Source organism: Bacillus sp. JNUCC-21 (genome assembly GCF_041222765.1).
Classification (GTDB): domain Bacteria; phylum Bacillota; class Bacilli; order Bacillales; family Bacillaceae; genus Bacillus; species Bacillus velezensis.
Genome location: NZ_CP166019.1, coordinates 2,269,491 through 2,327,161 on the forward strand (window position 1 = coordinate 2,269,491; position 57,671 = coordinate 2,327,161).

Here is a 57,671-nt window from a genome sequence, read left to right on the forward strand (position 1 = left end):
TGCGTATGGCTTCATAAAAACCTACAGTGTTTAAGTTTGGATTTACTTCAAACACATTTTTCTTCTGTTTCTCAATCATTTTTTCTTTCGCGGACATATATTTATGAATATCAGAGAATATCAAAAACTCATTTTCTTCCTTCAGTATGTGTTTAAAAAGTAATTCATTTGCATGATTTAAAGAAAGAACTGCATCTTTAACCAAATGTTCACCGCCTATGGCAATTTCTTTATATTTCTCAAGAGAATTATAAGTTGATTTTAAAGAATCGATTGCATTCTCCAATAAGGTAAACTTCATATTATCGCCCCTTTTTGAAACTTTGCCGTATGTACGCACAGTCTATATCTAATGGCTCTCTCCATAAATGACTGGTGTCATTGCAACTTAATCAATCCTTGAGAACAGCTCGTTCATTACTCTGTCAGGATCAATACCATTACTATCTAGATTTTTACTTAGTTGCTCCAATAATAGGGCAATCTCTTCTCGATTAAATTTAAATTCTTCCTTGTCTAAGTCTAGTAACAGTTCTAATGACTTCATAACTTTAACAATTTGGACTGGTGAAAGATTTAGTTCGACTTCCTGTTCCCTGTCGATTGCAACTGGAACAGATAATAAAGAAGAAGGGACTTTTAAGCTTCTGCTTCCGAAAAGAATTCTAACCATTTGACCGTTCAATTCGTAATACTTGTCTTCTAGTCTTCCTTGAGAACCTTTTTTTCTTATCAAGGAAGCTTTTTCTGACGACCCATTATAGTAATTATCATGCAGCAGAACTGCAGTACCGGCAGTCAAGCTTTGTTTTTCTTCTTCAGAAAGTTCGCTTATTTTAACCCATTCTTTATCTCTAGCCAATTAAAACCCACCTTAATTATATTTTTCAATGATTCTTGAAGCAGCGTCATTAAAAGCTGTTTCTGGACACTCAGAATTAAAAATATTTAACAACTTTTCTTCAGTGAATTCCCTTTTCATATCCGCGATCATTTGGTTTTCACAGTCATAAGAATTAAAACTTAAATGGGCTAAATCACTGAGCGAAGATGATTCTCCTTCTGGGATTGGCCATTCGATTTGCTGGGGATCATACATATAAAAACCACCGATGTATTTAAAGCTTTGGGATTTATCCATCCTTTGAATTGTCGAGTCGTCTAAATTCAGCTCTGATATGAATCTATACATTATGTACTCTCCTTTATTAATTAAGATGAAAGAATGATTTTATTCAGTAACACCATTTTCATATTCAAGGTTGTATGTTGATATTTCGTGTACTCCTATATCCCCTGCAAAGTTTCCATCCTCATGTTCCTGTTGTAAATAAACCTCTTTATCTTTTCCGAAGATTTTTCTTGCTTCACCTAATTCAGTTACGGCTTGTGATCCCATTCATCTTTTACAGTAAAAACTAAGCACCGTTTACCTCGGCTGCGTTCTGCCAAGACTCACCCATTTGGCTTTAGCCTAACAATTTCATTATGTTTTTTATCGATTGCTTCTTGGAGAACCACTGAAACAGTATTGCTATCGGACTTACTTAAAGCCAGTTCTAATTCTTCAATTTCCTTAAGCAATATTTGAATTTCAATTTCCTTAAGTAACTCTTGTCTATTCTCTCTCATTTTTCATCTCTCCCTTTTTTTGTTAAATGAATTATTTTTTATTTAAATACCTTGGTTATAGCCTGATTTGTCAATAGTAACGAGATGCTCAATGTCATCATAATGCTCTGCATTCATAACCTCATATATATCAATCCCAAGATTCTTTTCCAAATTTCTTTTGGCATGTAAAACAATCATATTATCTGCATTAATACCATTAGGCATTTGTGGTACACCCGCATCTGTTTTGATTTCTACACCGTTTACATTGAAAGTTACTTTTACTGTATTTTGCATTGTAACCTCTCCTATTCCCTATGAAAGTACGATTTTATGTAGACCTAGAAAATTTGTAAGTATTTACTGTTCTTGTAACTTTAGTATACCATGATCACTTAAAGTGATCAATATCTTTTTAATCTTTTTTGTAAATCAACAGCTCATGCAGCTCAATGTCTAAATATGTACAGACTTTATCCAACAGATCTCTTGGGTACCGCTCCATTTCATCGTGATAAAGCTTCCTAACTGTGTTAAAACCATGGTCAATATCATTGGACAGCTTTCGAATACTGATATTCCTTTCGTCTAATATCGGCTTTAGATTTGATTTAATCAATTTAACTACCTCACATTCATTATGTATGATCACTTTAAATTATCATCATATGCATAAAAAAGGTCAAGGATATACCTTGACTATGTATTAAGCTTACCAATCAAATGAATCTTCATGTTCAAATCCATAAATACCTTTAATCCACACGTCTCCGCAGCCTGGATTCTTTGTAATCTCTAACACATGATTACGATTTGCATCTCCCTCTACTCGATCTGCAGCAGTATAGTCGGCATAGTTCCCTACAAACTGCTTTTCACTACGTGGGAATACCCAGCCAGCAAGAGTTATCCTGCTGATTTTCATATTTAGAGTACACCCCTCAGCATTGCTAATTGTGAATTTGTAGAAGAGCCAAGTGCGATCGTAATTCCGATCAAAATAATCTGCCATTGAGAAACTCTCTGAATCCTCACTCATATGAAAATTCACATTTTTGTAGTCTAATGTAAGCTTCGCCTCTGCACTATGTGTGTTAAAACTCAATAAAAAACCAATGCAAATCACAACCAGAAAGATTAGCTTTTTCATTCTCTCTCCCCCTTTTCCAAATTATACTATATTCGAAATAAAGGTGAAAGAACAGGTCGAAGCTTCGTGGTTTATCTGTATTCTTCATGATATAGCTAGATATACATGTATCTATGAATATCTACGTGTATTTATAAGTATCTATACCTCCCTACATCACACAAATATACCTTATTGAGAACAAAAATATTTATTTTAGTTCATTTTTAAGAACAAATCTTCCATTTTTATGATATAATCATCACTGCTTATAGGCAGACTTACTGCTTATTCGCCATATGGTACAGGAAAGAGGTTCTTTTAATGAACGTAAAACATTCTAACTGTTTCTTTGTTATCAGGCTGTTTGCTGCTCTCTGTGTGCTTATTGGCCATGCTACAAGAGATCTAAACATTTCTGTCTTTGGTTATACTCCAGAGAGTAAAGCAATATTTCACACCGGCATATCAATCTTCTTTTTTCTAAGCGCATTTTTTCTTTTCACTTCTTATGAGAGATCCAAGCTTAAAGGAAATAACCTAACGGATTTTTATTGGAGCCGAATTATCAGGATCGCGCCCGCAATTTACACCTATGCTATTACCTCCACCACCCTGTTAATTGTTCTAGGAGCTCTGTCATTCTCAGTATTCACAACTAAAGAGTACTGGATATGGCTTCTAAGCAATCTTGTGCTATACCCTCAATCCTTCCCTGACATATTTCATCATATTGGCACAGGTCGCCTTAACGATTCACTTTGGACAATTCCTGTTCAGATTAGCTTTTACCTGGTGTTACCCGCAATTTATTGGTTTTATAAACGCTTCGGATTCAAAAAAATGATTCTTTGTTCTTTTGCTGTTTCTGCTTTTAGTGTGCTGATTTCTTTCGTAGTTTTGAAGTTCTTACCTGGTAATGTGTTCGGTAACCTGTACTTACATTCTTTCCTGCCACAGATGTTTTATTTCACTTTGGGCATCTTCTGGGCTAAGGCATGGAGTAAGTCACCGCAGCACCTTGTTTTATTTTTGTCTTCGGTAATTTTATTTTTACTTATTAAGGCAGATCCCATGCATCTTAGTTCAATAAACAGTACACTATGGAACTTTTTATGGTTTGTGCCGTTAAGCTATGCGATCGTTTGGTTCGGGTACAATGGGCCGAAAATATTTTGGCAACTGAACCGGTTAGATGATATCAGTATGGGGATTTTCATATGGCACAGGGTGATTATCAACGTCTTCCTATACACCGGAATTAATAAAACACTGTCTGATTACCCGTTGATCATAGTTCTAATTGCTGTCACTGCTGCAATCGCATTTCTTTCGTACAGAATCGTGGAAAAACCCGCTCTTAAATTACGTAATATCAAGAAAAACAAACCAGTCAAAACGAAGATTGCGAGCTAATGCCCAAGGGCTGTTCATGTAGGCAGCCCGTGTCCCATTTAGCATGAAATGGTGTTTTTATTCAAAGTTGTTTAAGATGCTTGAATTGAGGTGTATTTAACTCCTCCTCATATTCACTTTCAAGATATTTTCTTATGTCATCAGCAGATGCGTATAGATATGTGAAAGCCATATCTAACACAGCTTTTCTTTTCCTTATATCCTTATTCGACAATCCTGTTCCTTCGCCTTCATCAACCGAACCGAGCAAATTATATAAAGTTTGGGTGAAATCTTTTAAAGTGTAAGTCATATGATCAAAGTCTGTGTTTTGCGCTTCTTCAATATCTGATTCATCTAGCCTTTTCATTAGATGTATAAATTCATTTTCCATCCTGTGCAACTCCTATTCTGTTTAAAACATGTTTTATTTAATCTTAGCTTCTATTTGTACAAACTCTCCCAGTGGCTCAACACATGCTACTTCGTACATGCAGTCGTCATATGTATTGAGTAGAACCTGTGTTTCCTCTGTTATTTGCCCTTTGTCCATCATCTCTTGCAATGAATCAATCAATTGTTTTACCTTCATAGACATGAATTACTCTCTCCCTTTAAATAAAGCATTCCCCTGTATATTTCTTAATCTCTGAGATAACGCTTGCTGATAATTTTTCCCTTCAATTGATGTTGAACAATCAATTAAGTTAAGTGTGTGACCTCCCTTATCAACAGTGATCAATAGCTGATCACCTATATCACGATTAATCCATTTTTTATGCCTTCTTTCTGCCATGTATGAAAAACCAAAATTATTTTGTGTATGTAAATTCACTATACAGCTGGTTGATAAACTTTCGATTGCCGTTTTAGCAGCAAGAATTATTGATCTGTTTTGCGTTCGCTCTAAACAGGTGAAATATGTTTCTTTCATAATTCCTTTGTATCTAAATATCGCGATAGCTACCCCAGTTTTTGCAGGTGCTTTTTGTAGCACTCTGATGAAAATATCAATTTCTTTAGACATAATATCCACCTTTTCAAGATTTTATATTATATCTAATTATCACACATTTAGACTAAAGCTCAATATATATTTTGTTTTAGTCGCAGCCAACTTTTCACCCATCTTTATAGCATATCCGCTCCCTTTAAAAAAAGAGAGCGAAAGTATTTTAGTTTAGAATAATAACATTTAGTTATATATCTGTTAAGCTGGCTTACGCTTACTAATTAAATCGGTTATGTAGTCTGCACCTTTAGCAGTGAGATACGTTTTTGAAACATATCCAATCTTAGATGTTGGCACACTTTTAACTTCAAATAAACCACGACCCATATATTTCTGATATGGAAGGTTATTTGCCATCAGGATTTTCTGATCCTTAAGAAAAGTGAATAACTTATTACGTCCAAATCCTTTGATATTTAATTCCTTAGCAAGTGAACCAATGTCCATTAGCCCGTCAGCGTCCAAGAACTGATGATACTTCTCCACTTTTGGTTGATACTCAGTTACCTGTTGTTCCAAAAGGAGTTTTTCAGATTCGATTCTCTCACGTTCCTTTTGTTCTTGTATCCATCGCTCCGCCCGTTGGATTGAGTTATCAATCATATAGGAAGGAACTAATTGTTTTTTAAGCTGCGTTTCCATCTCTTCAAACCGTGTAACATAATGCGCAGTAAACAAAACGCCTTTTGTGCCATTCATTTTATTAGCCACCATGTCGCAACCTTTACGTGTTAGAAGATAATACTTGTAGGATTTATTGTTGCCCTTTGTTTTATAGTGATCTTTAATGTAAAAATCCTGAGAGCGCAATTCTGCGCTTTCTAAAATTTGGATATGATTATGAATTGTCCTAAGAAATTCTTTATGTTCTTTCCCTACCATATCAGCCACTTCACGACTATCCATTAAAAGTTGTCCATCCCGTTCAATTACAGTTAAATTTTTTTCCAATAAAACCTCTCCAATTAATTTGATTTATGTATATTTAGATCTTTATGAAAAAGTTTACATTTCACATTCAAATCACCCCCTTATGTCCATTATCTTCTTAATAAAACAGCAACAAGAACCCTTATGATATAAAGCTTTTAAAGGTCTGTTGTATCCTAAAAAAGAAGAATAACCATTAGGATTTTTTCAATTCATATAAAATATGCATTTCATTTAGATTGTTAGCAAACAAGCTCCTGTTGCCTATACTCATCAAAAAACATATTACAGTGACCAATTTGACTAAGATACAGGCTCTCTTTAGGTCTTGTTACACCGACATAAAATAATCTTGCTTCATCTAAAAGATCGCTTTTTCTATGAGGAAACTTACCATCTTCAACCCCAATTAAGAACACATGTTTAAATTCTAGACCCTTGCTTGCGTGAATACTCATTAATCGCACGGCATTTTCATTTTTCTTTTTACTTGGCTTGCTGCCGTATACAAAATTAATGAACTGCTCTAAGTTATTATTCTTAACAAATTTCTTCATGGTATTGAGAGATTCTTTTCTGTCAGTTATCTCATCTTCATCAAGGTATTTCTCTTCTATGTAATCATTCATTCTGAAAGTTTTAACTACATTGTCGATCAATTCTTCCACTGCAATCCCTTTAAGCACTTGCATTTGGAGTTTATTAATCATACTTTGGAATTTCAAGACATTATCGTTTTGAGTCGGACGATCAAATCTCATATTTAACATGGCCTCATATAGGGACATATTTGTTTGTCCGGCAAATGACTCAACATCTTTTAAATTCTTATTGCTAAAATAACGAAATGGATCATTCCTTAGTGTGAAAATATCTCGAAAGGCTGCATCATCATGTGGATCACGAATTAATCTTAAATAAGCTACAATCCCTTTTACCTCTTTTCTCTTGAAAAAACTCCCATTGTTAGTAATATTATATTCAATTTCACGCCTTTTTAGTTCATTCTCAACATAGCTAGAATGAGAGTTTAATCTATAAAGGACACAAATTTCTGATGGTTTTTCACCGGCTTTAAGCAATGTTTCAATTTTATCAGCTGTATTCAGACCTTCTGCTTCTCTGTCCTGATAAGTTAGTGTCTGAATTTCGCCATTGTTATGAATGTTAGGGATGGAGTCTGCGTAATGTTCATAGTCACCGTAGTATTCCTTGATAAAACTGTTTGCGTTATCAACTATGTTTTTATTTGATCTATAATTTGTATCTAGGTTAATAACAGTTGCGTTTTCCCAATCCTTGTCAAACTCCATACAATACTCAGTATTACCGCCTCTAAATGTGTAAATAGCTTGTCTATAATCGAATAAGCAGAATATATTCCCAGAGGCGCAAAGTTCTTTTAAAATGAGATTTTGTACTAAGTTAGAATCTTGATGCTCGTCTACAAGAATAAATTCATACGTATGCTTATGTTTATTGTTTTTTAGCACCTTGTAACACTCCAATAAATAATCATCATAATCGTACAGTCCGTTTTTGGATTTAAAAGCCTCATACTCCTTATAGAAGAGACGTAATTGCTCCTCAGTATATTTACTCTCTTTAATTAAAAACTCGTCTGTGTACCCCCTTAAAAAGTTCTTTTGGTAGCTGATGAAACTCGTAATGTCTTTAATGTCTGGTTTCTCTTCAAGTGATTTAAAACAGTTTTCTCGCTGCCATTCTTTAATCGTATTTTTCTCGTTAATTTCAATTCCCTCTTTGAGAAGAATGTTGCGGCATACTGAATGAAATGTACCTACATTCACACTAGTTAATTTCTGCTTATGTAATTTCTTCTTAAGCTCATTTGCAGTATTACGCGTAAAACTGATAGCTAAAATATCCTCTTGATCTTCACCGTAATCCCTCACCAATGTTTTAACACGGTTAAGGAGAACGGTGCTTTTACCGCTCCCTGCCCCTGCAATGACTGCACAAGCCCCTTTATAAAAATTAATCGCTTCTAATTGTTGTTTGTTAAACTTTAGAGTCATTCTAAATAATTCCCCCTTTTGTTCCTTCTTCTGTTTTTTCTAAATATGTAAATAAAGCATTGACTTTCTCTTGTTGAAGTGAATTATTTTCATGCATAGCTATGTATTCGTTAATTTTCTTGTCAATATATTTTCTGATCGGCGTCCATCTTTTAACAATTTTCAAAGCAGCTTCAAAGTCGTTAATGTTAATACTCGAAGTATTAGGTACATTTAGAGCTTCAGACACCTTTCGATAGCACTGCATCAATAACCCTCTATAAAATAAAATGTGCTCTGGACTGCCAATTGGCTTTACATAATCAAACACTCTACTTTTAGCAGCATTTTTAAACTCCAGAAATTTTCCTGATTTATCATGTTGGAAAGTAAAGAATGTTTCATCATATTCTTTAAATTTGCCTTCCATCTTTGAAATTTCTTCTGCATTTTCACTTTCTTTCAAAGACAGCTGCTCAACTTGTAGCTCCAGCTCTTTTTGTTTATCAGCCATTTTTATAAAATCTTCACTTAATCTATTTACTTTTAAACTTAGTACCTTGTCCATGAGCATATCAATTTCTCCGTTTGACATTTTGTTCAATTCCAGTTCATTAATCGCCATATTAAACCACCTCAATAATATTATTTTTATTCGTAATTTTTCTCATTTCTTTGCACCAGGATTCCACATGCCCGATTACAGAATCAAGATTGTTCATTATAATTTGATTGTCACTCATATTCCTAATGGCCTTTGCATACTTTACAGGCGCTAAACTACCTTTTAGTACTTTTTCAATCTCCCAAACCATTTCAGAAAGCTCTGAAGTGGCCTCAACTTGTCTCCCTAGATCATCCTGTTCTCTTGTTACGGCCTTTAATTTGTTTGTTAGCTCCTCGTATTCTTTTACTTTCACATCACTCCTTTCAAGTTGTTGCTCTAAGATCATTTTTTGTTTTGATAAGTTTTCATATTTTTTATTTTTATACTCTAATTCTTTTTTTAATGTGTCTATTAGTTTGTAGTCAGTGTTATCAATGACTTTTTCAACAACTGTCTTGTTTTTCTTTTCTTGGTTTAATTCATAACTAAGATTCTTATTATCCTCTTCAGCTTTCCTCAACTTAGCTTCAAGTTCTTTGTATTCCTTTAATGTCTTAACTTCTCCATTTAAGACTGCTTCCTTAGCTTGTTTCTTTGAGTCGGTTGATTCTGATGAAGGACGGGAAATTTCATACGTTAATGATACTGGAAGATCTTCAAGCATCTCAGTTTGTCTCTTATTACAATTTGTAATAAGATCATATCGGTGTATTAGGCGACTTACTTGAACTTGATTCATTCCAATATGTTTAATCCATTTATCAAAGACCCCTTCATACTTGTTATAACTTGACAATTGTTTCTGCGTTTCCTTCAATTCTCTTCCTAGCTCGGTATAAGCCTTGCCTACAATCTCACGCATGTTGAATTCTTTTTGCTTTAGGAAGTCAGCAGTTGATTGATCGACTAAATCATATTTGAACTCTGTTGATAATTCTTTTGTCATTGTCTTTACATCCTTTCCAAGTTGCCGTTCCGATCCATTTTTAACTTTATGTTTTTCAAAGGGTTGTCCTCTTTTTTCGCTTTTGTTGATTTGGAACCATCTTCATCATGATCAATCAACTCACTTGCTATAAGCTCTTGAAGCTTGTCTATTCTTTTCTTCTGGCTTTTAACTTTGTTGCTAAGTTTATTGATCTTGTCGTCTTTATCAGCTAATAGTTTGTTTGTTCCAGTCTTTTCATGTTTCAAAGACAAAATTTCGTTTTTAAGATCAAAGATTTCTTTTGTTGAGGTTTCTGTCATGTTCTGCACAGATTGCTGCATATTAAAAATCGGCGTTAACATGTTCTTCACCTCATGTAGAATTTGTATATTGTTCGACTTCATCATTTCTTTAATTACATTTGTATCTGAAGCAGGCACAACAACTTCTTTCCTTTCATGAAAAACCGATGGAACAAACTCTTGTTGAGTACCGTCCTCCTCATTTGTGAGTTCTTTTCTTACCTTAATGGCTGTATCTGAATTTTTAAGGATCATTGCCAATCTTAAAGCTGCTCTTTTAGGAACGATATATAGCTTAATGAATTTCCCAGGCATATTATATTTATGCTTAAATCCTTCAAGCTCTAATCCTTCTAGTTTCTTTAGTCCATCTTCAACCAAAACCTCATTATTTCTGTGAATGTATGTAGTCAATGTAGGTACTTTCATTCCGAAATACTCTGACAAGAATTTTATTGAGGTATGTTTTTTGTCACCTAGCATCTTTAACTTTTTCACTTTGTCCAAGACGTCAATTCGATCCATGTACTGCTCTCTTTCACTTTCTTTGATTAAATATAGATTGGTATTCTTCATGTTATGTATTCTCCTCTTTAAATTTTTTAAGTTTAATGCGCCCTTAAAACATTATATTTTATTTTTATTCTTAAAGTATATTCACTTCACTGTTGCTTTAACTTGATTAGAGTATAGCATGAGTATTTAAAATTAACAATAGTTATTTTATTTTTATTCTAAAAAAAGAAGAACATATTATCGAGGTTCAGCTTGCTGAAACGAGACGGCCGTAAAGGCACTTTACGGACGAATTTATTATTTTTTTATTTAATTATTTTTCTGGTTCTCCTTAAGACTTAGGCTCTAAAACCCTTGATATGACTGGCTTATTTTTTAAGTTTAAGAGGTTTGTCCTCTTTATCAGGTATCGAGCCAGTTTGTGAGCAGCTTCCTCATTCTCAAAGAAGGTATGTACAAAGTTATTTCTTCTCCATCTCTAATAGCAGACCTCCATACCCATTGTACTAACTCAGACAATGCAAATGCGTCCTGGTCTATTGTAATACTGTACTTTTCTTTAAAATAATTATACAGAACAGTATTCGTATATCTGTTTATTGTATATGCTAAGTGTTTCTTATGCTTAAACTCATTTGTTGCACGTGCATTACATGAAACAAATCCCTTTGTATACCCATTGCCCTTTATTTTGTTCTTATGGTCTGAATAAGTCGTCCACATAGCTTCATCACTTGACGACTTAACAATATTATTAAAGTAATTGAATACATTGTTCTTCACCTTTTTGATTGTGTAAGGTGATTTATTTTTATACCAATTAGAAGACAGTGAAAACTCCAGTTGTCCTATTGTGTTTAGATTACCTTCATATATTTTTATTTTGTTTCTTAACTCTTTCTTAAAGCTCCTTTCATAATCAGTACTGTGATCAATGAACCTATACTGCCCATCCATGTAAGCTGAAATGTACTTTTGATACTTAATGTTGTTCAGATCGTAGTAATATTTTTGTATTTGAGCATCAAACATATATGTAAGTATGTAAACCTCCTTGAATAACTGGAATACGTCGGCAGGAAAGTTCCAAATCAATATATTATCTTTGAAATACATTAGGTTATTATTTAACGCCATATCTCGAATATCATCGTATCGTGTTTCATAATCTTTTTTTTCTTCATTCCATTTGACAAAACCGTTTTCAACATAAATCAAATTGGAATCAAACAGTGTGGTTAGATCATGTTTCTTTACCTGTAATTGTTCCACTACTTCCATGACTTCATCTAATATCAGTGTGTAATTGCCTGCAAGTATAAGTTCTTTTGTCTCGTCGTTTGCGTTTTTAAAAAGGTTATGAGTTGCCACAATGTTTTTATTCTGTGATAAGAGTTCGTGAAAGGATTCAAACTTATATTGTGTTTTATCACCTTTCTTCTTTACTTTAGGTTCGAAAAAGTGTTTGGACTTTATACTTTTCTTTATGCGCTCAACTTCATTTAAATAAGGTGTGATGAATATAAAGGTTTCTTCTTTACCAGCAGAATTCATTTTGTTAATCGCTGCAGATGTTTTACCGCTCCCCATAACCGAATCAACTATTTTAATTTTATTCATAATGAATATAGACTTCCCCCTTTAATATTAAAAATAAAGGAACGGATAAATGTTTTACCGCTCCTTCTCATGTATGAAATTCAATTGTTGATTCTTTCTTCAAGATCATGAATACGTCTTTCAAGTCCAGAGAATTTCTTATCATTGTATCGGTGGTCACTTTCAATATTCTTGTTAATAATCTTAAGCATGGATACAACCTCTGCAGGTTCATTTTCTTCGATCCGTTTAACCGTTTCTTTAATATCCTTAACGTCCTGCTTAATTGTTTTAATATCCTTGGATAGTTGCTGTATCGCTTCAAGGATCTGATTTTCCATTCCGCTCACCTCTATTAAGCTTAGTATAGCATGATGTCAGTTAGATTTGTTTACCTTCTTTTGGCGTATAACAAAGTAACCGATCCATAACAAAATGATAATGATACACGTTACTATGAAGATAGCCGTAATAAGCGTCTGTATTCCGCTGCTGAAGTAATCTTTGATGAAGAGGAACAATAAGAATAAAACAATAAATGTTATGTTCGTAAACCATAATGAGAATCGTTTCATGTTTACAATGTGCTTGTCCATGTTATAATATGGGTAGTGACTAAAGGGGAATTAATCCCCTTTAGCGTGTTATCTGCGTATACGTTTGCGTTGTCTCTTGCTACGGAGGCGCTTGCGTGTACGCTTTTTCTTTTTGCTTTTCTTATTCTTCATCAGGTTTTGAATCTTCTCAGCTATCGTTAAACAGTTGATGATTAAAACCGTGATAGGAATAAGGAAAGCAATTGTTATACCCACTTTCTCAAGCACTATGTACACCTCCTTTCCTATAACTCTATTATAGCACATTTCCCCTTCAAAGTCATTTTATTTTTACTCTTAAAATGGATTTTTTTAAATTATTTTGGCACTATTATTCATGTGTGTATAGGCTGTATAAGGCGTGTATGTGGATTGGATACCAATGATACTATGATCAAATTAAAATTGATTCTAGGTGTATTAGAATGCTTCTGATGATGTGTGGTTAGTGTGTATAGGATGGATATATGATGTAGGGTGAAGGAAACGGATAGAGATGAGGACAAGCAAGGTTATGGGTGGATGCAATGAGATGAAGGATGAGAAGGAATATGATTAGGATGAATATAAAATAGGTGTGTGGATTAGATGAGTAAATTGTATAGATAAAAAATAAGACTTCGATTTGCTTCCTTTCGTTATATACACGATTATTTTTAATGAATGGGTATTCACTTTTAAATTGACCACTTAATTATTTTTTCAAAAATAACTATTGTTTTTCATTTGAAATTGTGTTAGCTGTGCAAATTTATCAGCCAAATTATAAAAACCCTACATAACGTATCTTATATAGGGAATTCAATACCAATATATAGGGGGTGTATTAACATCCAAAGGCCAAAAAACAGGAACAAATGTACCCCTAGCACTTCCATTTCCACACCAAACTTATTTTTCCACTTTCCCATTTTTCAGCCTATTTTCGCATCGTAATCGCTATCGTAAAAGCCTATAATATCAATGTTTTTCCACCCCTCATTCTCCCCTTTTTCATCAGATTTTTTAATAAGCAACCACTTTTCCTCTCTCCTGTATACGTTTTACGAGCACAAAACACCTATTATCCCCTTTGACATCTCTAAAACATTGCTATATCAACTAAATAACCCTTTCCAATCTTCATTTACGATAAGCACTTTTTTAGGTCACGATCACCCGGGGGGTCATTAAAAATCAAAATAAAAAAGCCACCATAATAGGTAGCTTCCCTTTAAAATTAACGTTTTAGTCTCTTCAGCGCCTCCATATACGAGGTCTTTTTCGATTCCTTGTTCTCCAATTTCTTCGGTTTAAATAAATCCTCTCTACGGCGATTCTTCGCTTTATAAACAGTTGTTTCTTTAACTTCAGTGTTTCCATTTTCAATTAGATCATCTAACTGCTTCATCCGTTCATTGATCCAGGTTAACCCGCTAAGAATCGTTATTGCCCTATTCCCTTTATCATAATGTCCTTTAAATAAGTCTAGGGGCATCTTGTTATCAAAGACATTAAACAGCTCATTATACGATATATGCTCCGTTAAAAACTCATGAACATCCAGGATAACACCAGCTCTCATCACATTTGCAAACTCAACAGGAGTAAATATCGAATTGTTCCACGACTTCTGTATATCTTCATGTAGCTTATCAAAATACTTGCCCTCATTTGTAAATTCATTGAGGTCTGTTTGAGCAATAGTCATGATTCCTGGTGTGTCAAAAAGCTGATTTAAATCCTTCCTGTCTAATGTACTGATCTTTGATCCTCTGTCCGTGTAATTGAGTAAGACTTCAATTAGATCAAGGAACATCTTGTTTGTCTCCTTGTATAGTCTGCTTTCAGAAATCTTCCCTTCATATTTACTCAAAACCATTTGATTATCCAAAGGTAAGACACAGGTCTCTGGCATAGATAAGTCATCAAGTAACTCTAGTGTATTCATCTGGTTAACCAATACCTCATTATTGTCAGGAAGGATTGGTACAGCAACTATTGTTTTATGTGTAAGACATTCGTTTAACAATTCTAATAATATAGGGGCTACTCCTGAACCGGTTCCACCAGCTGCAGAGAAAACTACGAAAATAACTTGTACTGAAGGCTTTTCCATTGTGTTCTTTATGAACTCAATAGAGGACTCCCAGTTATTTTTCATATGTTTCGCTGCTACGCTTCTGTCTTTACCCACTCCTTCTGTTCCGACCAAATGCAGCTTATCTTGAATATTGATCAATGAATTAAGGTCTGAAAGTGAATAATTTATTGCGACAGAATGAAATCCTCTCTTCATTGCTTCATCTGCTACACTTCCGCCGGCCTGACCAACTCCAATAAATCCAAACATTAAACCCTCTCCCCCTCTAATTGATATCTCAAAGCTTCTTGACCATATTGAGTAATAAAAATTGTATGCTCTTTAGTGTTTTTCACTATATTAATAAATTGCAAGGCCTCCAGACGATCGATGCTCTTTCTAAAGGTAGCAGCAGTTAACTGAGTTTTTGCTTGAATGGTTTTCTTCCTAATTGATTTAAACTTTAAATCAGCCCCTTCATCGCTCAATAAGCCTAGAATATACAGATCATTTCGAGTTAAATTATCAATGACTGAATCAAAATAAGTATCCATGTGACCCCTCCTTAATATCTGATGATTTTGAAGTATCTTGGTTGATATACGATTATTATATTGCCTATTTGTATTTAAATGCAAATATTTTTGTATCTTAATGCAAATAATAACACTCTGCTTGTATGTAAACCAGTCATTTTATAAAATTTATTCAAACAGCAAAAGGATGATTTAGATGGAATATAGGGTTAAAAGTAAGTTGGATTCATTTCTAAGTAGCAAAGGTATCGAAAAAGGCTGGTTAGCAGAGCAAATAAAAGCTGAAAGAGCAAGTATATCTAGATGGTGTAAAAATGACAGCGAGGGATTTGCAACCGTCCTCCCTAGTACCTACAATCTTTTATTGATGGCACATGTTCTAAATTGTAAAGTTGACGATCTTTTTGAATTAAGCGAAATTAAATCCAATTAACTTTGGATTTTTATGTTTACAAGAGTAAAAATAAAATATATAATGAAGACACAACCACGTGAAGTGGTCTTTATTTTAATCATTTTAAGAGTAAAAATAAAATAGTATGGAGGTGTAAGATGAAAAAGCAGTATTTATTTAGTCATTTAATGGGGTTTATTGAGGGAAAAGTAGTCGATGGGACAGCAACACCGGAAGAAGAATACCTTTATCAGGATTACAAATGGTACGGAAAGATTAATAAGCAAAGTTTTACATATCGAAGTTTAGTAAATCAATATCTTAATAGCGAATATTAATCACCTTAAGAGTAAAAATAATATACATATTAATTATTTATCGAAATAAAACAATGAATGGGGAGCTATTGATATGAATTATTACAAAAAATTGTCTAGTGCTTTACATGATGTAGAAAATTTAGAAGAAGTCTGGGATATTTCCGCACTAATTAATGAGAGTTATCAAGAAAATAAAATTACTAAAGATGAGGAATTATCTTTACAAAGTAATTTACTGTCCTATTGCGGATCGCTTGGTTTTAGCCTTGTTAGTATTGATGATTACGATTGGGAGGAAATGAAACGCTTCAATCCTGATTTAGACTAAAGGAGGTGTAAAATGATAAATTCTCAGTTTTTTACATACAAATTTAATTCATCTAGACTTAAAGAATTCAATTTTAAAATAGACTTATCTTTTGAAGAAGCTCAAAAATACAACGAGGTAATCACCCTATTTGATAATCAAATACTCAGATCAATTCGAGAACTTAAGAACTCAGATTTTGACCCTAGTTATATTGATGCATTGCAAGAAGAAAAAGAAAAGTTAAAGAAGAAAACCCACCAAGAGGAATACACCAGAAGACTGCAAGAAATTCAAAGCCAGCTTAATAACATACTTTTTGTTCCTGAATACATAACAATCAAGATGGATCACATTAGTCATTATAAATATTTATTCAATGAAGGACTTTATCTTAATGGAAAACGTTATGTTCGCTTCTCTTCTTCTGCAGGTCAAGCTAGAGTTTCAACAGTCGTATTTCTTGAAGAAGAGACAGCTAAAGCCTTGACAGTTGTATTGGACAACGGCAGAGATCTAACCAAAAAGCTCGTCCCTTCTAAATTTAATGCTTATAAAGGATTGGCTGGAAGTGCAACTAAAGTTGTTAGCACACCAAGATTCTGTTTAGTTCCTGACTATTATAGTGACACTGAAGTTAAAGTGAACTTTGTTACAGAGACTGATCTTGAAGATGATGACATTATTGATATTCAAGATATTGTTGAATCATTTAATCGTTTTGATGGTCAGGGTTTAATTAGCTATGAGATGGCAGAGAAATGGGCAGCAGAATTGGGCCTCGATTACGTTCCTGCACAATGGTGTATTAGACAAAACTTTATAAAAGGTATGCTAAACACCTTCCCTATTCATGAGTTTTGTGAAACAGTCAATAACGGAAATTACAGAATAAGAACATCCTATAAAGATGAAAATGGCACCCTAAAGATAGCTGATTTAAGAGACATTGATGTAATTTTGACTGAAAGCCAATTTAAATTGTGGGATAGCTTTCCTTCCATTGAAGTTTATAAGGAAAATTGCATAAAAAACAATTTAAGATGGGGAGTATCGCTCCACAGTCCTAAAAAAGATAAAGACATCTTAAAGATGAACTATCAGTTTCTTCAAACACTTAATTTGAATAATGAGGATATTGAAAATATCTGTGAGAAGTTCGTTAATTGGATCACAGGAGTTAACGGGGAGAATATTTATTACAGCATCCTCTTCCTCATTGGAACTGACATAACTGATGTTAAAATTGAAAATTACTTAAATAAGTCAGACAACCACTGGATAAAAGCTTTAATTGTTAATCCTGATTTGATAAATGACAAATACATAAAAAAGAAAATATATGACTTAATGAAAAAGAAAATCCAACGAGGTTGCCTTGGGGACATAATTCTAGATGGGAACTTTCAAACTTTAGTAAGCGATCCTTATGCCATGATGCAGCATGTTTGTGGACTTGAAGTTACAGGGCTTTTGGGGAAACGCGAGTATTATTCCAACTATTGGAATGAAAAAGGTGTCAAATATGTTGATAGTATGAGAGCCCCCCTCACCTACCGAAGTGAACACTTGATCTTAAATCTTAAGAAGAATGAAGAAGTTGATTATTGGTACAGACATAACTACACAGGAATAATCGTTAATGTACATGGATCAGAAACAATGAACTGGGCTGGGAGCGACTTTGACTATGACATCATTGCAACTACTTCAGATAAAACTGTACTCAAAGGGGTTTATAAAGATGAGTTACCTGTAGTGTATACCCCTCCTACCTCTGAGAAAACGATTCTTACCGAAGATGCCTTATTCAATGCAGACTTATTTTCCTTTGGCTCAATCATCGGTTCAATAACAAACAAAAGCACAAGTGGTTATGCGCTTTTAGCTGAATTGGAAACTGACTCTGAAGAATATGAAACAACTTTAAATCGAGTAAAGATGTGCACAAAGCTTCAAAGCGCTCAGATCGATAAAGCTAAGATCGGTAGAGAGGTTAAAGGTATCCCCTCCCCTTGGGTTAACTACAACAAGGTCAAAGACACGGATTCTGCTGAAGCTAAGGCTGAAAAAGAATTCAAGAATAGAATTTTGCTAGACAGACACCCTTATTTCTTCATCTATTTGTATAAAGGAACTAAAAATAAGTACAAAAAACATGTCAAAAGCTATGACATCACTTGCAAACAGAAGTTTGGAGTAAGCCTTAAAGAGCTTAGATCAACAAAGAGAAAAACAAAAGAACAACGTGATTTTTTAAAGCTGTTCGATAGGTTCAACCCAGTAATCGAAAGTGACTGTGTCATGAATCGTATTTGCAAATATATTGAGTCTGTTGATTTTGGGATAAGAAATATTGTTAACAAAGATTTTGATGAAGAGATTTATCAGTTGTACTTGAGCAATGAGGCAGCGTTTGATGAAGACAAATACATAAAAGTTAAAGAATTGTACAGAAAGTTCAAGAAAGTTATTGGACAGAATGCAGCTTTAAACACAGACGATTCTGCTGAAAGAAGCTCATTTGACTCTGAGCTACATACTCAAATATCAAATTCACAAGCATTATTTAAACAAGAGGTTTTCCAAGTCAGTTCAAGTGTTGACGAAATAACCAATTATCTAGTTAGGCTTTTCTATATCGATGACAAAACGGCTAATAAGGAAATTTTATGGTCTGCTTTTGGACAATACATATATGAAAATATCAAAAAGAAAGCAAAAGAATTTTACATACCTGTTTCTGATATTAAAGGAGAGATTGAATACTTGAATAATAGATACACATTGAAAAAGGTGACGTTGTAATGAGTGATATAAAGTTTAAAGAAAAAAATTATGCAGAGCTCTTACTCAAAAAAGGCTTTATTTCCAAGAATTTGGGTACTGAAATGAAAATCCTAGCTAAATATTTTAAATCAATGGGGAAAAAGCCAAAAGAACGAGAAAAACTTCTCTATGATTTTTGTGAAAAGCATATAGTTGACTTTAGCCGGGTACTTTACTTTAAAAAAATCAATTCTGCCCTTAATTATGCAAGGAAAAAAGAAAATGTTCTAATCAATATTGATCGAATTGAAATAACAAAAAACGAACTTGAAGTAATTGATTCTTTAGATGTTGATCATGTACAAAAGAAACTTTGTTTTACTCTCCTAACACTAAACAAGCTTTACTCAACAATCCATGAAACTAAATATGGAGAAAAAAATAAAGAACATTTTTACGGAGGCAACAATAAAAAATATAAAGAATTAATAGATGCTTCCCATACCTCCCTAACAGCAAACAAACTTCATCTTATTATTGGGGAATTAGCTGCTAAAGAAATAGTTGAGATTAGAAATAAAGGTTTTATTAAACTGTCCTTTATATATGAGATTGAACTTGATAGTGAAGTTGCGATTTTAATAAATTCTTTTGACGATATTGGGCTTTACTATGATCTATATACAAAGCAACAGAGGGTTAGACAATGTTCCACTTGTAATACACCGATTAAAGTTAAAAGTAACAAAACAAAGTATTGCTCAAATTGTGCTTTGGAAAAAGAAAAAAACCGAAAAAAACAGTGGAAACGTAACAGGTCTCGAAAAAGTAGCGAAATAGAAAAACGATGAAACCCTTGATACATAAGGGCTTTAAGGACATTTATAAATTTTCTAGTTATGGTAAGACATACATATATTTAAGAATAAAGATAAAATAACAAAGGAGAAATAACATATGAATAAAACAGAATTTGTTGGAGCAGTTGCAGACGAATTAGGAGTTACTAAGAAAGAAGCTACACCTAATGTAGAGGGAGTATTTAAAGTACTTGCAGGAACATTGGCAAAAGGTGAATCAATCAAAATTCCTGGAGTTGGGACATTTGAAGTTCGTGAACGTGCAGCTCGTAAAGGGAGAAATCCAAAATCGGGTGAGGAAATTGATATTCCAGCTACAAAGGCACCTGCCTTCAAGGCTGCTAAAGCTCTAAAAGACGCAGTGAAAGCTTAATAAAAATTAAAGAGGACGACAGGAAAGACTTCCTGCACGCTTTGTCACATAGAGCTTATGCTCCTAAAAGTGGCAGAGTTAGATGTTATGGAGGAATTTGTCGCCCTCCCCTCTTTTCGCATGTGTTCATCTCCAGTTTAATTAATTAGAGTTCTTTTATTGATGGCATGGGGGTGTCGTCAATAATAAGCTGTTTACTGATATGTGGGATATCAGTTCTCGGCTAATATTCATTTGTTTGAGGACTTGGAATGCCAGGGTTTCGGATAAGTGGATATTAGCGGGGTATTGCCCTTGCGTGGAAGAAGCTTTTTCTAAACATGTCTATTCTCACTTCATACGAACAAAAGCATTAAATTCGACTTTACAGCTACAACTGGTCATTGTAGTTAGTCGGATAATGGTCATTTATGAGGGTTCGAGGTTAACTCGGATGTCTGTATCTAAAAGAGACAGGTAAATGGCTATTATCGGGCTAAATATGCCGATAAGACTTAACGCATTATTGCAAATTGCGACTGAATCCCATCAGGGTCTTATTATGGGTGGCATATAGCCTGAATATTAATTGCGGTGTATTGCTTCGGCTTGCACTTAGGTAAGGCAGATGCGTCTCCCTTCCCTTTAAATAATGCCCTTGTAAGCTTTGATGCTTATTATGCAGTCATCAAAAATTTTTCCGGGTTAGCGAGGCTTTTTGTAATTACATCCCCTCGCAATGGGAGCGCTGATCACCGCTCCCATTTCACAGAAAAGGATTATTTTCGGTCTTGCCTTTTCAATTTCACTTAGCAACACATTCGCTATTTTATTCGCTACTTCTCCTTCAATGTTCTGTATGGAGACTTACCTTTCCCATGCACATACCTCCTTACACGGGTCAGAGAAAACTGTGCAAAATAAATGGCGAGCGTTTGAGACGCTTTGTTTCTCAATAAGGCGTGTAACCCGACAAGAGCATTTAAAATGCCATTGAGAAGGCTTATTAGGGTCTTTCCTTCTCAAATTATTTTTCCCTTGGCTCTCAGACTCTGCTGAGCAGTTGGCAAGCAACATAAAAACTTGATATATTTTCCGGACTACGAGAGCCGGACGTTGGCAAGCAACATAAAAACTTGATATATAAGATGTTGGCAATAGGAACTTTAAACACATTCCAGAAAGTGTGTATTATTTGTTGTCATAGCTCATCTGCCAGGTGTAGAAGGAGCCAGCTGGATTTCGCTCAGCGATAACCAGCCTTTTATGCTCATGTACCATGAAGTACAAGGAGTTTCTGAAGACGTTATTTGGCGTCTTTTGTTATTTTCGCCTTACTTATAGTTTGTCGACTACAAAGGTTTCAGTCGCTGAACCCGTAATCAGCGTATTCCCTGTCGATCCGAAGGCTTGCGTCCCAACGCGAGCTACTGACGTAGGTGAAACGGGGTTAGAATGTAATCAGAACAAGGCCATCTAGATCGTTAGAAGGTCTTTTTGTGCTTGCGTTTCACTTTACCGATCAGCCGGAATGTGCTTACGAGCCTTCCGGTACGCAAGTTATCAATAATCTCCTTCGGGCGTTTCCCCAACGCCTATCCGACATATCTTTTCATCTCCTTTATATCCCCTTTTTGGACGTTACCGATGCTTCGGATCATCGGGCTTCCGAAGGAGCTTATTGTACGTAAATAAAACACATATTGGAGGAATTTAATTTGGCTAAGAAAGTTCATACAGTAAATTTAAAAGGTAACTATACTTATATTGATGGAATTATTGAAGAAGAAACAAAAACAGACATCCAGCGTTATGATCTGAATTCAATTTTAAAATCATTTGATGGTCGGAAAGTGAAAATTTCTATTACCGAGGAAGACGAACTTCCACAAATCAATGAGTAGGTGGTGACTGAATGTCAGCTAGTTTAAACCCTGTGTTGCATCGTGAAAAAGACGAATCGTTCACTGATTATCATATTAGACTTTTCAAAAACAAAGACACTTATCATATTGACACAAAAACAATTGCTACCCTTTTAAACAAGGATCAGGGAACCAACTATGATGAAAGCAAATGGCGTAAAGACTTTAAACAATTTGAGCGCTGGCACGATTATTTTATCTCAAAGAATATGAACCAAGAAGTTCAACAAAAACATGAAGAAATTCGCATTGAATCCGAAAAACAAACAATCAAAGCACGAGATCAAAAAAGAGAATACCGGAAATTCATTGCCAATCAAGCACGGTTTGAACAAATTAAAGATGATGTCGTACAAGCTATTGCATCTCTAGAGTCAAAAAGACCCCTTCGCTTCACCTTCCCATCCCCCGCTATTGCTGAAAAACATGGGCTTGCATTATTCAGTGATTGGCACTTCGGAATGGAAATCGACAACCGCATTAATAAATTCAATAAAGAAATCTTCAATGAGCGTGTAGAACATCTCACCAATAAAGTGATTGAGTATGGTAAGCAGAATCATGTCTCCACATTACATGTAGCAAATCTCGGTGATTTAATCGGAGGTCTTATTCATGTGTCTACAAGAGTTCAGGCCAATGAAGATGCTGTAGAACAAATTAAATATGTATCAGAAACGCTTGCTGAGGTTTTAGCGATGTTGGCAAGTGAGTTTCAAGAAGTTAAGTTTTACAACGTAGCAGGAAATCACGGTCGCCTCTCCCCTTCTAAAAATGATGTAGGGATTAAAGAAAACTTTGAATACCTCATTAATTGGTACCTCGAAGCCAGATTGAAGAACATAAAGAACATCTCCATTGAACCTGAGCAAGATGGATTCATCCCCGCTAAAATCAACAATCAGGAAGTCGTGTTTGTACACGGACACTACGATCGTGTTGATCAGTGCGTAACACGATTGCCTCAATTACTTGGCTACATCCCTTCTTACATATTCGGTGGTCATATTCATCACAATTACGAAAAAGAGTACGGCAGCACAACAGTTGTTGTAAATGGAGCGCTTGTCGGTGCGGATGATTATGCTATGCAAGGTCGGTTTGGCACAAAACCTTCTCAAAAATTTATGGTTTTTGATGATGCAGGTATTGAGGCTACATACATAATTAGATTTAAGAATGGTACATACAACAGAGCCTAATCGAAGTATTAGGACATTATTTTTTCAACTAAGGGAGACTCGATGAAGACTCCTCTTATTTTGTTAAAACTTTAATTTTATCTAGATAAACACCTTTTTAGAACGCCCATTGATGATTGCGGTACCCTTTCCGCTCTATTGCTGGGCGTTTTATAAAATGTGTTTTTAGAAATTAACGGAGGTGAGTAGATGAATATTGAAAAAATTGTTTGCTCCTGTTGTGGAAAAGAAAGAGACGCAGGACAATATTACGCCTCTGCCTCCCCTTTTCACGCTGCAACAGGTAAGCTACACATCTGTAAACAATGCTTATTAAAAATTGCTGACTCAGACATAGAAAGTCCTATCCATATACAAAATCTCTTACGAATGCTTGATAAACCATACTTACACACTACCTGGATTTCTTCAATTGAAGAAGCAGCAAATAGAAATAGGCATTTATTTTCAATTTACATGAAGAATTTAGGTCTTAGACATAACCGCATGAAAACATGGCAAGACAGTGAGTTCGACGAAGATGGCACGAAAACGCAGCAAGAAATAAACGCAGATCATCCATCTAAAGATGATGGCATTCAGTTAGATGATACCAATAAAAATGATGTATTAAGGATGTTGGGATATGATCCGTTCGAAGGAGAAATTGAGAGTGACAAACGTCTTCTTTACAATAACCTAGTCAACTTCCTTGACGAAGGAACATTAGAGGACAATTTCAAACTACCCGCTGTAATTGAAATTGTAAAAGGATTTAATCAAATTGATAAAATAAACCGAGCAATTGCGACAATTACAAGTGACGTAGCTAATATGTCTAATCAGGCAGGCGGCATTAAATCCTTAATTGACTCCAAAGAAAAGATTCTCAAATCCATGCTGGCTTTAGCTAAAGACAATGGTATCTCGGTAAACCATAACAACAATAAAAGCAAAGGTGCCGGGACTCTTTCAGGAATTATTAAAACACTTCAGGAGAAAGGCTTTGAAGAAGGAGAAGTTAATCAATTTGATATTGAGACAGCACAAGGGATAAGACAAGTAGCTGATTTAAGTAATAAAAGTATTATGGATCAATTGCAATTTGATGAGAATGATTATACTTCAATGATCATGGAGCAAAGAGAAATTATTCAGAGCTTAGATGCAAGAACAATCACTCTTGAAGAAGAAAACCGGAAGCTTAAGAAAGAATTATTTAGCCTGAGTAAAACAGAAGGAACTTTGACAAATGTCTAAAGCTAATATGTCTCAACGGAAAATAGATGGATTTATTAAGCTTGCCGAAGTCATTCAGTGGGGACGAAAAAACCCGGTCAAATTTGTAGAAAGATTCTTCGGCATGGAACTTTTAGATTATCAAAAGTACGCTTTTACTGAAAGTTGGTACAAGCAATATGTTCTTTGGTGCATGGGGCGAAACTCAGGAAAAACAACACTGGGAAGCCCTTTTATTATGGCCAAAAGCCTCCTGATCCCCAATTTCCAAGCGTATATCTTGGCTGGTGTTGGTTCACAATCGCAAGAGATGTTCTTAAAAATTGAAAAAATAGCGAAAAGAGAGATTGCATCCTTTACCGGCCTTACAGACATTTTTTATAACGAAACCGTTAAGAGTGCAGCAAACACTGATGGCTTCACCCACAACCCCGCATCATTTCAATACAAACTTTATAACGGAAGTATTGTAAATTCATTAAACGGATCCTTTGATAACAACCGCTCGAAGCGTTCTAATCTAAATTTCTATGATGAAAGTGGTTTTGCTCCTGATGAGCTTTTTACGACTTCTGAACCGTTTGCTGTTCAGAACAGTGATTTTAGACTAGGTGGAGATGTTGATGTCACTCTATTTCCTAAACAAATGCCCAACCAACTGATTTATGCCTCGTCGGCCTCTTCAACAGATACCTACTTCTATCGAAAATATAGCGATTTTGCTAAAAAGATGTTCTTAGGAGACAAAAGATATTTTGTCGCAGATATCAGTTCAGACATTGTTATAAATGCCACCTTTAATGGAAAACTGTACCCTGTGTCTTTACTATCCCAAGAAACTGTGGATGCAGCAATGAGAGATAACAAAGAAAAAGCTATGCGTGAATATAAGAACATATTCACCACCGAGGGATCAGACAATCAAATCATCAAACGTGCAATGATTATCAGAAATTCTGTAACTCGCCCCCCTGTTCTTGCTAATGATGGCTCCAGAAAATTTTTAATGGCTATCGACCCTGCAAGAAATCATGACAACTCAGTATGCACAGTTGCAGAGCTAATTAATGATGAGAATGTAGGCTACCGGCTTGAAATTTCTAATAATGTTTCTTGGACTGATCTAGAAAAGAAAAAGAAAACCCCAATTAAGACTCCTGATCAAGTTAAGGATTTTAAAAGAATGCTTCTAAATTACAATGGAACAAAGGCAGCTGATTATGAAAATATCGAAAGGATTCTTTTAGATGCCGGTGCTGGCGGTGGCGGTATGAATGCCTGGGCAGATGGTTTACTGGAGGACTGGACAGATACTAAGGGTGTTAAACACAGGGGTCTTATTGATAAACAACACGATGAGTACAAATCTTACATTTCCAAGTATCCAAATGCCAGTGACAAACTTTCCCTCCTCTCACCTCAAAAACTAAAAAGCGACATGTTTGAATCTTTAATTGAGATGATGGATTTAAACTTAATATCATTTACTGAAACCTATGATTATAAGGGAGAAATCACTTTACCTACTGATAACGGTGAAGGAAAAAAGTACAAGCTAACCGATGAAGAAATTTTGTCTTTAACAAATATTGATTTAGCAAAAGAAGAGCTTGTTAGCATCTACAAATTTTCTTCTGGGAGTAGTAGCAAAGTAAGGTATGACTTGCCTCCTGATAAGAAAAGCAAAGTTCACGACGACCGTGCATATACAATTGCAATGCTTGCTTGGTACTTAAAGCAACTAAGACGTGAAAACATAACAAAAAAAGAGCATCCCAAAATTGATATGAATAAAATGTTCCTGTTTAAACAACCGCAAATTTCTTAAAAGAAAGGAGTTGAAATTTGTAACAAATGGATCAACAATTAACAAGTTTTGCGCAGCTGTCAAAGCTACTTCTCAACGACATGAGCTTAAGTAATAACAAATCAGCCATTTCCTCAAAATTCACTAAAGAAAATATCATTACGTACCTTCAAAACCCTCAAAAAAGCCAAAAAGAATTGAGGAGAGTTAGCCGTTTTTTATACAACACCTCGCCTAACTATAAACGCCTGGTTCAATACTTTGCAACTATGCTCCGCTTTGATTACATAATCAAACCTTTCGATTTAAATATAGACAAATTCAAAGAAAAACCCTTTAAAGATCAATATTCCAGCATATTAAAACTCATTGAAACAATGAATCTTCAGCACGAATTCACAAAACTATTGCTAATTGCCTTTAAAGAAGACGTCTTTTATGGATATGAGCATACAACATCTGATTCGTATTTCATTCAAAAACTTGACCCAGATTATTGTAGGATAAGTTCCATTGAAGATGGAGTTTTCAACTACAGTTTTGACTTTGCTTATTTTGATTCTAATAAGGACATCTTAAAGGATTATCCTAAAGAATTTAGGGTCAAGTATCTGAAATACACCAAAGACAAAACAGGCTTAAGGTGGCAAGAACTGAGCTCCGAAAACACTATATGTATCAAGGTAAATGAGGAACTTGAATATCTACTTCCCCCCTTCTCTTCAGTTTTTGAATCAGTTCTTGATATAGATGAAACCAAAAGACTTCGCAATGTAAAAAACAAGATGGACAATTATATGATCCTAACACAAAAAATCCCCATGGATGAGAAATCTGGAGAAGCAGACAAGCTTTTATTGAACATGGAAACAGCCATTGATTTTCACAATATGGCAATGAATGCTCTGCCAGAAGAAGTTGGTCTAGTAACCTCTCCTATGCAAATTGAAGCAATTAAGCTTGAAAGAAAAAGCAATGATGCAGATGCTGTCGCAAAAGCTGAAAGAGATTATTATAATGCGGCCGGAGTCAGTCAAATATTATTCAACAGTGATGGAATGAGTGGAACAGGCCTATCTAAATCGATAATCACAGATGAACAAGTCGCTTTTAGAGTGTTAAAACAATTGGAACGATGGCTGAATAGGAAGCTCAAAAAAATGGATAGTGAATATAAATTCAGAATTGAGCTATTAGAAACTACAAAATTGAATGTTGAAACTGTGCGAGACAGTTTGTTGCAAGCAGCTCAATATGGAATGCCTGTTAAGTCTGCATTAGCTTCTACATTGGGGGTTACACAGAGCAATTTAAACAACATGGCATTTCTTGAGAATGAAATTATGAATTTGCCAGATAATTTAATACCTTTGTCTAGCTCTCACACACAAAGCGTTAAATCTGCTGGAGCCCCAAAGAAAAAAGAAGATGCTCTTTCTGATAAAGGTGTTGAAACGAGGGAAAATGAAGGAAACCTTAATCGAGAGTAATCAAATGATTTTTGAAAGGAGGTGAAAATTTGGACAAAACGGTAGATAATTATGTGCCTCTTCTCTTTCAGAGCTTGGATTCATTTGAAACAGAAGATACGCGATTCTTAAAGGTGAAAATTTGGCTGATGCATTTAGGGGAAAACCTAAATGGAAGCTATTTTAATAAAGAAGCAGTTCAAGCCGCTATCCCCTCTCTTGCTAATACTCCTATTTTATCCTACATAGAAGAGAACTCTGATGGGGATATTGATTTTTCAGACCACCGTATGGTTTTAATTAAAGAGGATGGTCACTTTAAAGTTAAGTATATTGGACAAGCTATCGGGCTCATTCCTGAGTCGAACAATGCAAAGTTTGAAAAACGAGTTTGTGATGACGGAATAGAAAGAGAATTCCTTACTTGTGAAGGACTTGTATGGCAAAAATGGGACGATCCAATCGAAATATTCAACAGAAACAGCGTGAAGTCACAGTCCATGGAACTCCATGATGATTTTGAAGGAGAATGGATTGATGAAGTGTTCCATTTCACTAAATTTAGCTTTTTTGGTGCTTGTGCATTAGGAACTGATGTCCTCCCTGCTATGCAGTCTGCAACTATCGAAACTCAATTCTCAGAAGACAAAATGTTCAAAGGTATTCAAGAAAAAATGGAACTGTTTAAATCCATCAACACTGATAAAGGAGGTATAAAGACTTTGGATAAAACAGAACTTTTAAAACAATTCTCTGTTACTAAAGAAGAGTTAGCCGCAAACGGAATCAATTATGAAGCACTTTCATATGAAGAGTTAAATCAAAAACTCAAAACAGCATACGAAGTTGACAATAGCTTTTCCTTGTCAGCTAATCAGTTAGAAGCTGAATTAAAGCGTGCCCTTAGTGAAGAAAAGTTTGTGAAAACTTATAGTTGGGGTGAATCTGAAGAGCGCATTCGCTATTACTATGCAGATCAAAAAGACAATGAAGTTTTTGCATTTGATAACAAAGAAGACGGATTACTGTATGGCTTCAAATTCTCCATTTCAGAAGACAAGGTGACAATTGATTTTTCAACAAAACAACGAAAGAAGTTTGAAATTGTAGATTTTATTGAAGGTAACGAATCAAAATTTTCTGTTGTGCCTGTTGAAAAACTAAAAGATGAGATTGAAGCAAAGGAAAAAGAGGTTGAACATACTTACGCGTCGATTAAAGAAGAAAATGAGGCACTCAAACAATTTAAAGCTGACACTCTTTCTTCACAACGTAAGGAAAAAGAAAAAGAGCTTTATGAAAAGTTCAATCTTGAACTATCTGAAGATGATATCAATTCAGTTAAAGCAATTTCTGAAGGTTTATCTATTCAACAGATTGAAGAAAAACTCTTTACTCTTTTAGGAAAAAAGAAAGCAAATTTTTCATCTTCGAAAAAAGAAAAAGACACAACTGTGAAAATACCTTTTAATAAAGAAAATGATGATACACAACTGGTTTATGGCGGGTTGTTTGAAAAGTTTTCAAACTAAATAACATTTGGAGGAGGCATTTAAATGTCAGGAGTTGTTCGTTTAGATAATTTGGCTGCCGTTTACGGCGGCGCCCATATTCATTCTGTAAAAGCAAAACTTAATGTTGAAAATGGTAATGTTGGTGTGGTTGGAGTTCCGTATGAAGGTGAACGAGAGTTGCGCCTATTTAAAAGAGCTACAGATCCATCCAAAGAAAAAGCTGCTATTGTAGCACAAGATGAGATTATGTATGACCAGACTCGCAGATCACAAAACAATTTAAAGTATTTCAAAATTGACGCTGGTCAAATTTTTAGAGTATACGACCTTGTTGAAGGCGACATCTTTTCTGTTTCACCAGACCTAATTGATGCTCTTGGTGAACAAGTTGTAATTGGAAATAAGGTCACCTTACAAGCTAATTCTTTCAAATATAAAGAGATTGTAGAGGCAGATGTAGCCGATCAAAGATTTGTAGGGCGAATCGAAGCCATCGAAAAGATTGGCACTCAAACAGTAACCGGGAAACCTGGTTATGTGGGCGGAATGCTTGATTTAGTCGTTATCAGAGTAGAACAAAACTAATAATCATAACTTGGAGGTTAATTAATGAAACAAGATCTTGTAAAATTGGGTATTGATTTATATAAAAACAGAGTTACGGATTACTCAAATAATCAGGCAAATGATGTTATTCGTAAAGCATTTGTAGAGATTATCGGTACTGACAAACCTAACTTTAGTCAATTTAGACGCTATAAGAATGACATCTTCGAAATTATTGAAGAGGTGCTTGATCAAACAATTACCGATGGTATGATTGCCAGCCCTTTCTTCGAACAATTTGTGGATTACCGTGATTTAGCTCTTGGTGATACCAATGAATTTTATGTTGAAGATAGAACAATGCTAGTAGCAGCGCGCCATTCAGGTAACCATTGGAGCATCAGACGGCAAAAATTGAATATTGGGGATACCTTTACTGTACAAACTGAGCCGTATGCTATTGCAATTTACACTGACTTCAAACGGTTCTTAGCCGGTCGCATTGATTGGGACGCTTTCATCAAAAAAGTAAGTGAAGCATTTACTCAGGAGCTGAATTCACGTATCTATACTGAATTCATGGCTTCTATGGCGTACTTACCTGCTGAGTTCAAACAGACTGGCACCTATAATGACGCAACACTAATTGAGCAGGCAGAGCATGTTCAAGCAGCAAACCAAGGTTCTCAAATCATTATTGCTGGAACACGCACAGCATTGTCTAAACTATCCGGTGCTACTACTCTCATGAGTGAAAATATGAAAGATCAAATTAACAAAAACGGTGTTCTCTCCGTTTGGAACGGATACTCCCTCCTTCCTATCCCTCAAAGCCACAAACCAAACACTTTTGAATTCCAAATTGCAAATGATCGTTTGATGGTTCTACCAGCCAACGCCAAACCTATTAAGGTTGTCAAAGAAGGAACTCCTTTTATTAAAGAAGTATCCGATGGTACAGCCAACCAAGATATGTCTATGGAGTACAAATTCATTACTCAATACGGAGTGGACACAGTATTTAACGTAATGTACGGCATGTATCAATTTGCATAATATGAGGGCTATGTAGCCCTCATATATTTATGATAAAAAAGGAGAGTTTTAAATGGCAACAAAAGAAACTGCAATTGAATCTAATGAAGTGATTATTGAAAAAGAAGCACCAAAAAAGAAAACAGTTAAGAAAAAGAAACAAATAAATCGTAATCAGTTGGTGTCATGTTTCAATGTAACGAATGGAAGTTTGAAATACATCTCAAAAAAAACTGGGCTAGAAACTGTATGGAGTGCGTATGGGGATGAAGAATACATAGAGGTATCTGAATTGTTAACAATGAAATCGTCTCAGCCTAAGTTTCTAACAGAGCCTTGGATTTTTATCGATGATGAGGAAGTTGTTCAATACTTAGGTTTAAGCAAGGTTTATCAACACATTATTCCTATTGATGAAGTTGAAGAATTCTTCAATCTTTCAGCCACAGATGCCAAAGATATCTTACCTAAATTACCTAGAGGAATGAAGGAATTGATTGCTGACAAAGCTAGAAAAGGTGTTGAAAGTGGAGAATTTAATAATCTTCAGCTTCTTAAGCTATTGGAAAAAGAGCTCCATTTGGACATTCTTTCATTAGCAGATTAGGAGGCGTAAAATTTGCCTACTCCTTTTGAAGAAATCTATGGGTTTTTCCTTCCTAAGTTAACTGATTACTCATTTTTAAATATTTCCGACCAAGATTTGGCTGATACCTTAGAGCCTTTATTAAGGTCGTCATCTATTAAATTTAGAAGGTGTAAAAAGGACTTAACTGACAGGAATCAAGAACTCAAACAATTCAACGAAGATCTATCTGATGAAGAAAAAGAAATTCTAGCCTGCTTCATGGTTGTAGAATATCTCACTCCAAAAATAGTTACTGCTGACCTTTTACATCAAACTCTGAGCTCTAAGGACTTCAAATTGTATTCGCAAGCGAACCATATTAAGGAGATTAGAGAGCTACGTAATTTAATCAAAAAAGAAGCTGAAGATTTAATGGTGCAATATACATACTCAAATATAAGTATGAAAGGCTTTAGATCATGAAGATGATAACAGATTCAAAAATTCAGTTATCATACTTCAACTTTTTAAAGTCGCGTATCTTTAAAATCATTCCCCTCCTCGAAGAAAGTAATTATGGTATTAATAATTATGTCAGTTCTCTAATCTTCGAATTATATGGAGCTCAGGATACTATTAAATCTGCACATGATTGCTCTGATTATGTTGTGATGCTTGCAACTCTAGAGTCCATTCGATTGAATATTTCATCACATGACTACAGTTTTCATGTCGTTAGAAAAGAAGTGTTTAAAGTTCTTGCAACCATTGAAAAAATAATGGGGAGAATGGAACAATGAACTCTTTTGAAACATATAAAAAGAGGTTGCTTGCATACGGCTCTACTCCTGATGAAGTTATAATTAATAACACGAAAGACACAATAAATAAGTCTTTTGATTTTTCACTTTTCTCTGAGAGTATTCCGATCAACGGTGAGTTAACCGATGTAATAATAAATCAGGGGAAAACCTCCGAAGATAAAACATTACTGTTTCGACCTGATTATGAATCCCATAAGGGAGCTATTGCGGAGATAAACGATTCCCCTTTTCTTATTACAGAGTTTGATACAAACAGACTTTATCCCATAGCCAAGGCTAAATTATGTAACTCATCTATTTCACTAACATCATCTGATCGTAAGATTCCATCTGGAAAGATTAATGAGATTACAGGAAAACCAATTATGATTACAGTTCCTGGTGAAAAGCTTGAAATTCCTTGTGTCTTTGAGCGCACAACCTCAATAATTGGATCAGAATTGGCCATAAACATTCCTGAAGGGCAAGCACATGTCACCATCCCCTTTTTAAAACATGAAAAATTAAAGAAGGGTCTTTTTCTTTCTTTTTATGGCGAGGAATTCCGTGTTGATGATATAGACTATTCCAAGGTTTATGGAAACACTGGAACAATTAGACTTATAGCCAAAAAGAAAGTTGGAGGTGATAGCGAATGAGTATGATGGTCGAACATATGACAACTATATTCAGAACTATTATGAATGATACAGAATTGAACCGTCTCTTATATTATAAAGATGACCCTCTCTCCTCTTCTCTCCCTGACGTTCAGACGTTGGATAATTATTATGATTCAGTAGATGATTCCCCATCGATATTAAGCTCAATAATTAAACGTGCTCCCAAAACCGATGATTTAACCGATCAACCAATATGCAGACTTTGTGTTTATCTTGGTAATGGAATCCCTAAGCCCTCAACCCAAAGTGTAATGCTGCTAGATCAAGACTTGATGATTGATGTTTATACACACATTAACACTTATGAGGAGACTGAATTCAGGAATCTGAAAATTACTGATCGTATTTGTGACATGCTCTTCAATCAAAATTTTGCTGGTATCGGTAAAAATGTTAAATACACAAGACTGCTCATATCGAACGCACCTGAAGGGTACTTGGGATACAAATTAATATTCACTTTCGGAGCTATGAAATGATTGATATGGAGTTTTTCATTACTGGAGAGCCTATCTCTACAGAACTTGGTGAATGCAGATTCATTAAAGTTAAAGAGTACGGTCAGTTAGCCAATTATTTAAGGCTAATCAAAATGTCCAAAAAAGAGATCATTTATATTTATAGCAAAGAAGATGTTAATCGTTTTGGGGAACTTGATGAGCTTGTTGCTGAATTAAAAAAAATGACTCTTTATGAAATTTCGGGTACCCTTCCTAATTTTCAAGAAGCCTATAGCACAGTGTTTTCTAAAATGTTCAATGGAGAAGAAATACTGGATAAGCTTACTCCAGACAACTTCGATTCCATTAGAGAACTTGTATTAAAAATGTGTTGTTTGAAGGAAGAAAAAATAAGCTCCAATCCTGAAATTCAAAAAGCTAATGAGCGAAGCAAAAGAGTCAAGAGTCAAGATGGTGATTCAGTTGATATGGCAGATATCATTAGCACAGTGTCGACTTATACAGGCTACCTTTATAAAGACATTAATGACATGACCCTGTTTCAACTTTATATGACTTATCACCGGATTGCTCAATTCAAGCAATATGACACTTCTACCCTCTTTGCTACAGTTTCACCAGAAGCAGGTAAAAACATTGTGAATTGGGATAAACACATTGACTTATTTGAGGAAGAGAAACATTACATAAGCCGAGATAAATTTATGAAAGAGACCAAAGGTTTTTCTAAGGGCAGCTAATAGCTGTTCCTTTTTTTATTTTAAGGAGGAAATCTATAGATGAAAACAGTTATTCAAGATACAGCTGATGTTTATTTCAGAAGAAAATCTGATGGTCAGCTTGTATTCACAGCAGAAGCACAAACAGCTTCATTCTCCCAAGCCATCTCCGAAGAAAAGCTTCGTGGCGGTATCGGAAATAAACCACTTTATATCTTGAAGTCTGAAAAAGAAATCAATCTTACTGTCAAGAATGCATATTTCGACTTAGAGTGGTTAGCAATGACACAAGGTGAAACAATTGAGGAGGAAGCAAAAGTTCAGGTTTTCGACCGTGAACATGGTCTAATTGTTGATGACAAAAATGTGGTTACACTTAAAGGTAAACCGGTAAGTGATGTAACCTTCTTCAACAAAAAAGGATTGACTTATAAGACGCCTGTATCTACAGATGGCACATATTTAATCCCTACTGGATTTGCTGGTACAAAAGAAAAATTAACAGCCGTATATCAGATTAACAAAATCGGCAGACGGCTCGCTATTAAAGCAAATAAATTTTCTGAGCGATATGAAGTTGAGTACCGTACAATTGCGTATAACCCTGATACCGAAGAGGTCTATAGCGATATCTACATTCAATTCCCTAACGTATCCCCTTCAGGTGAGTTTGAAATGTCTCTCGAAAACGGTAATGCATTAGCTCCAGAAATTAAATTTGAAGCACTGGCCGACACTGACACAGACGAGATGGCAGTTGTTATTGAAGCGAGCAGAGATGATAATGTAGCCACTCCAGATCCTGATCCTGATACAGAAACTCAAGCTAAATCCGTAGACGTTGGCAATTAATTTTACAGGAGTGATTTTTAATGGCAGCAAAACTTAATGATTTCGATGGCGTAAAATCTTCAGCTAGAGATGATGGAAACGGCGGTTTAGTAACTGACATTCATCTCAAATCACAAGAAAAACCACTACAAGTTGACTTTCCTCAAGCTGGGTTGGATGCTATCAAAGGCATCCAAGTACAATCCCCTTCCGTGACCTTGAATGAAAGAGATCCTGGTTTCTCCTCTTTTAAAACGGATAAATTCACTGTTACTTCAACAGCTCAAAAAGTTACCGCAGGTATCACTGACAGAACAGCACTTACTATTTACCCACCTACAGAAGGCACGATTTACATTGGGAACTCAACTGTAACTGCTGATACAGGTATCCCATTGACAGCCGGTGACAAACCTTTTTCAGTTCCTGTCGCCGCTGGTAAAACACTTTATGTCTATGTGATCAATGACGGTACTGACAGAGACGTAAGAGTATTTGAAGCTAAATAATTTGAGGGGATTCTTCCCCTCTCCTTTTTAAATAAAAGTCAGTTTTTAAACAGACTTAGGAGGTGGAGTTGTTGACAGAAACCGATGAAAATATTTTAAAAACCATTCCAGATAAAGCAACCTTTACATTCCACGAAGCAACAACTGCCCCGTCTGAAGGTGAAGAATTTGTAGTATCACATTATCGGGATATTACTGTTAAGATCTCTGGTTCCTCAACTTCAAGAGAAATAAAATTCTTTGCCGTAGATGAAAATGGTGAAAAGACAGAAATTGCTGGAACAAACAAAACTGATTTTCAATTAGGTACGGGCACATTGAATACAAATGAAAACTGGGATTTCGATATTGCGGGGCTTTTCAAATTCATGGTTGAGGTCATTTCCGTAAATGGAGATGTTACGGTTAAAGGAATTGCGGTGAGTTAATGAGCAGCAGTAAATTTGTAGGTCAGCTCAAACAAAACAATATACAAATCAATAACCTTAAAGATCAATTTTTCAGAACTGAATCTCATATGTCTGATCATGAAAAACGTTTATCTGACAAAGTCGATGAGTTCATGGAAAAGCAAAATTCGGAATTAAAGTCGCATACTCAGAATACAGAAAACCCGCACAAAGTGACTAAAGAGCAAGTCGGATTATCAAATGTACTTAATGAAGAGCAAGCCACAAAAGTTGCTTTTGATGACCATCTTAATGATAAGAAAAATCCTCATGCAGTTACTAAAAGCCAAGTTGGTTTGTCTAAGGTTGATAATGTTCAACAAGCAACAAAAATTGATTTTGACGCTCACGATGCAGACCTCGATCGACATATCACAAAGGATGAGCGCAGTTATTGGAACAGCTCTGATGAAAGGTCAAAGTCTTTCTTAGCTGAACATACTAACGATCAATCAAACCCACACAAGGTAACTGCTGAACAGGTTGGACTTGGGAATGTAGACAATGTAAAACAAGCTACTAAAAGTGACTTTGATAATCATCTGAATGACACTAATGTCCATATCAACAAATCTGATCGAGATAGATGGGACGCTGCTCAACTTTTCAAACTCACTGCCGATGATGGGAAAGTATTCTACAAAGGTAGCTCCGAAAAAACGGAGTACAATGATTTGATTAACACTGGATTTTATTTAATCGCAAACCAGGGGCTTCACTCCCCTGCCAACTTATCCAATGTCTATTTAGCTGTCATGAACTATGGAACTACAATTGCACAATTTGCATTAGAAGCGTATTACGGAACACATACTTATTTCCGTTTTAGAAAAAGTGATTCAACTTGGACTTCATGGCAAACACACGAAACGACTGACGGAGCACAAGCTAGAGCTACTACCGCACTCAACTCAGCGAAAGCCTACACCGATGCCCACGAAGCAAAAACTGATATTCACGTTACTTTAGATGACAAATCTAGATGGAGTGGTACATCAGGTTCTTGGAACCCAGTCACACTTATTAATGGAGCTACACAATACTCCACTTACCCTTTCAAATTCTCAAGTGTAAATAACGTGCTATGGCTAAGAGGATCTTTCGGAACATTGCCGGCCATTGGAACTGCAGTTGCTAAATTCTCAACCAAGCCAACACAGCTGGTGGATTTTGTAGTACCCACAATTGGATCATATGGAACAGCGAGATTTGCCTTCACAACAGATGGAGATTTACGTTTTGACGGATTGTACGCTAATGACATTAACAGTGTTTCCAGAGTTTCATTTAATATAGGAATTCCTTTATGGTAGTAGGTGAAAATATTATGCATGTTCTTTATTACGATGAGAACTTTATGTACGCTGGAGAAGACTTCATTGAAGGCGATGTTCTCCCTCCAAATAGTACAACTGCTGTCCCAGACCCCACAATAATCTTGCCCAAATATGATCCCAAGAAAAATAAATGGATTGAATCAGCAACTGAAGAATACAAGGATAGCGTTAAACCAGATACTCCTGAGCCTAGCGATATTGACATTTTAGGACAAACACTGTCCCAACTCCGTATAAGTTTGTTACAAGTCAACAAAACAATAAACACAATGTTAAAAGATATTGCCGATCTAAAGGGAGGTTCATAAAATAACTACAGCTACATATAATTATTGGGTTAAGGCCCTGAGTCGGAAATGGGCAACTGTCGATCAAGTCAAAGAAGCTTACCAGGAATTCAACGATGTGACAAAAGAAGAGCTACAATTAGGCGTAAAGAATGGCTTAGTCACTTTAGAAGAGTACAAAGAAATCACTGGCGAAGACTACGAAGAAGCAGAGACAGAATAAAATACAAGTTTTATTTAGACACCTCTCCCCTATTGAGGTGTCTTTTTTAATGAATTCAGAGGATATATAAGGAGGAAATGAGATGGCATCGAAAAAATTAACCCTTGCTCTACTTAAAGAGGATGCAAAAAAAAACCAGAAAAAGCAACGTGTTCAACTTACGGAAGATATCCATGCTTATATCTATCCCGTTTTTGCTCCGTCTAAGATTAAGGATATGATGGAGGAACTTCTTCGAGATTACGTTCATGCTCAAGAAGAAAATCTAGACCTAAAAAATATTCCATATGCGGACTGGTTGCTCTTTCATATTATTAAAACATTCTCCGATCTAGAAATACCAAAAGAAATTAACAAAAAGTTGTCCTTATTCTTTGAGATTAGTGATGCTGAGTACTATTCCAAACTTATTCAAGCATTTCCTCAAGAAAGTTTAGCTAAAGCAATTAGAACTGCAACTTCCCTAATTGAACAGGCTCAAGAGCTTATTAAACGTGGAGCTGGAAATCTTGATCCTGCTGAAGTCGACAAAGTTATTGAAGAGACACTCACAAAAGGAATTGAACAGAGTGAAGAATTAACTGAGACTGTTGTAAAAGACTGATGGCAAAAAACATTAAAGAAATTAAAACTATAATTGAATTTGCTGCGAAACAAGCCATTCAAAAACAATCAAGTACAAAAAATACAATGGTTAAAACAGGTCAAGAGCATGTGCAATCTGATGTGTATGATGCCTATGATCCCCTCGAATATGAACGTACCTCTCTCTTGAAGGACTCCTTTATCATTGAAAACGAATCTAGCGGAATCTCATTAGACAATAACCGTGAAGACAACGGCAAGGATGTTGCTACGGTTGTTGAGACTGGTCAAGGATACACGTATCCAGATAAATACGGTTATGGTTACGGAAAACCTCGCCCAGTCATGAAGAATACTGCTGAATCCTTAAAAGATGGACGATTAGTTGCTGCTATGAAAAAAGATTTAAATGCAAGGGGTATTAAAACAGAATAACGGTGGTGTATTAATGGCCAGAAAAAAGATAGCATATGCAACAAAAGAAAAGGTCAACAAAATTAACCCCAAAAATGCGGAATTAATCCGAAAGTATTTTGTCTTTAAAAACATGAACCTTTCGGAATCCAGTAAAGTGGGATATCAATCAGATTTCAATCAATGGCTGGTATACATTTTAGAGAATTACAATAATCAGCACATTGTGGATATTATTAAAGAAGATCCTGATGATATGGTTGATTTAATTGAAGACTTTGTTGCATTCTGTACCAGTATTCTAGGCAATAATGAACGAAGAATTCAGAGACGAATGAGTAGCATTAGCTCATTCTTTTTATTTTTAAGGAAAAAACGTAAGATCAAAGAGAATCCCGTTGACTTCTTAGACAGGCCTAAGGCTGGAACTGGTGAAAAACTTCAAATTAAACAGACCTTCCTAACAAAAGAACAAGTCGAAGAAATCAGAAAAGGACTTAAAAAGAAGGAAAATATTCAGTTAGAGCTCTTCTTTGAATTCGGTCTCTCCACGATGGCCAGAGCTAATGCCATAAGCAACGTTAAAGTTGAACAAATTGACTTTGAAAGACTTCGGGTGGAAGATGTCATTGAAAAAGAAGGATATAAAGTCACCCTCTTCCCCTCTCAAAGAGCTATTGATCTTGTTAAGGAATGGCTGGAGTACAGAACCGAAAACGGAATTGAATGCGAATACCTTTTCATAACAAAGTACGGAGGCACATGGAAGAAAGCTGAAACCGGAACTTTACAAGGATATTGGATAAAGAGAATCGGAGAAATAATTGATATTCCTGAATTACACTGTCATGATTTAAGGCACAGTGGTAGCAACCTTCTATATCACAGTGGAATGAGTCTAGAGGACGTGTCTCAATTATTGAACCATAAAGGCACTGACGTAACAAAGAATCACTATCTAGAAGTTAACAAAGATGCTATTCAAGACAAGAAAGCAAAATTTGAAGTGTAAATGAAATCCCTCTTTTATGCAGAATCAAGATCCTTCTACCGAAGGGTTTTGCTTATGGATAAAACCTTAAACTTATTTCCATATTTGACGATAATATGGAGAGGTGAAAAATATGAATAAGACAATACTTAAACACAATTTAGTACAGATGAATAGTCGCGACCTGATCAAATACATACAAAAAGAATTCCCGCACTCTGGTGAGCCCTACACAGAACAAAAGCGCAAATTTCAAATCCTAAAATCGCTTAATTCATCAGATTTAATCTTAGCTATTTCCCGTATGAGTCGAATTGAAGCGTCCTTCGATCATACGAAAATGTGGACAGTTGGAAGTGTGCTCATAGGAACATGTTTACTATCTCTCAGAATTATGTTTAGTTTTAATTTGCTTTGGTATATTCTAATCGCAACATCGATTTGCCTTCTCCTACTTTTTGTTGTACGAAAGGATAGGGACATTGTTATTACTGCTACATATTTTAAAGAATTACTTGAGCAGATTAAGTCCGAAAAAGGAAAGTGACCCTCCCCTTTGCTAGTTCTACACTTTTGGAAATCATGATATAATGTAGGAAAATAATACTGGTGGTGGTTGGATGGGTTATAAGATTATGGCTTATGGTGGCTATTTTTTATTCAGCCTTTTCTTCTGTTTAATGGATGGTTGGAAACCTCTGGGAGTTTGCTTGACAATCCTAGGCTTACTTATATTAGCTACTGAACCGTACAGGATAAAATCCGCAGCGCTTGTAGATAAGATTAAAAAAAATGCTGAAATGCTAAAGGTCTACGATAGCGAATTTAATCCTGATAATTTCTTTAGCACTTATAAAACCAAAATTGCTTACAATGAAGATAAAGCTATCCTTAAGGTATATCAGCTTAATGGCGAAGAAATAAACGAGTATGTTATCCCTTTTGACCAAATTATTCAATCTGAAATCTCACTGGATGATCAGGTGATTTCGAAGGTTGCCAAATCAGGGATTATTGCTGGAGGATTATTAGGTGGTGGAATCGGTGCAGCAATTGGCGGTTTGTCAGCCTCCTCTACTCAAACAGAAATGGTGAAGTCAATTACGCTTAAAATTACAGTCGAAAACCTTAAAAATCCTATGCACTATATCCACTTCCTTCCTTCTCGTGAGGATGATGGATATGAACCTCAAGGTTATAAAAAAGACGGAAATATAATTCAACAGGCTTTGAAAAACGCCGAATATTGGCAAAGTGTTATGGATGTAATTATTAAGAAAACAAGTACAGTCGCTCAATAATTTGAGTGGCTTTTTTTATTTGCTCTGATTAGCCCCACTTGAAAGGATGTGACTTATTTTTGAGTCAAGATTTAAAAATAATACTGACCCCAAAAGCTGATACCTCCTCAAAGACTGTCGAACAGTTAAATCAGCAAATTAAATCTTTAGAGAAAAAGCTTAATTCCCTTAATTTAAAGACCAATATTGATGCCTCTGCTTTAAAGACTCTTAACGAATTCTCCTCTGCAGTTGACACTTACCAAAAACATCTCAAATCCTTCAATCAAACAGTTAAAGAAACTACAACGATTACCAGAAATGCTGATGGCACTGTTGAAAAACTAACGCAGCAGTATAAGAAAAATGGCGAAATCATTCAGCGTGAAACAAAGACCATAGACAATCGCAATCAATCATTACGTGAACAAACGCAAGAAGTTAACAGGCTTGCTCAAGCGACTGAAAAACTAGGTCAGGTACAGAAAAGAACAGAACAGAAGAATTCTCAAGGACAAACAACGAGGGTTACTCAAAAGAACCGTAATGGCTTTGACGATATTACCTATACGACTGATCCAAAGACAAATGCTACGTCGTCAAAAGTTATAACAAATTACGATCAGCAACGAAAAGCAATTGAACAACTAAAGATAAATTTAGAAAAACTTAGACAGCAAGGAATTGTAACTGACATCACCCTCTCTTCCCTTGGGCGGAAATTAAACACTGCTCAAACAGCTCAACAAATTGAAGCATTACAAAACAGAATTAAAATGCTCGATGATAAGTCTGCTGCTGTGGCTAAAAATAATGAACTCCGAAAAACTATTGAGCTTTATCAACGCCAAGCACAGGTAAACGTACAAAACCTTAATACGCGTTATGGCGATACGATGGGCGCTGGAAATAGACAAGCTATCCAAGAATATCTGAATGCAGTTAATAGTCTTAACGTAAGTGCCGGCGGCAGTAATATCAGATCTCAAATGCAAAGTTTGAACATGCAATTCAGGGAATTAGCTTCAAATGCGCAATCAGCAGCTAGTCAAGCCTCTTCTTTCGGCGCGGAGCTAACACAAGCTTTCAAAAGCATGTCTACATATTTAATCTCCGGTTCTTTGTTCTACGGTGCTATATCTGGACTCAAGGAAATGGTATCTCAGGCGGTTGAAATTGATACTCTAATGACAAACATCAGACGTGTAATGAATGAGCCTGATTACAAGTACAATGAGCTTCTTCAAGAGTCAATCGACTTAGGCGACACCCTTTCAAACAAGATTACTGACATTCTGCAAATGACTGGCGATTTTGGACGTATGGGTTTTGATGAAAGTGAACTGTCCACTCTAACAAAAACCGCTCAGGTACTACAAAACGTCTCTGACTTGACTCCTGACGACACAGTTAACACTTTGACTGCCGCAATGCTGAATTTTAATATTGCCGCCAACGATTCTATCTCAATCGCAGATAAGCTTAATGAAGTCGATAACAACTATGCTGTAACTACTCTTGATCTGGCCAATTCAATTCGAAAAGCAGGTAGTACTGCTTCTACTTTTGGCGTTGAATTAAATGATCTGATTGGTTATACTACAGCAATTGCAAGTACCACTCGCGAATCAGGAAACATTGTTGGTAACTCACTTAAAACTATTTTTGCGAGAATTGGAAACAATGAAAGTTCAATTAAAGCTTTAGAACAAATTGGCGTTTCGGTAAAAACCGCTGGCGGAGAAGCTAAGTCAGCAAGTGAACTGATTAGCGAAGTTGCACAAAAATGGGACACACTTTCTGACGCACAAAAACAAAATACCTCAATCGGTGTAGCAGGCATTTACCAGCTCTCAAGGTTTAATGCAATGATGAACAACTTTTCTATTGCCCAAAACGCCGCAACGACTGCTTCTAATTCTGCAGGTAGCGCTTGGAGCGAACAGCAGAAATACGCAGATAGCTTACAAGCAAGATTAAATAAACTTCAAAACAATTTCACCGAATTGGCTATAGCTTCATCGGATGCCTTTATTAGTGATGGATTGATTGAGTTTACTCAAGCTCTGGGTTCTTTGTTAAAAGCATCTACTGGAATAATTAACACTGTTGGTTTCCTCCCCCCTCTTTTTGTAACGATTAGCACCGCTACATTGTTACTCAGTAAAAACACTCGAACTTTAGCTACTACTCTTATATTTGGCTCAAAAGCAATGAGACAAGAAGCATTAGCTAGCATCGGATTAGAAGCAGGTATGACCCGCGCTGCTGTTGCATCAAGGGTTTTGAAAACTGCTCTTAGAGGGCTTCTGGTTTCCTCAGTGGTTGGTGTTGCATTTGTTGCACTGGGCTTTGCTTTAGAAAGCATAGTTTCATCTTTTGCAGATGCAAAAAAAGCTAAAGATGATTTTGAACAGAGTCAACAGACCAATGTCGAAGCAATTACAACCAACAAAGACTCCACAGACAAACTAATAAAACAATATAAAGAGCTCCAAAAAGCAAAAGATTCAAGAACCCTTTCATCAGATGAAGAGCAAGAATATCTTCAAGTTACTCAGCAATTGGCTCAGACATTCCCCGCTTTAGTTCAAGGTTATGACTCTCAAGGAAATGCAATTTTAAAAAGTAATAAAGCTTTAGAAGAAGCTATTGAGAACACTAAAGAATACCTTGAACTTAAAAAGACGGAAACTAAAGACAGCGCCAAGAAAACTTTCGAGGACGCTTCTAAAGAAATTAAAAAGTCTAAAGATGAGTTGAAGCAATACAAACAAATTGCTGATTATAATGATAAAGGCAGACCAAAATGGGACTTCCTTGCTGATGATGAAGATTATAAAATCGCCGCAGATAAAGCGAAGCAAGGTATGCTTAAAGCACAATCTGACATAGCAAGTGGAAATGCAAAGGTTAGAGACAGTGTTCTCTCAATCGCCCAAGCATACAGTTCTATAGATATCAGCAATACTTTAAAAACGAGTATCAATGACATTGTAGGTAAACTCACTTTAAAAGATGATTTGAATCCTGATGATCTCGATAAATTCTCTTCAGCACTGGGTAAACTCCAAGAGAAAATGCAAACAGCGTTGAATTCAAACGATGAAAAAGCATTTGATAGCGCAAAAAAAGATCTACAAGCCCTTTTGGAGACCTATTCGAAATCCGGTTCTTCTGTTGATGTCTTTAAGTTAAGTTTTGATAAGGCACAAAAGAACATTAAAGATGGAGATAAGGCCATTTCTTCTGTTAAATCTGAAGTTGGTGATTTAGGGGAAACTCTTGCTGAGGCAGGTAACCAAGCTGAAGATTTTGGTCAAAAGCTCAAAGAAGCACTTGACGCAAATGATATCAGTCAGATTAAAGATGTAATCAAAGGCATGTCAGAATCAATGCAGTTTGACTCTGTTCAAGGCATTCTTAACGGGGATATTTTTAATAACACCAAAGAACAAGTTGCTCCTTTAAACGAACTTTTAGAAAAGATGGCTGAAGGAAAGAGCATTTCTGCCAATGAAGCTAATGCTCTAATCCAAAAAGATAAAGAATTAGCCAAAGCAATAAGTTATGAAAATGGTGTTATAAAGGTTAACCGAGATGAAGTAATTCGTCAGCGAAAAGTTAAGCTCGATGCATATAATGACATGGTTCAATATAGCAATAAGCTAATGAAAACTGAAGTCAATAATGCCATTAAAACTTTAAACGCTGATTCTTTACGAATTGACAGCCTTAGAAAGCTTCGGAGAGAACGTAAGCTCGATATATCCGAGGCAGAATTGTCTCAGCTTGAAGTTAAATCAATTAATAATGTAGCTGATGCGAAGAAAGAATTACATAAGCTTGAAGAAAAAATGTTGCAACCTGGTGGATTTTCTAACAGCCAAATCTCTGCAATGGATAACGTTAGAGCTGCTCTTAAATCGTATATCTCAGCATCAGAAGAAGCTACATCTACTCAGGAAACAAACAAACAAGCGTTAATCGAATCTGGAACTTCCCTTGAGAAATGGACAGACGAGCAAGAGAAAGCTAATGAAGAAACTAAAACATCTATGTACGTGGCTGATAAATACAAGGAAGCTCTGGAGAAAGTCAATGCTGAAGTTGAAAAGTACAATAAGCAGGTAAACGACTATCCAAAGTATTCCCAAAGTTATCGAAATGCCCTGCAGAAAGAAATTAAAGCTCTTCAACAAAAGAAAAAGCTTATGCAGGAGCAAGCCAAACTCCTCAAGGATCAAATTAAGTCAGGGAACATTGCACAATACGGTATAGTTACCTCTTCCCTTTCCTCTGGTTCATCTTCTGGTGGTTCTTATTCTTCCGGTGGCGGGTCTTACTCCGGTAAATACTCCAGTTACATTAATTCTGCCGCAAGCAAATACGGTGTTGATCCAGCTCTAATTGCAGCTGTAATCCAACAAGAATCAGGATTCAATGCAAGGGCTCGTTCTGGAGCAGGCGCAGCAGGATTAATGCAGTTGATGCCTTCCACTGCTAAAAGCTTAGGTGTAAACAATGTTTATGATCCTTATCAGAGCATTATGGGTGGCACGAAATATTTAGCCCAACAACTAAGCAAATTTGGTGGCAATGTTGAAAAAGCACTTGCTGCTTATAATGCAGGGCCTGGTAATGTAATCAAATACGGCGGCGTCCCTCCTTTCAAGGAAACTCAGAATTATGTTCAGAAGATCATGTCAAATTACACCAAGTCAATGACTTCTGCTAATTCCTCCATTGCAAGCTACTACACGAAGAACAGTGCGTTTAGAATAAGTTCTAAATATAATGCGCAAGATGGCGCTTACCGATCAACTCCACATAAAGGTATCGACTTCGCAGCAAAAGCTGGAACCGCAATTAAATCGGTTCAGAGTGGAAAAGTTCAAATTGCTGGTTATAGTAAAACTGCCGGTAACTGGGTTGTCATTCAACAGGATGATGGAAAAGTTGCTAAGTATATGCATATGCTTGATACCCCTTCTGTTAAAGCCGGTCAAACTGTTAAAGCAGGACAGACCATCGGTAAAGTTGGCAGTACGGGTAATTCAACAGGAAATCACCTTCATCTTCAAATTGAAGAAAACGGAAAGACCATTGACCCTGAGAAGTATTTAAAAGGTGTCGGTACATCTATTTCAGATGCATCCCAAGCCGAAGCAGAACGACAACAAGCAATAGCACAAGCCAAATCTGACCTCCTCTCTCTCCAGGGTGACATTAATTCAGTAAACGATCAGATACAAGAGCTTCAATATGAGATCGTTCAGTCGCATCTTGATGAATATGACAAGCGCATTGGTGATTTTGATGTAAGAATCGCTAAAGACAAAGCCCTCGCTAGTCATTATCTGAGCGACAGTAAAGAATTCCGCAAGTATACAAACAATCAGAAAAAAGCTTTAACTGAACAGCAAAAGATTCAGAGTCAGAAGGTTTCTTTTATTGAAAAAGAAATCAAAACAAACAAAACTCTGAATGCCGCTCAAAGAGCACAGCTTGCTGAGGAATTAAAACAAGCTAAGATTGATCTCATCAATTTCCAAGAAGAAGTAAGAGAACTTCGTGGGCAGCTCATTCAGTCCGAGGTTGATCAAACGCTTAACGGCATTGAGAAATCGACCAAGAAAACTGAATCCAAGCTTAAAGATGTTAGCAACAAAATATCCATGACCGAGGAAGATAAAGACAAGGTTAAATATTATAGCCAACAGATTAAGCTTATTCAGCAGCAACAGAATGAAGCGAAGAAGTATATAAAACAGTTGGAAGCACAAAAGAAAGCTGCCAAAGGGTTCCCGGATATTCAGAAACAAATTACTGAAGAAATCGAGAACTGGAAAGACAAGCAGAAGGATTACAATCTGGAGCTTTACAACACAAAGAAATCAATCAAAGATGTGTACAAATCCCTTGCTGATGAAGTTGTCTCCATCTACAAAGAGATGTACGAAAAGATGCGTGATATTGAATTAAAAGCGCATCAAAAAGCTACGCAAGACTTGATTGATGAGATTGATAAAACTGATGATGAAGCTAAATATCAAAAACAGTTAAAAGAGAAGCAAGACAGTATCCAAAAACTCACTGACCAAATTAATCAGTATTCTCTTGATGACTCAGAATTTGGCAAGTCAAAGGTTAAGGAATTGACTGAGCAGCTACAAAAGGAACAGTTAGATTTAGATGAGTTTCTTAAAGATCGTGAAAGTAGCAAACGAAAAGAAGCGTTGCAAGATCAGCTTCAAAAAGACGAAGATTCAATTAACAAGAAATATGATGATCTCGTCAATGATGAGCGTGGATTTAAGGAACTTGAGAAAAAGCTAATGGATGGGAAGATTACTGATATTGCTAAGCAACTGAATGAATTCTCTAAATTCATTAACAGCAATATGGAGTCCATTGGTAAAAGTATCTCTAATAACCTTATCGATAAGCTTAAAGAAGCTTCTAATGCCCTTAATACTGTGACCAAAGGCAATACAACAGGCAAAAAAATATCTTCATTTGAAACAGGAGGATACACAGGAACAGGTTTAGGTGCTGGCAAGCTTGCTATTCTTCATGATAAAGAGCTTATTCTGAATAAGACTGACACCAAGAACATGCTTGAAACTGTAAAGCATGTTCGCAATCTGTCTGATAACGATCTGAATAATGAAACACCTAAATGGGGGCAAGGTGGAAAATTAGCAGCTTTGATTAACAAAGGAATCACCACTATCCCATCAATAATTCCGAATATTAATCAATCGAGCCTATCTAATAGTTTGATACCAAATGTTAAAACCACTAACCTCCCTCCTACAGTTAACTCTACTGGTGATAAAACAGTGAATCTAACAAACAATTTCAATATTGAAAAGCTCACAGGCGGTGAAACAGGAGCTAGGACAATGTTCGAAACTATCAAGAAAGAAGTTATAAAATTAAATGGAAGCATGTAAGAGTCTGTATAATGCAGGCTCTTCAGCTTGCTTTTTGATTGATAAGGGTGGAATTTTATGATTAGAGAAAGTCAATATTTCATGTTCGATGATATCCCCTCTTATGAAATTGGGGCAGTGAATGTAAACACAGAGGGCGGACTACTGGAAGAGACCTTCTTAGCGAATAGAACAGTAAATGAAACATATACACGATCAGCTTCTGAACCGTATGTAGACAGTGTTAAACGTGAACCATATGAAATCCCTTTAAACTTTTACATAGAAGATCATTTAGATGAAGAAAATATTCGAAGAGTTGCACGTTGGCTAAATGTAGATGATTATAAGCCTCTTTCATTCAGTAGTAATTTAGATATCATTTATTTTGCTTTGCCAGTGAATGCAACAGATTTGGTACACAACTGCTCTAATGACGGATATGTGAAGCTGACAATGAAAGTATTTCCTTATAGGTATGGACGAGAAACAACTACTCATTGGTATGACATATCATCAGGTTCTAATAATATAGAAATTAAAAATATAGGGGATTTAGATATCCCACTCTCTCTTGAATTCAAAAAAATTGGTGATGGAGACATCACAGTCGAAAACTTGACAGCTTATAAAGAACCTCTAAAATTCACATCAATTAAACATCAAGAAGTTATTAATGTAGATGCCAATAAAGAGCTGATCACCTCCAGCGTTACTGGGTATGAGTGTTATGATCAAGTCAATGAACAGTATGTTTTTTTAACAAGGGGAATAAACAGAGTTAAAATAACGGGCGAATGTTATATCCGGTTTATATACAGATATAAGTATTTGTAAGGGGATGTTTTATTGATTTATGATTTTAAACCAGGTCATCTCAAGCTTTCTTTAGCAAAACCAAATAAAAAGAAAATCGCTAATATAGTAGATTTCTCTAACGCCTCTCTAAATTTGAATTTTGATGAACTCCACGATCTAACTTTTAATATCCCACTTAAAGCAAGATATAATTTCAAGATGAAGCCAAACCATGTGGCAGCACTCATAAAAGGCTGGTATCTCATTAAGGCAGAGTTCTTAAACAGAGTTGAATGGTTTGTAATTACCGGGTTGACAAAGTCAGAAAATGAGGAACAAACAATACAAGTTAGAGCTCAAGGACTTCCCTACATTCTTCATAAAAGCAAAATCAAATCATATGAAGGCATCTCTAAAAATCTGTTGGAAGTTGCCACAGATTGTCTTAAGGGAACTTGTTTTACTGTAGATTTTATTGACCCCTCTTTTAATGAAAAACGCCGCTCATTTGATGTTACCTCTACCCGATATGAGTTTTTAAAGAACATTGGAGAAACTTTTGAGGCTGTGCCTATATTTGATACTGTGAACAACACAGTATCATTCTATAAAAAAGAAACTGTGTCCAAGTATAAAGGTGTCCAATTCTCTCCTAAAAGGTTCATGATTGATATGGAAGATACCATTGATATTGATGAAGTTGTGACACGATTAGACATTACCGGTAAAGATGGAATTGTTATTAATTCAGTCAATCCTACTGGACAAAGTTACTTGGATGATTTCTCTTATTTCCTCTACCCTTTTGAACGTGATGAAAAGAGAAATGTAATTAAGCATAGTGATTACATGGATGATGATTTGTGCCATGCAATTTTAGATTACAATGAACTTGTAAATAAAGAAGGCTCTTCTTTTTACCTCCTTTTAAATCAGAAAAAAGATCTGGAAGCAACAAAAACAACACAGGAGAATACTCTCTTCACCCTAGAAAAAATTGAATTACAACAAATCTTAGATAAGATCACAGTAGCAAAAAAAGCTGGAGATGACACGAAAGACCTTATCAAGCAAAGAGATGCCAAACAACTTGAAGTTACATCAAAGAAAGCTGAAATATCCACCACTGCCAATCAGATTTCCAAGATAACTGAAGAAATAGCAGTGTTAAAAGATCGGTTATCTATGGATAAGTTTCTCGGTGAAAAGCTAATGAAAAAGTTGTCTTATTTTATCCGTCAAGATGATTGGTCTAATGACAACATTTTTGATGAAACAGAGCTGTATGAAAAAGGCCTTGAGGAACTTGGGGAGAAAAATACACCTCCGGTAGACATCAGAACAAACATTGTCAACTTATTTACTGTCAACAAAGAAAAGGATTTTTGGGATAGAATTTACCTGGGAGATATAATCAGATTAGTTAATGACGATTTTAGAACTGATGTCAAAGCAACACTTACAGGAATGAATTTTGATTTTGAGCAGCAAAGTATACAAGTAACACTTTCGAATGGAAAAAGAGCTACTACGTTAGAACAAGACTTTGCACGCTCATTGTATACTGCTAAGAAAGCATCAACTGAATTCAATAAGAAAAAAATTGATTATGATACCCTACTGACCAATTACAATGCACGGAATGATCGTATATCTGCACCCGTAGCAAACCCAACTATCCGAAATGACGGGACTGCTATAACTCATGTTGTAAATGATAATGGATCTGTAGATGTATCAATTGAATGGGATTTTCCAGACTCCGATGAGGATAAATACAATATCGATGGTTTCCTTATCCATTGCTACTCTGACACATCAGATGATACCTATCTTTTTGGTTCAAAGATGTCAGCTGAACAATATTTATCAGTTAGTTATGATAAACGAATTGCAACATTAACCGGGCAAGTTTCAAATAAACACTATACATTTGGAGTCCAAGCCTATCGCACAGTAGAAACATCCATTGATAGCAGTGGTCGAATACTATCTGATATTGTACAGCCTAAATTTCCCTCAGAAAACCCCTACCTCCCCTCTTCTACTGTAGAAGTCAAAGGTAAGCTTAATGGCTCGAAATACACTGTCTCCTCAACTGAACCCGAAGAGCCAGAAGCAAACGATTTATGGACTAATACGGTTACCGGTGTTGTTTCCTCTTACGACGGCGAAAAATGGATTTCCAGTGACCAGAAAACTGCTGAGTTAGTTGAAACCACAGCAGCACAAGTTGACACTAAACTCTCCGACTATAATAGTCGTGTCCAAAACATTGAGCTCAATAACCTTTTGGTCAATCCATTGAAATGGAAAGGCGGCAATGTTTCTGCATTTGGTCGTAAATATTATGCCGATGTCAGTTATGACTCAACTGTTTTAAACTTAAATACAATCACTATTCCTATCCTCATTAATGCTGTGGATGCTTCAGACTCAAATCCAACTGTTGTAGACTACACTTATAACGAAGCGTGGGATATGATTCCTAAACTCAAAAATGATGGATACAACATTATTTTAGAACCATACCCCTTCATCGCAAATGGAACCGTAGCTGAAACTGATTGGATCCCTTCTGATCTAGATCAATGGTTCGCAGCATGGAACAACATCCTTCAAGACTTCGCTAAAAAATGCGAGCAATTTAAATTAGACGGTTTATACATTGCTTCAAACTTAGTTCATATGGAAGACTCAACAGAAAAGTGGAAATCAGTTATTACAAGCCTTAGGAGTTTGTTTTCTGGCAAAATACTCTACCGGACAAATTATTGGGTAACCGCTGATTGGGCTCCTGAAACAATTGCCGCGTATAATAAAAAGCTGAACAATCCTCTATTTGGACTAGTCGATATTATTGCGATAGCAACTTACTTTGAATTAACTGATAATCGAAATCCATCTGTCGATCAGTTAATTGATGCTATTTATAGCGTACCGTTATACGGACGAGGACAAAATATATTTAAGGAAATCAAAGCATTTTATGATAAATGGAATAAGCCGATCTTCTTTGGTGAACTTGGCATCCCACCTTACAGTAACTCTCCTGAACAGCCACATAACGCATTCGGTGACCTAGGGGAATACAATGAACCAATTCAGGCGAATTGGTTTGAAGCATGGGTTAGAGTTTTTCAAGCTCAAGATTGGTGGCAAGGATATTCTGTATACGCAATTTCAGATGAGAAGTCTGTGTACAACGTAATTGGTAAGAAAGCTGAATCCATTATTAGAGGACAAACATTAGGCGGTACAAAAGGCAGACTACAGAATTTAGAAGAAAGAGTCGCGCACTTAGAAGAACTAATCAAATCAATTACACAATAAGAAAGGACGGTGAATTTAGTTTGGATTTTCCTCAGCTCTATAACAACCCCATCCTTTCTCGAAAAAGGAAAGGTTCAATTGATGATCCTTATTTAAGCTATAGCGAAACTTTAACCGTTTATAACGGCCGAGCCGTACTTACTGAAATACCAAACCCCGAGTACAGAGTTATAGTTAGTGGTGACAGCAAGGAATGGCGTGAAATTGAAGATGGTGAATTAGAAGACAACTACTTTAAGGTTGAATACCTTATGGGAGTTGTCTTTTTCAATGGTTCAAATGAAGGCAAATCCCTTACTTTTACATATCAAGGAGAAGGCGCATCCTTCTTCCCTGCCTCAAGAATATGGATTAAACGGCAAGGAAATATGGTCATTGAAACACTTCAAGGCTTAATAGATGATGCTGAAGATGCCATTATTCGTATCAACGAACGTATTGCTGAATGTGAACGTGTCACCAAGCGATGTATTGAAATAACAAATTGGTGCAGACAAGCAACATCAGATTATGAGTATGTAGTTGAGAACACTAGGAAGATTTACAAACCCTCTGTTTATACATTCGTAGATATACAAACAACTTACCCCAATCCACTTATAGGATGGACGGTTGCTGTAAAAGAAAACAAAACCGTGTACAGATGGGATGGTTTTGATTGGATTGATATTGGAACTTCGGAAGCTTACGAAGGTTTCAATATCTTATTAAGCGCTGTAGAACCTTTCAATACTAATTATGTATGGTATCAGGATGAAGGCTTAATTCCAGAAAAACAAAGAGTTGTTATATCAAACGTTGCTCCAGAATCAGGTGCAGTTTGGTATGAAATTGATTAAAGGAGACTTCGATCGGGTCTCTTTTTATGGAGGTAAATGAATGGGATTTAAATATTACGACAAGAAAACAGAGCAGTATGTACCCATGTCGATTGAATTACTCAAATCTGATGGGGTATCGTTCACTGCTCCTGAAATCAAAAAAGCTTTTGATACCGCTTCTCAAGACATTACAAACGTAATAAGTACAGTCGATTCTAGTTTAACAGATATCAAAAACACTATTGGAGACATTTCAAAAATCCCTGCATCCGGTGCAACAATTGTTGATAAAGTCTTAAATGAATTTATCAGACGAAGTGTCAATGTTCAGGATTTTGGAGCTAAGGGTGATGGTGTTACTGATGACACTGAAGCTTTCAAAGCTGCCTTTGCAAGTGGGAAACGAGAGGTTTTTGTACCTGCAGGTATTTATATGGTTCAAGGATTACATATCCCTTCTTATGTCAGACTTTACGGTGTTGGATCTGGGTCTATTATCAAGCTTCACCCAACTGCTGCCGGAACATCTTGTGTGTTAACCAATAGCGACTACACAAACGGAAACGAATATATCTTAATTGAAGACTTAGACCTCGATTGGAATTTAGACAAAAAGGACAACACCATTACAAATGGAACAAATGCAAACTGTGTGGGTATTGTTAACTCTAAATTTGTTCGAGTTAGAAACGTCAATGCTCGAAATCCAGGTGTGCACGGTTTTGATGTAAGCTCCCCTGTTTGGAACTCTTCTTCTGATGGAGCAGATCATTATCAGCCAAACGGTAGTAAATATGTTTGGATTGAAAATTGTACCGCAACTAATTATGGTGATGATGGCTTCACAACTCACTATTCTGATTACATCTTCTTCACTAACTGTTATGCTTATGACGCTAATGGATCCGCACATAGTAAAGGAGCTTCAAATTCAAACGGTTTTGAAATTGATGATGGCTCTAAAAACGTGTGGCTTGTGAACTGTTACAGCCGAAAAAACTGCAGAGGTTTTGAAGTCAAAGCTCACAACAGAGCACCAGCAGCAAGAAACGTAAATTTAATTAACTGCTATTCCGAAAATGATATCCGCGCTTTCGACTTTAGACATATTGGCTTCCACCTAGCCTCCGAAAAAATCTCCACAAGTGCATTTGACATTAATGTTGTTAACTGCACTGCACAACATCCTATTTTCAGTGATCTTTATCAGGGTTTAAATCCTCGAGCACTTGTTATTTCCGCTTATAGAAATGTCAACGTATCAAACTTCAATGCAATTGGTGACCCGACATATGATTATAAGAATACTATAGTAATCTCTACTCAATATAAGAGCAGAAATATCAACCTAAGCAACATCACTGTTTCAGGGTTTACAACAGCAAGTAACGATATCTATGTAATCGGTGGAGCCCAAAAATCAGACAATGTAAACATCTCGAATGTAATCATTAACCAATCTGCACTAGTGGGTATTGCTGTTGGAAGTAAAGTTGGCTCAGTCAATATCAATAACGTTAACATGACGGGAACAAACAAAGCAGGTTCAATAGGTGTTTATTGCACTAACTCACAAGCCAATATTAACGCTGCGATGTGCGAACAATACGCTACTCCCAGTAAAATTGCCGGGAAAACCTACGCATTTATCCCGAATAATTTCAAAGGTGGTACACGGATTGCGACGACTTCCGGCTACGCTAAAACAAATACTAGCGTCGTAATGGCATCTTCAGGTGGCGGACAAGCAACTGGTGACGCTTCTGCCGTTATTGCAACAACTGGCGGTTCTAAAGCAGAAGGGCCACGTAATGCAGTTATTGCGTCCTCTGGAGGATCTAAAACAACTGCAGAAGGAAGTCGTTCATTGGTTGTTGCATCAAATAATTCTTCCATTGAAGGATCAGGATCTTCTAGGGTTGTTATTGGATCACAATCTGTAGTAAACAGAAAAGGGTATACCACTATATGGGGATATGGAACATCAGATACCCCTTCCATCTCGAACATTAAGATAGAACATGATGCGATGAGAGGAAATATTGCCTTAACCGGTCAGGTTAAAGGCGCTTCAACATTTGCTGATTATGCGGAGTATTTTGAATCTGCAGATGGAAGAGCAATTCCTACCGGATATATGGTCACACTTGATGGGGACAAAATTAAGAAAGCGAATCTCGGTGACAAGGTATTAGGGGTTATATCTGAAACAGCTGGTATTGTGCTCGGAGAGTCTTTGTTTAATTGGCAAGGAAGATATCTCAAAAATGAATTCGGCGGTCTTATTTATGAGGATACGGATGTAACATTTGTGGATTCGGAAGGTATACAAAGAACAGAAATAAGAAGGTTACCAAAAGAAAACCCCAACTTCAACGCCAATGAAGAATATGTTCCACGATCTGAGCGTCCTGAATGGAATATTGTCGGTATGTTTGGACAGATATTCGTTCGCATTGATGAAACAGTTCAAAACGGCGACAGAATTGTACCTAAAGCCGGAAAAGGATCAAAATCCTCTGATGCTTCAGGTTATCCGGTAATGAAAATAACTACACCTTATACAAAGGAAAGAGGATATGGTGTCGCTGTCTGCTTAATAACACCCACAGTTTAATTTAGTGTCCTCTTTAAAGGAGGTGGTTATGTTCTAGTTAAAATATAAATTTTATTCAATTTACGGCATTCAAAAACAGAGATAACAAGAGCATACGTGAGATAAAGAGAGATAGGGATTTGTCCCCTTCTCTCTTTTTTGTGCTCAAATTTAATTTAGGAGAGATGTTTAATATGGCTATTCAAGCGAGACAAATGTTAGTATCACCAGACAAATATTCAATCAAATGTCCATATGCATTATCTGCTTCATTCATCACTTTTCACAATACATACAACGACGCACCAGCGCAAAATGAAGTTAGTTATATGATCGGTAACAATAATGAAGTTTCTTTTCACTTTGCTGTAGATGATAAAGAGGTTGTCCAAGGGATTCCTACAAATCGTAATGCATGGCATACGGGTGATGGATCAGGTGTGAATTCAGGAAACCGGACTTCCATCGGTGTAGAAGTTTGCTACTCTAAATCAGGCGGAGAGCGCTATAAAAAAGCTGAAGCGTTGGCTATTAAGTTTATTGCACAACTCCTTAAAGAACGTGGCTGGGGCATAGATCGAGTTAAAAAGCATCAAGACTGGTCTGGCAAGTATTGCCCACATCGAGTTCTTGATGAAGGACGTTGGAATGCTGTTAAAGCTTCTATTGCTGCTGAATTGAAAGCACTCGGCGGGAAAACTTCTTCCTCATCTTCAAAGCCAACAAAAGTCGTTAAAACAAATGGCTCTTATGTTAAGAACACAGTTATCGCAGACAGTCTTAATGTGAGAACTCAGCGCAATGCGAACTCCTCTATTGTACTTGCCCTTCCTAAAGGCTCCACTGTCCAATACCAAAAAGGATCAACTCAAAATGGTTGGGGTTATATCAAATATACAAACTCCAAAGGCGCTACATACAGCGGATATGTAAATGTGAAATACATTAAAAGTGATGCTGAGCTTGGAAAATCAACCCCAAAGCCTAAACCCACTTCTAAGCCTGATAGCAGTGGAATCAAATCTGTAGGCAAGATTAAAGTTGTCGGAGTAAAAAGCGCTGCTATCGTAATGGACAGACCTGATAAAAACAAAGCGAAGAATCTCGGCACTGTGGAGCTAGGTGATACCGTCAGCATTTCTGGCTCAGTGAAAGGGTTAAACAATGCTAAGGGTTACTGGGAAGTTATCTACAAAGGTAAACGAGGCTACATCTCAGGACAATTTGGCTCAAAAATCTAAATATATTTAAATATCTTTGAGAATGATTGTAGCTCAAAGTGTATCAATGATTATTTAGGAGGTGATGTGACATTACCTCCTATTTTTTATGGAGGATGATTGCATTGTGGCTGAAAAAGAAAACTATGAAGTTTTAAAGACCGAGGTCGCTCATATAAAAGAACGTCTTAAAGAACAAGCAGAAGATAGAAAAATCATGTTGGAAACACAAAAAACAACAAGTGAATCGCTCATTAGGCTTACCACTGTTGTTGAGAATCAGGAAAAAAACCTTGTTGAAACAAAAAATTTGTTCACCACTGAGATAGCTGGACTAAGAAATGAGTTTCAGCAAGTTAATCAGTCGCAAACAAAATGGCTTCAAAACTTATTAGAAGGAACATTCGGCAAGACATTAAAGATTTTAGTTCTAATTATTCTCTTACTGCTTGGTGCAGAGATCGCTGGTGTTGATATCACCAAATTAGCTAATTTATAAGGAGACGATTTAATGACTAAAATTAACTGGAAAGTAAGACTTAAAAAGAAAACATTCCTGGTTGCAATCTTCTCTGCAACTCTTTTGTTTGCACAAGCAATTGCATCTGCATTTGGATACGACATTTCTGTGTTTAGCGATGATCTTACTGAGAAATTTAATGCTTTGCTTACATTTCTAACTGCAATGGGGGTTGTAGTGGATCCAACCACTACAGGTATCTCAGACAGCGATCAAGCCATGGAATACACAGAGCCAAAATAACTTGGGGAGTTTATCTCCCCCTTTTTTTCATTTTCAAGAAGAAAGGAATGATTGTTGATTATGCAAATAGGATCTGGATATATCGGAAGTCCAATGCTTG

At 36.0% G+C, this 57,671-nt stretch carries 57 protein-coding genes and 2 pseudogenes (1 of these 59 only partly in view); 39 read left to right on the forward strand and 20 right to left on the reverse strand.

Going from position 1 to position 57,671, the window contains the following annotated elements; translation table 11 throughout:
* The 8 genes from JNUCC21_RS11350 to JNUCC21_RS11385 all read right to left on the reverse strand — a co-directional run.
* A protein-coding gene (locus tag JNUCC21_RS11350) for a hypothetical protein (RefSeq protein ID WP_163113722.1) crosses the window boundary here: on the reverse strand, positions 1-301 show its 5' portion. 308 nt of this gene lie to the left of the window's left edge; the window shows 301 of its 609 coding nt (coding positions 1-301); the start codon lies at positions 299-301; the stop codon falls past the left edge of the window.
* Positions 302-388: 87 nt separating this feature from the next.
* On the reverse strand, positions 389-862 hold the full coding sequence (locus tag JNUCC21_RS11355) for a hypothetical protein (RefSeq protein WP_163113723.1): 474 nt from the start codon (positions 860-862) through the stop codon (positions 389-391).
* A gap of 12 nt (positions 863-874) precedes the next feature.
* Positions 875-1,192 (reverse strand): hypothetical protein, encoded by a 318-nt coding sequence (locus JNUCC21_RS11360; RefSeq protein WP_079005073.1) that lies wholly within the window; start codon positions 1,190-1,192, stop codon positions 875-877.
* 39 nt (positions 1,193-1,231) lie between these two features.
* A complete protein-coding gene (locus tag JNUCC21_RS11365) occupies positions 1,232-1,399 on the reverse strand; it encodes a hypothetical protein (RefSeq protein WP_254061192.1) in 168 nt (55 codons plus the stop codon).
* Between the two features lie 56 nt (positions 1,400-1,455).
* Entirely contained in the window at positions 1,456-1,632 is a 177-nt protein-coding gene (locus JNUCC21_RS11370) for a hypothetical protein (RefSeq protein WP_231937508.1), read from the reverse strand.
* Positions 1,633-1,674: 42 nt separating this feature from the next.
* Positions 1,675-1,911, reverse strand: a complete 237-nt coding sequence (locus JNUCC21_RS11375; RefSeq protein ID WP_064778389.1) for a hypothetical protein — start codon at positions 1,909-1,911, stop codon at positions 1,675-1,677.
* A gap of 118 nt (positions 1,912-2,029) precedes the next feature.
* A complete protein-coding gene (locus tag JNUCC21_RS11380) occupies positions 2,030-2,233 on the reverse strand; it encodes a helix-turn-helix transcriptional regulator (protein ID WP_014470137.1) in 204 nt (67 codons plus the stop codon).
* 93 nt (positions 2,234-2,326) lie between these two features.
* Complete coding sequence (locus JNUCC21_RS11385; RefSeq protein WP_326243742.1) at positions 2,327-2,764, reverse strand: hypothetical protein; 438 nt, start codon at positions 2,762-2,764, stop codon at positions 2,327-2,329.
* 303 nt (positions 2,765-3,067) lie between these two features.
* On the opposite strand from JNUCC21_RS11385, the gene JNUCC21_RS11390 reads away from it, so the two are divergent.
* Positions 3,068-4,159 (forward strand): acyltransferase family protein, encoded by a 1,092-nt coding sequence (locus JNUCC21_RS11390; protein WP_369878143.1) that lies wholly within the window; start codon positions 3,068-3,070, stop codon positions 4,157-4,159.
* 61 nt (positions 4,160-4,220) lie between these two features.
* Here the strand turns inward: JNUCC21_RS11390 and JNUCC21_RS11395 are convergent, their stop codons facing one another.
* The 12 genes from JNUCC21_RS11395 to JNUCC21_RS11450 form a co-directional block, all read right to left on the reverse strand.
* On the reverse strand, positions 4,221-4,532 hold the full coding sequence (locus JNUCC21_RS11395; RefSeq protein ID WP_038458701.1) for a hypothetical protein: 312 nt from the start codon (positions 4,530-4,532) through the stop codon (positions 4,221-4,223).
* A gap of 33 nt (positions 4,533-4,565) precedes the next feature.
* Positions 4,566-4,736: a hypothetical protein gene (locus JNUCC21_RS11400; RefSeq protein WP_203226402.1), complete on the reverse strand. Its 171-nt coding sequence runs from the start codon at positions 4,734-4,736 to the stop codon at positions 4,566-4,568.
* Between the two features lie 3 nt (positions 4,737-4,739).
* Positions 4,740-5,165: a hypothetical protein gene (locus JNUCC21_RS11405; RefSeq protein WP_038458703.1), complete on the reverse strand. Its 426-nt coding sequence runs from the start codon at positions 5,163-5,165 to the stop codon at positions 4,740-4,742.
* Positions 5,166-5,348: 183 nt separating this feature from the next.
* Positions 5,349-6,101, reverse strand: a complete 753-nt coding sequence (locus tag JNUCC21_RS11410) for a Rha family transcriptional regulator (RefSeq protein ID WP_369878144.1) — start codon at positions 6,099-6,101, stop codon at positions 5,349-5,351.
* Positions 6,102-6,322: 221 nt separating this feature from the next.
* Entirely contained in the window at positions 6,323-8,119 is a 1,797-nt protein-coding gene (locus JNUCC21_RS11415) for an ATP-dependent helicase (RefSeq protein WP_369878145.1), read from the reverse strand.
* Between the two features lies 1 nt (position 8,120).
* Positions 8,121-8,723 carry a hypothetical protein gene (locus JNUCC21_RS11420; protein WP_369878146.1) on the reverse strand — a complete coding sequence of 201 codons (603 nt, stop codon included), beginning with the start codon at positions 8,721-8,723 and terminating at the stop codon, positions 8,121-8,123.
* 1 nt (position 8,724) lies between these two features.
* Positions 8,725-9,651 carry a hypothetical protein gene (locus JNUCC21_RS11425; protein WP_369878148.1) on the reverse strand — a complete coding sequence of 309 codons (927 nt, stop codon included), beginning with the start codon at positions 9,649-9,651 and terminating at the stop codon, positions 8,725-8,727.
* A gap of 5 nt (positions 9,652-9,656) precedes the next feature.
* Positions 9,657-10,511: a hypothetical protein gene (locus JNUCC21_RS11430; protein ID WP_257432509.1), complete on the reverse strand. Its 855-nt coding sequence runs from the start codon at positions 10,509-10,511 to the stop codon at positions 9,657-9,659.
* Between the two features lie 342 nt (positions 10,512-10,853).
* On the reverse strand, positions 10,854-12,071 hold the full coding sequence (locus JNUCC21_RS11435; RefSeq protein ID WP_369878149.1) for a hypothetical protein: 1,218 nt from the start codon (positions 12,069-12,071) through the stop codon (positions 10,854-10,856).
* 80 nt (positions 12,072-12,151) lie between these two features.
* On the reverse strand, positions 12,152-12,391 hold the full coding sequence (locus JNUCC21_RS11440) for a hypothetical protein (protein ID WP_369878150.1): 240 nt from the start codon (positions 12,389-12,391) through the stop codon (positions 12,152-12,154).
* A gap of 1,474 nt (positions 12,392-13,865) precedes the next feature.
* Positions 13,866-14,978: a cell division protein FtsZ gene (locus tag JNUCC21_RS11445; RefSeq protein ID WP_266026505.1), complete on the reverse strand. Its 1,113-nt coding sequence runs from the start codon at positions 14,976-14,978 to the stop codon at positions 13,866-13,868.
* Positions 14,978-15,262 carry a hypothetical protein gene (locus JNUCC21_RS11450; RefSeq protein ID WP_104843421.1) on the reverse strand — a complete coding sequence of 95 codons (285 nt, stop codon included), beginning with the start codon at positions 15,260-15,262 and terminating at the stop codon, positions 14,978-14,980. The genes JNUCC21_RS11445 and JNUCC21_RS11450 overlap by 1 nt, the downstream gene beginning before the upstream one ends.
* Positions 15,263-15,440: 178 nt before the next feature.
* Here JNUCC21_RS11450 and JNUCC21_RS11455 point away from each other — a divergent pair, with 178 nt between their 5' ends.
* From JNUCC21_RS11455 to JNUCC21_RS11640, 38 genes and pseudogenes are all read left to right on the forward strand, one after another.
* Positions 15,441-15,677, forward strand: a complete 237-nt coding sequence (locus JNUCC21_RS11455) for a helix-turn-helix domain-containing protein (RefSeq protein WP_038458718.1) — start codon at positions 15,441-15,443, stop codon at positions 15,675-15,677.
* A 119-nt stretch (positions 15,678-15,796) separates the two neighbouring features.
* Positions 15,797-15,976 carry a hypothetical protein gene (locus tag JNUCC21_RS11460; protein WP_014417885.1) on the forward strand — a complete coding sequence of 60 codons (180 nt, stop codon included), beginning with the start codon at positions 15,797-15,799 and terminating at the stop codon, positions 15,974-15,976.
* Between the two features lie 73 nt (positions 15,977-16,049).
* Positions 16,050-16,286 carry a hypothetical protein gene (locus JNUCC21_RS11465; protein ID WP_369878151.1) on the forward strand — a complete coding sequence of 79 codons (237 nt, stop codon included), beginning with the start codon at positions 16,050-16,052 and terminating at the stop codon, positions 16,284-16,286.
* Between the two features lie 12 nt (positions 16,287-16,298).
* Positions 16,299-19,073 carry a hypothetical protein gene (locus JNUCC21_RS11470; protein WP_369878152.1) on the forward strand — a complete coding sequence of 925 codons (2,775 nt, stop codon included), beginning with the start codon at positions 16,299-16,301 and terminating at the stop codon, positions 19,071-19,073.
* Positions 19,073-19,885, forward strand: a complete 813-nt coding sequence (locus tag JNUCC21_RS11475) for a hypothetical protein (protein WP_369878153.1) — start codon at positions 19,073-19,075, stop codon at positions 19,883-19,885. Before JNUCC21_RS11470 ends, JNUCC21_RS11475 begins: the two co-directional genes overlap by 1 nt.
* A gap of 106 nt (positions 19,886-19,991) precedes the next feature.
* On the forward strand, positions 19,992-20,267 hold the full coding sequence (locus JNUCC21_RS11480) for an HU family DNA-binding protein (protein WP_369878154.1): 276 nt from the start codon (positions 19,992-19,994) through the stop codon (positions 20,265-20,267).
* Positions 20,268-20,840: 573 nt separating this feature from the next.
* Positions 20,841-20,984: pseudogene (locus tag JNUCC21_RS11485) on the forward strand (hypothetical protein); the annotation flags it as partial.
* Between the two features lie 980 nt (positions 20,985-21,964).
* Positions 21,965-22,150: a YonK family protein gene (locus JNUCC21_RS11490; protein ID WP_224960821.1), complete on the forward strand. Its 186-nt coding sequence runs from the start codon at positions 21,965-21,967 to the stop codon at positions 22,148-22,150.
* A gap of 11 nt (positions 22,151-22,161) precedes the next feature.
* Positions 22,162-23,373, forward strand: a complete 1,212-nt coding sequence (locus JNUCC21_RS11495) for a metallophosphoesterase family protein (protein WP_369878155.1) — start codon at positions 22,162-22,164, stop codon at positions 23,371-23,373.
* 189 nt (positions 23,374-23,562) lie between these two features.
* Entirely contained in the window at positions 23,563-24,612 is a 1,050-nt protein-coding gene (locus JNUCC21_RS11500; protein WP_125122842.1) for a hypothetical protein, read from the forward strand.
* A complete protein-coding gene (locus tag JNUCC21_RS11505; protein ID WP_125122843.1) occupies positions 24,605-26,419 on the forward strand; it encodes a terminase in 1,815 nt (604 codons plus the stop codon). The genes JNUCC21_RS11500 and JNUCC21_RS11505 overlap by 8 nt, the downstream gene beginning before the upstream one ends.
* A 26-nt stretch (positions 26,420-26,445) precedes the next feature.
* Complete coding sequence (locus tag JNUCC21_RS11510) at positions 26,446-27,888, forward strand: hypothetical protein (RefSeq protein WP_125122844.1); 1,443 nt, start codon at positions 26,446-26,448, stop codon at positions 27,886-27,888.
* Positions 27,889-27,917: 29 nt separating this feature from the next.
* Positions 27,918-29,399, forward strand: coding sequence for a hypothetical protein (locus tag JNUCC21_RS11515; protein WP_241158058.1), 1,482 nt, complete (start codon positions 27,918-27,920; stop codon positions 29,397-29,399).
* A gap of 24 nt (positions 29,400-29,423) precedes the next feature.
* Positions 29,424-29,966 (forward strand): hypothetical protein, encoded by a 543-nt coding sequence (locus tag JNUCC21_RS11520; protein ID WP_124692896.1) that lies wholly within the window; start codon positions 29,424-29,426, stop codon positions 29,964-29,966.
* A 24-nt stretch (positions 29,967-29,990) separates the two neighbouring features.
* On the forward strand, positions 29,991-30,983 hold the full coding sequence (locus tag JNUCC21_RS11525; RefSeq protein WP_369878156.1) for a hypothetical protein: 993 nt from the start codon (positions 29,991-29,993) through the stop codon (positions 30,981-30,983).
* A gap of 52 nt (positions 30,984-31,035) precedes the next feature.
* Positions 31,036-31,569, forward strand: a complete 534-nt coding sequence (locus JNUCC21_RS11530) for a hypothetical protein (RefSeq protein ID WP_369878157.1) — start codon at positions 31,036-31,038, stop codon at positions 31,567-31,569.
* Between the two features lie 12 nt (positions 31,570-31,581).
* The gene (locus JNUCC21_RS11535; RefSeq protein ID WP_241158057.1) at positions 31,582-32,013 is read left to right on the forward strand and encodes a hypothetical protein; all 432 of its coding nucleotides are present in this window, start codon (positions 31,582-31,584) and stop codon (positions 32,011-32,013) included.
* A 313-nt stretch (positions 32,014-32,326) separates the two neighbouring features.
* Positions 32,327-32,992 (forward strand): hypothetical protein, encoded by a 666-nt coding sequence (locus tag JNUCC21_RS11540; RefSeq protein ID WP_124692893.1) that lies wholly within the window; start codon positions 32,327-32,329, stop codon positions 32,990-32,992.
* Positions 32,989-33,495, forward strand: coding sequence for a hypothetical protein (locus JNUCC21_RS11545; protein ID WP_161619964.1), 507 nt, complete (start codon positions 32,989-32,991; stop codon positions 33,493-33,495). The genes JNUCC21_RS11540 and JNUCC21_RS11545 overlap by 4 nt, the downstream gene beginning before the upstream one ends.
* Positions 33,492-34,217, forward strand: a complete 726-nt coding sequence (locus tag JNUCC21_RS11550) for a hypothetical protein (RefSeq protein ID WP_161619965.1) — start codon at positions 33,492-33,494, stop codon at positions 34,215-34,217. Before JNUCC21_RS11545 ends, JNUCC21_RS11550 begins: the two co-directional genes overlap by 4 nt.
* A 39-nt stretch (positions 34,218-34,256) precedes the next feature.
* A complete protein-coding gene (locus tag JNUCC21_RS11555) occupies positions 34,257-35,048 on the forward strand; it encodes a hypothetical protein (RefSeq protein WP_369878158.1) in 792 nt (263 codons plus the stop codon).
* Positions 35,049-35,068: 20 nt separating this feature from the next.
* Positions 35,069-35,536 carry a hypothetical protein gene (locus JNUCC21_RS11560; protein WP_161619967.1) on the forward strand — a complete coding sequence of 156 codons (468 nt, stop codon included), beginning with the start codon at positions 35,069-35,071 and terminating at the stop codon, positions 35,534-35,536.
* Positions 35,537-35,607: 71 nt separating this feature from the next.
* Positions 35,608-35,964: a hypothetical protein gene (locus JNUCC21_RS11565; protein ID WP_022553073.1), complete on the forward strand. Its 357-nt coding sequence runs from the start codon at positions 35,608-35,610 to the stop codon at positions 35,962-35,964.
* Positions 35,964-37,298, forward strand: coding sequence for a pyocin knob domain-containing protein (locus tag JNUCC21_RS11570; protein ID WP_369878159.1), 1,335 nt, complete (start codon positions 35,964-35,966; stop codon positions 37,296-37,298). The genes JNUCC21_RS11565 and JNUCC21_RS11570 overlap by 1 nt, the downstream gene beginning before the upstream one ends.
* Positions 37,292-37,630: a hypothetical protein gene (locus tag JNUCC21_RS11575; protein ID WP_228842146.1), complete on the forward strand. Its 339-nt coding sequence runs from the start codon at positions 37,292-37,294 to the stop codon at positions 37,628-37,630. The genes JNUCC21_RS11570 and JNUCC21_RS11575 overlap by 7 nt, the downstream gene beginning before the upstream one ends.
* A 37-nt stretch (positions 37,631-37,667) precedes the next feature.
* A complete protein-coding gene (locus tag JNUCC21_RS11580) occupies positions 37,668-37,832 on the forward strand; it encodes an XkdX family protein (protein WP_369878824.1) in 165 nt (54 codons plus the stop codon).
* An 82-nt stretch (positions 37,833-37,914) separates the two neighbouring features.
* Entirely contained in the window at positions 37,915-38,436 is a 522-nt protein-coding gene (locus JNUCC21_RS11585) for a hypothetical protein (RefSeq protein WP_369878160.1), read from the forward strand.
* Entirely contained in the window at positions 38,436-38,852 is a 417-nt protein-coding gene (locus JNUCC21_RS11590) for a hypothetical protein (RefSeq protein ID WP_369878161.1), read from the forward strand. Before JNUCC21_RS11585 ends, JNUCC21_RS11590 begins: the two co-directional genes overlap by 1 nt.
* Positions 38,853-38,865: 13 nt before the next feature.
* Positions 38,866-39,843: a tyrosine-type recombinase/integrase gene (locus JNUCC21_RS11595; RefSeq protein ID WP_057080545.1), complete on the forward strand. Its 978-nt coding sequence runs from the start codon at positions 38,866-38,868 to the stop codon at positions 39,841-39,843.
* Between the two features lie 599 nt (positions 39,844-40,442).
* Positions 40,443-41,123, forward strand: coding sequence for an immunity protein (locus tag JNUCC21_RS11600; RefSeq protein WP_369878162.1), 681 nt, complete (start codon positions 40,443-40,445; stop codon positions 41,121-41,123).
* Between the two features lie 59 nt (positions 41,124-41,182).
* Positions 41,183-48,061 carry a phage tail tape measure protein gene (locus JNUCC21_RS11605; RefSeq protein ID WP_369878163.1) on the forward strand — a complete coding sequence of 2,293 codons (6,879 nt, stop codon included), beginning with the start codon at positions 41,183-41,185 and terminating at the stop codon, positions 48,059-48,061.
* 57 nt (positions 48,062-48,118) lie between these two features.
* Positions 48,119-48,877, forward strand: coding sequence for a phage tail protein (locus JNUCC21_RS11610; RefSeq protein ID WP_369878164.1), 759 nt, complete (start codon positions 48,119-48,121; stop codon positions 48,875-48,877).
* A 12-nt stretch (positions 48,878-48,889) separates the two neighbouring features.
* Positions 48,890-50,914, forward strand: a pseudogene (locus JNUCC21_RS11615) (phage tail protein); the annotation flags it as partial.
* 1,277 nt (positions 50,915-52,191) lie between these two features.
* Complete coding sequence (locus JNUCC21_RS11620) at positions 52,192-53,010, forward strand: hypothetical protein (RefSeq protein ID WP_369878165.1); 819 nt, start codon at positions 52,192-52,194, stop codon at positions 53,008-53,010.
* 40 nt (positions 53,011-53,050) lie between these two features.
* Complete coding sequence (locus JNUCC21_RS11625; RefSeq protein WP_369878166.1) at positions 53,051-55,609, forward strand: peptidase G2 autoproteolytic cleavage domain-containing protein; 2,559 nt, start codon at positions 53,051-53,053, stop codon at positions 55,607-55,609.
* Positions 55,610-55,782: 173 nt separating this feature from the next.
* A complete protein-coding gene (locus tag JNUCC21_RS11630; RefSeq protein ID WP_079005041.1) occupies positions 55,783-56,829 on the forward strand; it encodes an N-acetylmuramoyl-L-alanine amidase family protein in 1,047 nt (348 codons plus the stop codon).
* A 106-nt stretch (positions 56,830-56,935) separates the two neighbouring features.
* Positions 56,936-57,307 carry a hypothetical protein gene (locus JNUCC21_RS11635; RefSeq protein ID WP_014472511.1) on the forward strand — a complete coding sequence of 124 codons (372 nt, stop codon included), beginning with the start codon at positions 56,936-56,938 and terminating at the stop codon, positions 57,305-57,307.
* A 12-nt stretch (positions 57,308-57,319) separates the two neighbouring features.
* Positions 57,320-57,571 carry a phage holin gene (locus JNUCC21_RS11640; RefSeq protein WP_014470077.1) on the forward strand — a complete coding sequence of 84 codons (252 nt, stop codon included), beginning with the start codon at positions 57,320-57,322 and terminating at the stop codon, positions 57,569-57,571.
* Positions 57,572-57,671 lie beyond the last annotated feature (100 nt).

Coding starts and splice junctions, on each gene's coding strand:
- JNUCC21_RS11360 (WP_079005073.1), bottom strand. CDS start 1,192: ATGTATAGATTCATATCAGAGCTGAATTTAGACGACTCGACAATTCAA.
- JNUCC21_RS11365 (WP_254061192.1), bottom strand. CDS start 1,399: ATGGGATCACAAGCCGTAACTGAATTAGGTGAAGCAAGAAAAATCTTC.
- JNUCC21_RS11370 (WP_231937508.1), bottom strand. CDS start 1,632: ATGAGAGAGAATAGACAAGAGTTACTTAAGGAAATTGAAATTCAAATA.
- JNUCC21_RS11375 (WP_064778389.1), bottom strand. CDS start 1,911: ATGCAAAATACAGTAAAAGTAACTTTCAATGTAAACGGTGTAGAAATC.
- JNUCC21_RS11385 (WP_326243742.1), bottom strand. CDS start 2,764: ATGAAAAAGCTAATCTTTCTGGTTGTGATTTGCATTGGTTTTTTATTG.
- JNUCC21_RS11390 (WP_369878143.1), top strand. CDS start 3,068: ATGAACGTAAAACATTCTAACTGTTTCTTTGTTATCAGGCTGTTTGCT.
- JNUCC21_RS11395 (WP_038458701.1), bottom strand. CDS start 4,532: ATGGAAAATGAATTTATACATCTAATGAAAAGGCTAGATGAATCAGAT.
- JNUCC21_RS11400 (WP_203226402.1), bottom strand. CDS start 4,736: ATGTCTATGAAGGTAAAACAATTGATTGATTCATTGCAAGAGATGATG.
- JNUCC21_RS11405 (WP_038458703.1), bottom strand. CDS start 5,165: ATGTCTAAAGAAATTGATATTTTCATCAGAGTGCTACAAAAAGCACCT.
- JNUCC21_RS11415 (WP_369878145.1), bottom strand. CDS start 8,119: ATGACTCTAAAGTTTAACAAACAACAATTAGAAGCGATTAATTTTTAT.
- JNUCC21_RS11420 (WP_369878146.1), bottom strand. CDS start 8,723: ATGGCGATTAATGAACTGGAATTGAACAAAATGTCAAACGGAGAAATT.
- JNUCC21_RS11425 (WP_369878148.1), bottom strand. CDS start 9,651: ATGACAAAAGAATTATCAACAGAGTTCAAATATGATTTAGTCGATCAA.
- JNUCC21_RS11430 (WP_257432509.1), bottom strand. CDS start 10,511: ATGAAGAATACCAATCTATATTTAATCAAAGAAAGTGAAAGAGAGCAG.
- JNUCC21_RS11435 (WP_369878149.1), bottom strand. CDS start 12,071: ATGAATAAAATTAAAATAGTTGATTCGGTTATGGGGAGCGGTAAAACA.
- JNUCC21_RS11440 (WP_369878150.1), bottom strand. CDS start 12,391: ATGGAAAATCAGATCCTTGAAGCGATACAGCAACTATCCAAGGATATT.
- JNUCC21_RS11445 (WP_266026505.1), bottom strand. CDS start 14,978: ATGTTTGGATTTATTGGAGTTGGTCAGGCCGGCGGAAGTGTAGCAGAT.
- JNUCC21_RS11450 (WP_104843421.1), bottom strand. CDS start 15,262: ATGGATACTTATTTTGATTCAGTCATTGATAATTTAACTCGAAATGAT.
- JNUCC21_RS11455 (WP_038458718.1), top strand. CDS start 15,441: ATGGAATATAGGGTTAAAAGTAAGTTGGATTCATTTCTAAGTAGCAAA.
- JNUCC21_RS11460 (WP_014417885.1), top strand. CDS start 15,797: ATGAAAAAGCAGTATTTATTTAGTCATTTAATGGGGTTTATTGAGGGA.
- JNUCC21_RS11465 (WP_369878151.1), top strand. CDS start 16,050: ATGAATTATTACAAAAAATTGTCTAGTGCTTTACATGATGTAGAAAAT.
- JNUCC21_RS11470 (WP_369878152.1), top strand. CDS start 16,299: ATGATAAATTCTCAGTTTTTTACATACAAATTTAATTCATCTAGACTT.
- JNUCC21_RS11475 (WP_369878153.1), top strand. CDS start 19,073: ATGAGTGATATAAAGTTTAAAGAAAAAAATTATGCAGAGCTCTTACTC.
- JNUCC21_RS11480 (WP_369878154.1), top strand. CDS start 19,992: ATGAATAAAACAGAATTTGTTGGAGCAGTTGCAGACGAATTAGGAGTT.
- JNUCC21_RS11495 (WP_369878155.1), top strand. CDS start 22,162: ATGTCAGCTAGTTTAAACCCTGTGTTGCATCGTGAAAAAGACGAATCG.
- JNUCC21_RS11500 (WP_125122842.1), top strand. CDS start 23,563: ATGAATATTGAAAAAATTGTTTGCTCCTGTTGTGGAAAAGAAAGAGAC.
- JNUCC21_RS11505 (WP_125122843.1), top strand. CDS start 24,605: ATGTCTAAAGCTAATATGTCTCAACGGAAAATAGATGGATTTATTAAG.
- JNUCC21_RS11510 (WP_125122844.1), top strand. CDS start 26,446: ATGGATCAACAATTAACAAGTTTTGCGCAGCTGTCAAAGCTACTTCTC.
- JNUCC21_RS11520 (WP_124692896.1), top strand. CDS start 29,424: ATGTCAGGAGTTGTTCGTTTAGATAATTTGGCTGCCGTTTACGGCGGC.
- JNUCC21_RS11525 (WP_369878156.1), top strand. CDS start 29,991: ATGAAACAAGATCTTGTAAAATTGGGTATTGATTTATATAAAAACAGA.
- JNUCC21_RS11530 (WP_369878157.1), top strand. CDS start 31,036: ATGGCAACAAAAGAAACTGCAATTGAATCTAATGAAGTGATTATTGAA.
- JNUCC21_RS11540 (WP_124692893.1), top strand. CDS start 32,327: ATGAACTCTTTTGAAACATATAAAAAGAGGTTGCTTGCATACGGCTCT.
- JNUCC21_RS11545 (WP_161619964.1), top strand. CDS start 32,989: ATGAGTATGATGGTCGAACATATGACAACTATATTCAGAACTATTATG.
- JNUCC21_RS11550 (WP_161619965.1), top strand. CDS start 33,492: ATGATTGATATGGAGTTTTTCATTACTGGAGAGCCTATCTCTACAGAA.
- JNUCC21_RS11555 (WP_369878158.1), top strand. CDS start 34,257: ATGAAAACAGTTATTCAAGATACAGCTGATGTTTATTTCAGAAGAAAA.
- JNUCC21_RS11560 (WP_161619967.1), top strand. CDS start 35,069: ATGGCAGCAAAACTTAATGATTTCGATGGCGTAAAATCTTCAGCTAGA.
- JNUCC21_RS11570 (WP_369878159.1), top strand. CDS start 35,964: ATGAGCAGCAGTAAATTTGTAGGTCAGCTCAAACAAAACAATATACAA.
- JNUCC21_RS11575 (WP_228842146.1), top strand. CDS start 37,292: ATGGTAGTAGGTGAAAATATTATGCATGTTCTTTATTACGATGAGAAC.
- JNUCC21_RS11585 (WP_369878160.1), top strand. CDS start 37,915: ATGGCATCGAAAAAATTAACCCTTGCTCTACTTAAAGAGGATGCAAAA.
- JNUCC21_RS11590 (WP_369878161.1), top strand. CDS start 38,436: ATGGCAAAAAACATTAAAGAAATTAAAACTATAATTGAATTTGCTGCG.
- JNUCC21_RS11595 (WP_057080545.1), top strand. CDS start 38,866: ATGGCCAGAAAAAAGATAGCATATGCAACAAAAGAAAAGGTCAACAAA.
- JNUCC21_RS11600 (WP_369878162.1), top strand. CDS start 40,443: ATGGGTTATAAGATTATGGCTTATGGTGGCTATTTTTTATTCAGCCTT.
- JNUCC21_RS11610 (WP_369878164.1), top strand. CDS start 48,119: ATGATTAGAGAAAGTCAATATTTCATGTTCGATGATATCCCCTCTTAT.
- JNUCC21_RS11625 (WP_369878166.1), top strand. CDS start 53,051: ATGGGATTTAAATATTACGACAAGAAAACAGAGCAGTATGTACCCATG.
- JNUCC21_RS11630 (WP_079005041.1), top strand. CDS start 55,783: ATGGCTATTCAAGCGAGACAAATGTTAGTATCACCAGACAAATATTCA.
- JNUCC21_RS11640 (WP_014470077.1), top strand. CDS start 57,320: ATGACTAAAATTAACTGGAAAGTAAGACTTAAAAAGAAAACATTCCTG.